Source organism: Sporosarcina sp. Y352 (genome assembly GCF_056786535.1).
In genome coordinates this window covers 57,672-115,342 of sequence record NZ_JBXCJE010000001.1, presented here as the reverse complement: position 1 = coordinate 115,342, position 57,671 = coordinate 57,672, and the positions used below count along the sequence as shown (strand labels likewise).

Here is a 57,671-nt window from a genome sequence, read left to right as displayed (position 1 = left end):
TAACTAGCGGAAAATTAACAGGAAAAAAAATCGCAGAGGATGAAATCGCGGAATACTTCTCGGAAATGGCAAGCGGGGCGAGCGTGAAGCAGTCGGAGATTTATAAAACGCTTGAAATACATCGAAATACATTTACAAATGCGTTAGCAACGGAAAGAGTACAGCGGGCGATGAGTCAGAACGGAATTACTAAAGTAAAAACAAGTTTCATTAAGGAATAAAACAACCAAAAACCAAGGGGGAAACTACTAATGACGACAAAAACAGCCGAAACAATCAAAGGAATCAACTACGAAGCTATGCCGAGAATGAAAGCTTATCACCCGGTAAGATACGGCGGCGACTTTACACAGCGCAAAATAGAAGGCCTCGAAGCATATGCAAACGTAAGGGACGTAGACTTGAAGCGGGCACGTAGAGACACGCAGGAAGGTGCAGCGCGCGATATGATATCGGCAATCGAGAGAGCAGAGCAAGAATTAATCCGTGCAAATCCCCCGGTATATTGTCGCGGTTACGTTGAGCGGTCGGATTACTCGATAATTTCGTTATACAGCGATTATAAAGGGCGTATCGAGCGCGGCGGGGCAACGTGGTCCAGCTATACAGCCGAGCGTAGGAACTGGAAGCGATGCGAGCATAAGTTTTGCTTAAATATGTATCCGATAGATAAAAATAACTTTCGGAATTGGGCGGCCAAACGGAAAGACTCCCGATTCTGCGACGATCAATGCAAAAACGGCGCACATAACGCAGAACGCAGCTTTGAACGTACTGGATCGTATATGCCGGAATGGTATTGGTTGCCGAGATTATCGGAATCAGTGGGCGATAATATTCGAAAGCATGAATTCACAGCGGAATCAGATAAAATCGAAGCGGCAATAAATAAGAAGATTCCGACGCGCCGGGCGATTATAAAAGACGATACGGAAGAAATGGTCAGGACGAAAAGCGGCGAGGTTACCGTCTATAAAAATATAGCGGAAGCGGAAAAGGCTTTCGTACCTAGAGTTAAAAGAAAGTTGTATTAATTGTTAAAATATTCACGAAAATGAGTAAATAGCCGTTTCACCTTTCCCATATATATTAACAGGGTGTGGGGATACCCGATATTTTTTATAGCTATTACACATAAAAAGGAGGCTAACTAATGAATGCCGAGACTTTTAAGTCAATTAGAATAATGCAACGAATGACACAAGAACAATTTGGTGAGTTTCTAGGTATTGGACAATCGACTGTCGCACACATCGAATCGGGACGTTACACAATCAGTGACCGAGTACGCGGACGACTTGCTCAAACCGTTGATTTAAAAGAGGTTCATTCTTTTTTGTTGCAATTGGATAAAATTGAAAGAATTGACCCATCTAACCATAACGCGTCAATATAAATAAGTCAAGGGGGTGAGCGGAAGATGACTGATATAGAACGAATTCACGCGCAAATCGCATACTTACAGGCGTTGGTGACGGTGAATAACGGAACGACCGTCAAAGTTTTCGCAGAAATACAGCGAACAATAACCGAAATTGAACGCCTACTAAAATAAAATAATGGGGGAATGAACGAATGAATGAGCGAATGACAGAACAATTATTTCTATGCAGAGTGTGTAAAGAGGACAAGACTAGCGAACAAATGTGCGCAAATAAAGGTTTAAAGAACGGAATTACGCGCGAGTGTAAGGCGTGCAGGTCGGAAATGAGGTATTCAAGCGGTAGTTACCTTAAGGAACAGCTACGAAAATACGGATATAGGAAGGAAGGCGGCCCGATGCATATAAGAGATGAAGAAATGAAGTCGATTAAGCGGAAGACAACGTGCGGCTATTGCGGAATTGATTTGACGTTTAAGAATAACGAAATAACGGAGCAGACGGTCGATCATGTATATCCGCTTAATGATACTTTTTCCGGCTACGGCGGCGAGAATATCGCTGAAAACCTCGCGGTATGCTGCCGATCATGTAACGCGGCAAAGGGAAGCGAACACATTTACGAATTCTACCAACGCAGCGAGCGTTTCACCGATGAATTATGGTCGGAATTCGTTCAGGAATATATCGGACGCATGATTGGCCGACCGCTATCAGCCGAAGAAGTTCTAGAAATGACCCAGAATTTCGCCGATGAAGCCGCAGAACTTCGAAAGTGGGTGGAGGCCAATTGACGAATAACGAGATTTGGCAAAGCGGGACCGGTTTTATTGCTGCATACACGGAGGATAAAGACCTCATGCGCCGTATAAAGCGATATAAAACAAAGAATGACTGGACGATTACAGGCGAATATTTCGACACGAAGACGCGGGGCAAGTTGCTCGGCGTCCATTACCGCATCCCAATCGAGCAAAGACGGCAGGCGATGCGAATGTTTGCAGTGACCGAAATTAAAGAATAGCAGTCGTTTTAAGCGTGTTTGTTGTCAGGACGAGCGTTTATGCCTGATTGGGAATACACGTGATAGAATCACCGTTTTAGCAACGGAAATCAGTCATATGCACATAGTTTTTAATGCTAACAGGAAAACAATTGTCAACGCTTATGAGGGGGGAAATTAATGACGGAACAATTAAACCGACGGGTTGGAAAGTTAAAATCGAATTTTCTAAAGGGGGTAGTTCCAATGAAGGTTAAAGAACTAATTGAACAATTAATAAAATGTGATCAAAACAAAGAAGTTTCACTTGAATATGATTTAGGATATGGAAAAGCCAGTTGTGATTTAGTCATTGAATTTGAAGACAAGGTGATTATTACGGAAGAAATATAAAAAGGGAAATACCTCCTATTTGTCGAATGTATAATTATCAATAATAATAGGAGGCTAAATTATATGAACAAAGAAATAGTTGATAAAAAATTAGCTAATTTTACTAATGCAGTAAAAGATTCTTTAAATCAAGAGAATTGGTATTCAGCTTTGACCCTTGCGCTAACCCTACCCGATATTTGTGGTAAATTAGAACATCCTAACCAAAGTTCTTCGAAAAGGTATATCAACTGGTTCAATCAATATTTACAAAAGAAGTATACGGTAGAAATCCAAGGTGAGATTACTATTTTTTTAAGTGGCAGAGACGCTTATGCGCTCAGGTGCTCCTATCTTCACGGAGGAGAAGGAGATATCTCTTCACAGAGAATACAAGAAATTTTAGAGGAATTTGTATTTCTTGCTCGAGGCTCCCATTGTAATAAAATCCATAATATATTGCAGTTAAATGTTGAAACATTTTGTCTAGATATTTGTAGTGCAGTTGATGAATGGATAATCGATAATGGTGAAAGTAATAAAATTCAGGAAGCAACAAGTAAAATGTTAGAAATTAATTTGAATGGCGTAACTCTTTTTGATGGGCTAGTAAGGATAGAGTGATACCAAATTGGAACGAACAGCGTAGTAATCGAAATTAAATAAATCGCGAATCAGAGCGCCCTCACAGGCGTTCTTTTTTACGTATTTAAAACGAAAAGGAGCGGATGATCTTGCATAAACAATCAGAACGATTCAAGCCGAAAAAACGAGTAAAACAGTACAACCGAAACGGTTTTCTAATAACCGGCGATAGACCACCGAAGCCGATTCCACTAGAAAGGAGTGAATCGAATGACTAAACAACGAAATCAGCCTCGCAAGCCGCAGCCGAGCACGGGGATAAAGCTATTTGAGCGACTACCACCGGAGATTATTCGGCGATTAAGGGAAGCAGCAGCTCGAGCTAAGACTGCCGGAATCGTCAAGGCCCGTGCGGAATATACGCAGCTAAAGCGTGAAATGAGGGATTGATATGAGTACACCGCTAATCATTACTAACCGCGAAAGTTTGGGTGCTGCAATATTCTTTGTAGCGGTTGTTTATGACGAAAACGGCGATCGCATAGACGAATTAATCGTGGAGTTTACGGATTATGACGATGCAATTCAGCTGATTCAGAGTCAGTTATTTTTATCGTTTAATCATAGGTTCGAAGTTTGGACTTCCGACCGCGAAATGTACGTTTCATGCCAGCGTGTGCCGGGCATTGCCGTTCAGATAAAGCATAGGACGGATACAAGCGATACCAGGCGTATAATAGAACGCGATAAAGAGATATTGACAGAATTATTCGAAGTGAAGCCTTTACCGTCGTTATCAAAATGGCGCGCAAAGGCTTTTTATTATCTTGCAAAACTAACATTAAAAATTGGGGGAATTAGACAATGACAAAAACATTCGAAATCTACGAGCGGTATTTAGAGCAACAGGCAGCACGCGCGGAGAAATTAGCGATATATCAGCAAGCGGTCGAAACAGCGCAACATGAGGCAGTAACGGCGAAACAGCAATACGAATATTTCTTTGCTGAGGCAATTAAGGGTGGTAAAGACGATTCGGCGCGGCTTATAAAGTTAGACGAGCAGGTTGACGCAGCACAAAAGGCACTTGAAAAGGCACAACGCGATCAGAAATTAGCTAGGGCCTCGATGCCCGACGTTGAAATAAGTTCGGTAGACGTTGCCCGCGAATTCCGTGATGTTTTTGTGCCGGCGGTTCAGAAGGAAATCATTCCGGGAATCGAGGCGAAATTACTACTCGCCAGAAATCTTATCCTATCGGCAATCGAAGACGGGCGAGCAGCGAATTTAGCATACAGCGATATTACCGTAGACATTAAAGAAGTCGTCAAGAGTAATCATCAACAAGGCAAAACTCAATATATCGAAATGGTCAGTCATCCAACGGCCGACGCGGTGATATTCGGTGTACAGGGTGGGATTACACCGGCAACGCGAAAGGTACTTGAAGACGTATCCAAATTTACGTTTGGCTCAGTGCCGACCGATTATGAATACGTAGCTAAGGCGCCAACAACTACAACCAAGGGAGCGAAGTAAATATGAAAAAAGTCATGTACGAACGTTCTGTTTTAAAGGGGAAAATCGAATCGGGGAACGTATCAACGGAAGATTTACAAACCGCTGCAACAATTGCAAAAGCAACATCGGCAATAGAGGATCGCGTGGCATATGCGAAGGTACAGCGGTTATTAAGCGGCAAAGACGAAGAAGAACTTACAGAAAAGGAGTCGGTATAAATGACAATCGAAATCGTAAGCGCGCACATTGCAAAGGTAAATGAATTAATCCACGGAGCACCGGCAAGCCAAGCGACACAGGTACACACGAATGAGCCGGTCGAACCGAAGCAAGATATTTCGTCAATGTCGAAAGCCGTGGCCATCTTCGACGATACAAACGAGCAAGTCCGGGCTATCCGCAACAATCCCGCGCTAACAGCCATCGGCCAGGCAGACGAAGAAAGGCGCGTGAAGAAAGAATCGGCAATTAAACTAGCGCGCATGGTCGATGCTTACGGTTCAATGCGTGACGTAGAACTCGCTGAAGCCGAGAAGGTCGCCCAGGCAATCGTTAGTGCACCGAATGTTGCCCCGGATCCATTCGCCGTTGCCGAGTTCGACCGTAAATTTAACCAACTCAAAACGGAATTCGGCGTATTTGGCAGTAAGTCGGCTGCAAACGAAATCAAAACGTTAATGGAAACGACGTCCGATCCGTTCTATGCAGCGAAAATCGTTGAGGCATTCGACGAACTCGGCCCCGCGTTAAAACAACATTTCGGGCTACTCGAATTACAGACGGCATATGATACGGCCAAGAAGACGGCTGAAACGGACAGTAGGGCGCGGGCAAGGCGTTCACTCGAAGAAATCGCATCACTACGCAAGCAATCGCCGGTAAATAGCATGATCGGAATGGGCATCGAATCCGCGCTCGGCGTGGAATATCGGAATATCGTAGACAATGCAGCGGGCTTTCTAAGCGCGAATGGATAGACGAAAAAAGGCGATCGCTTATCGGATTAACTTCCGCGAGTGATCGCCTTTTTTTATGCGTTGATGTAGCGAAATGTCCCACGTCATGCCGAACGTTAAAAACAGCGCCGAACTCGCATCGTCCGAAGTAGCCGACCGCCTACCGATGCCCAACGCATACCTTCTGGGGGTACTATATGAAGGAAGACAAACGGAATGTTTGCGATAGGTTGGGCGCTACTGGGCGTTTAGGGGACGATTCCGATGCGAGTATATGCCGATTGTGGAGTGGATTCGGTACGGCAAATCACGGCATAATCGCGGGACTAGACGGTACATTATGGTACGTTTGGGCGCGGAATATTCGGGAACAGGCTTCCGGGGCGTCGAGGTCAAAACGCTTTCAAACGGGTGTTCCCATTACGTCCTATATAACCGCTAGTTAATCCGGGGGTAATCCGTCGCATTATATAGAAGGAACTCGTAAACCGTGCGGGGGTATATTTGTATGATAGGGCGTTAGGTGGCGTTATAAACCGGGAAAGGCTCACGGATGGGGACGACCTATCTGACATCGGGGGGTTCGATTTCCGATTACTTCCGTTTAATTACATATCGCCGGGCTGAATCCGAAAATTATTTCGATAAACCTGCGTATAATACTTGCGTATAATTAGTATTATACGTATACTTATGTTAATAGCACAACGAATCCATGCTGTTTAGATACGACGATTATACGATTAATGGCATGAAATAGTTGCGTATAATTAATTATCGGGGGTTTAGCGGATGAATACAGCGGCTATCATCGAGCAATACATAACGGAAGCACTCGCAGGCAAGGCGAATAACACGGCGAAAGCATATCGGCATTCACTAATTAAGTTCGCGGAATATCTCGACGGCAGCGGCACGGATTTAGCGGGATATGGTCGCGTTGACGTTCAGCAGTATATCGCCTACTTGCAAGGAAAGCAACGGAGCGCAAGTGGTGTCAATCGTGAGATAGCGGCAGTTAAGTCGTATAGCATCTATGCAGGAAAGTCGGATACTATCGAGGGGCTACGTATGACTAAGGCGCCCCGACATACGCAGGAAGCGCCGGAATGGCTAGAGCGGTCGAAGGTAAACGAGTTACTACGTACAGCCGACCGTAAGACGAATAAGCGGGACTATGCCCTCATTATAACGCTATTAGGTTGCGGGCTACGGGTGTCGGAGTTAGCGGCATTAGACCGTGGGGACGTGGATATAAGCGAGAGAAAGGGGGTGCTATACGTCCGTAGTGGTAAGGGCGATGTGGCTCGTACGATCAGCATACCGGCCGAGACAAGGCAAGCCATAACACGGTATTTAGCGCAACGGTCGGACGACTTGCAGGCGTTGTTTACTTCGCAGCTTAACAAAAGAATCAGCGTTCGTTCGATTCAAGCAATGCTGAATGAATACGAAGTTAATCCGCATCAGCTTAGACATACGTTTATCAAGCGGTTGGTTGATAACAATACGCCAGTTGCAACGATTCAATCGCTAACAGGTCATGCCAGCGTTGAGATGATCGCATGGTATTCACAGCCGAGTGCAGACGATAAGCAAGCCGCAGTTGATTCAATCTTTTATTAATACGAATGAATTAAACGAAGTAAATTAAAACGCTGACGTTCACCCGTTGGCGTTATTTGCGTTGAGAAAGTCGATCCCCCCAAGCCCGGATACGTATATGCCCCGATCTGCTGCCGAATATGTCTAACTGTCCAAAAAACATCGGGGTGTTGCTTTATACCTATACGTCTAATCGGATATAAATTTCGCTACAATTTTTAAACTCGAGGGGGTATTCGGATAAGTCGTTCCCGGCCGTAAAATATTCGCTATATTGAAATATCACTTTGACGTTACCTTTCGTCAATTCTACGTCGCCTATCTCTACTACTATATTGTACGATAAATAACCGGCAGATAATATCCGTCAAACATACCCAAAATCACTCGCTGCAAAAAGGGTATTTTCCACATATACAAGTGCGATTACATATGCGATAGACTTGGATTTAGAAGGCGGTGATCACATGAACATAAACAATTATTATAGTACATCGGATATATCAAAACTAAGCGATTCCAGTACGGCAACTATAAAAATTATAGCGAGAAAGTTTAGTCAATCTATCGTTAGTTTTGGCGCAAAGAAAGATAGTGCATGGCGTTTCAACTTGCGGGAAATGTCGAGTATTAAATACGTCATAGATAACGGGAGAAGCGGGCAGGACAAAGCGATAGAATTAGCGTTATGGCTATTTTACGGAATAGATTGCAAACGCGAAGTCTAACGGATATAATCGTATGTATCGAGAAGTTAAGAAGGCGGTCGCCACTACGTAACCTATGACCGCTCACACTTCGCATTATGGACGGAATATATACGACAGTCTTATCGGTCGGGGGTTCGAATCCCTCCTGGGACATATTTCAGTGAAAATTGAATACGATTAGAAATGAAAAAACGACCACAAACGTTGATATAACAGCGTTTGTGGTCGTTTTTTGTTTTTTGAGTATACGTCTGAAAACGTTTGGAAACGAATGAACACAACACAAATGCAACACATTTAATATGTAATTACGCATGCATAGCAGTCATTATTCTAACTGATTTCTCCTCTTCCTCTATTCGCATTTCTTTTAATACATGTGAATAATATTTCAACGTAGTCTCTATATCTTTATGGCCTGCTCTTTCAGATATAAACTGAATGGATACACCTTTGTATAATAGAACCGATATATGTGTATGTCGCAATCCGTGAATTGAAATTGGTTGTATCTCTAATTTCTTTAAAGTATTACGAAGCAGTTTGTTGGTTGCTTCATTTGTCAAAGTTCCTTTACTTGATTGGGTGTTAAAGAATACAGTTTCGTATATATTGGTTGGTAATTTGGAAAACAATTCTTTAAATATATCCATCGTTACTATATCGATAGCAACATTTCTTTTCGATTGGGGATTTTTGAGGGAAGCGAATCCAGTCCCTTCTTTATAGTCCCAAGCTTGTCTCACTTTTATGATGTTCTTTTTAAAGTCGAAATCGCTTCTTTTTAGTCCACATAGTTCTCCGAATCTCAACCCCGAAACTACCGCAAGTAATAATAGATAATATCCCAAACTTTTTTCTAGCCGATCCTTCAACTTAGCTATCAATGCTACACTCTCTTCATAATTAAGATGACGTTCCTCAGGTGTCTTAGAAACGATTTTAGTGTTGAATTCCACACCCCGGGTAAAATCTACCCGTATCCTACCATCGTCTACAGCATCCCTTACACAGGCCCGTATATGTGTATTTAATTTCCTAATAGTTTCATATGCGCGTGTTTCTCCGTAATCATTTAAAAAGCGTTGATATTGTCGTTTTGTCATAGCTTGGAGAGTTGTCCTGCCAAGTAATTCTTTTATGATTTGGAACGTGTTCAGATAGCGTTCATATGTCACTTTTTCTTTTGTTGACTTCATATCCTTTACCCACTCGAAGAAATAATCCGCAAAAATGTCTTTTGATAAAATAGGGGATATACCTTGCGCCATTTCACCTTCGATTATATCGGCGTTTATTTTTGCCTCTCCTCTCGTGCGAAAGCCTCCTTTTCGAATAGGATCATATTTGCCGTCAGTGTATCGGCTGATAGTGTACTGCCATGTCTTTCCCCTCTGAAGGAACTTTGCCATTTAAATTTACCTCATTTCTAGTTTTAATAAGTAAGTGATAGATTATCCTTTTTATTTTGATGCCATTTATCTAACCGTTCAGCAGCGAAAGTTAATTCGACATTAAAAGCCTTTGCAATGAACCAGGCAGCTTCACAGAGAAGTTGTGGTAGTTCTAATTCGTTCAACAAAAATGTTGGTATGCAAAAATGATAGGCAAATTGTTTAGCCTGCCATTCTTGGTAGATACGAAACGGCTCAAACATGGATTGTTGATGTCCTTCGTGCATTAAGATGTGTCCTAGTTCATGAGCGAAATCCTGGAAGATCTTTTGTCGGCTTTGATTTTCATTTAAAAAAATACGGTATATACCCCCTAAATTATTCGCCTCACTTGGTTCATCAAAATAATAAATTCTAATGTTGTTCTTAGTGGAAATGAGATTGATAAACTCTTTATGACAAACTTGAGATGGGTGAGAAATATTAAGCGATGCATAGATCGAATAAATCTGTTCCTCTAGTAAAGTTAGACTCGAAACTTTCAATATTCATCGACACCTTTTCTATAAGTAGGGAATGTATGTTCGATTGTTATTTACAATAATACCCTATCCTTATTAAAAAGATAGGGTTACTACTTACTATTTCAAAATGCGTTTCATTTGTCCTCATTTTTAATAATATCCCACATTTTACGAAGCTTTTGTAGGTCTTCTTCCTTGGAATTAGGTAATTCAGAGTACCACCGTCTAAGTTCGGGGTCATTTATAACATTACGGAATTCCTCATCATCTTTCGCGGAAGAAAGTTGAGCTGTATTCCCCAAAAGATAATCAGTTGTGACGTTATAAAGATTGGCAATTTCCTTGATCATGTTGTTATCGGGTTGCCGAGTTCCATATTCCCAGTTTGCATAGGTAGACAAGGTATTGATACCAAGCTTTTTTGCCACGGCGGTTTTAGACCAGTCTCTCTCTTCTCTTAATCGTTGTAACTTTTTATGAAGATCATTATTCATGATTAGTCACCTTTTAATAATTATTTGCTTTATTATAACACGGTTACACGATATTTATAAAATAATACTCAAAAAGAGTAACTTTTCTATCGACTTACACACTAAGAGTATATTATATTAATAGACAACGTTACACATAACGTGTAGTTCTGATTTGAAGATGAGTTCAATGGATAAGAAAGTATTTATAAGAAACGTGCCTAAACATTGGAGGAAGCAAGTAGGTTCAACAATTTATTATTTCTTAAAATCCCATTTTTAAGGAGTTTATCTCAAATGTAGATGAATAGGTATGAAAATAATTCTACTCTTATCGAATGTTAAACCGCAAATGTATATATGAGTGAGTTAATGAACAATTTTTTTTGCTCACTAGTTACACGTTACGAGTAACTAGTGAAAGTTTTACTTTGATTCTTCATTTGGAAGTATTCATAACCATTAAATCATTTGTCTTTATGTATTCGTTTTGACTTTGAACATGTAATCAACAGAAATACAAGAGGAGTGATTAGATATGGAGCAACAACTTTCAGTCAATCTTACAATCCCGATTCCACAGGATTCTGTATTGATTAGGAAAGTCGAACTTGAAGAACTAAGGAGTCGGGAGCTACAAGGGATGTATTGGAACATGAAAGATTTAGAAAATCGAACTGGCAAGAAGCATGAATGGTTAAAAGAAAATATTCTCTTCCGGCAACAATTTCGAAAAGAACTGGATAGCCAAAATGGTGGCTTTGTCTTTTATCCGCAAGGTAAAGGGCAAACGTGGTCATTCCAGGCTTCAAAGATGGCTGTTTTTCTCGACAAAAACTTTCATCGGGTCTTTGGGTAGTTGTTTCAATTAAGTGGAAATGCAGTGGGAAAAAATAAATAACTTGAAATTAAATATTTTTAGGAAGGGATGAAAGGGCATGGCTTACTTTGTGGTTCAGGTTCGCACGGGTGCGGAAATTGAAGTGAAAGAAATTTTGAAAACCGTTTTGCTTAGATCTGGTGATTCTATGGTCAAAGCAATCTATGCAATGGAAACTTATGCGGAAATCATTCGTGAGGATAATACTTCAGTCGATTTGTCTCCTTTGGACACGGAAGACATTACAGATCAATTGTACCTAAAAAGAATTCAGGCCGGTTTGAACAACCTACGCACGGCTTGCGACAATCTGAAAGTATACAAAGATGCCAAATCTCTAGCCTTGCTCGATAGCTATAGGGACAACATCCGCGAACTTTCGAAGGAATTGAGAGATGCTCGAAAAGGGACAAAGAAAATTAGCAGCGTGTTAACTGGGTACATCTTAGTTGAACTGAATGTAGATTTTTATTATTTCCCGGATAACCTGTGGCATTTAGTGAAATCGATACCGAATGTTACTGGAATTCCTAGTAAATACAATATTCCTCAAGAAGAAGTAGATGCATTCTTTCATCAGATTGATGTTACACCGGAAGTGGAAATGGTGTTTGAAGAACTTCTATCCGACGATGAAATCATTGTTGTTAGAAATGAACTTCTGCATGAAGCGAACACAGTTGTGGGTACGCTTGAGGAAATTGATTTCCTTGAAGAAATTGATTCCCTGGATACTAATCTACTCGAGTCCATTGAAGATATAAAACTAGCAGTTGTACCTACTAATCCCATGAAGAAAGTGGTAGACCGATGTAAAGCATTTATCCAACGAAAACGCCAAAAAATTGTGATGCCAAGTACATTGTTTTTGAATCTTTACAATGAAATTGAGATGCAAAGCCTTTTCCTGACCCCGAGTACTATTGATTTCATTCTTCGTGTTAAAAAATTAGTGTACCAACAAAGTGGGGTAAGGAATGAATGAACTCTTATATTGGGAAGGTCGCAAAAGTTTTGTACCGGAACGGGGACTTCCTTATCGCAAAAATGCAGACAGAAGTAGAAGAGCTAGTCATAAAGGGCAGCATTTTCGGCGTTGATAAAGGTGAAGAAATTCAAGTGCAGGGTGATTGGGAAATGCATCCGAAATTCGGCAAACAACTTGCGGTAAAGTTATGGGAAAGACCGATACCGCAAACAAAAGATCAGATTATCGCTTTCCTTGCCTCTTCACTTGTAAAAGGCTGCGGAGCAAAGCAAGCAGTCATTATCGCTGAACAGTTGGGGGAGGATGCTCTAAGCATCATTTCACAGCAGGGTGAACAAGGTTTGAGAAACATTAAAGGAATAGGACAGAAGCGGGCCAGTGACATCGTGGAAAGTGTTCGCTCTACGTTCGAGGTACAGAGGATTATTGCGGAATTGCTTGTTTTTGGTATAACCGCAAGTATGGCCATGCGGCTGTATAAAGAGTACCAGTCTAATACTGTGGCCATTTTATTAGAAAATCCATACAAGCTAACAGAGTTAAACCTGATCGGATTTTTGAAAGCGGATGAAGTCGCTCGGAAGATGGGGATATCCCCTTTGTCTGGATTTCGGATTGACGCTTGTGTGAACTATCTCTTGAAAAAAACATGTTTTAATTCCGGCCATTGCTATGTCTTGGAGGACGAACTGCTAAGGGATGCAGAGCAAGCATTGAATCATAACACGGTCGAGGCTGATAAAGTATCGATGGATGAATTAGCACAAAGTATTTACCGTTTAGAAGAGAAACATATCGTTATTGAAGATAATTGCGTTTACCCAAAGTTTTTATTCACATATGAAGATAGGTTAGCTCGGAAACTTTCAGAAATGAAGGGTTCCCGGGATGGCGTAGCATTGCCTATGTTAGATAAACAGATAATAAAGTATCAAAAAAAGCAGGGTATTATCCTTGCCGAGAAGCAACGTGATGCGATTAGGCGGTTATTTGAAGAACAGATGTTAATACTAACTGGTGGTCCCGGAACAGGAAAGACAACCGTTATACGGGCCATGCTCGACATGTACAAAAGAATGCATCCAGAAAACATTATATGCTTAGCTGCCCCAACTGGAAAGGCGAGTAGACAATTGTCTGAGGTGGCTGGACATGACGCATCTACAATCCATAGGTTGATTGGGTACCAACAAGGAGAAACTCCTACCTACAATTGGCAAGATAAACTTCCTTGCGATTTGTTAGTCGTTGATGAGATGTCTATGGTGGATGTTCAGTTAGCTAGTTTACTGACAGATGCACTCGAAAATGATACGAAAATTCTTTTTGTGGGTGACAGGGATCAATTACCATCGGTTAATCCAGGGAACGTCCTAAGTGACATGATTCATTCAGGATTACCAACAGTAGCACTTACAGAAGTATTTAGACAAGCACAGGAGAGCCAAATCATTAGTAATGCGCATAGAGTTAATCAAGGTAAATCACTTCTTATCGACAGCGATAAAGGTGATTTTTATTTTATTAATCAGGAAGACCCAAAACGAATTGCAGCTTTGATTGTTAGAAGTGCTTTACGTTTTCAAGAGTTAGGTTATTCATTATCGGACATTTTGATATTAAGTCCAATGAAAAAAGGACCTGCTGGAACACTTGTATTAAATGATCAGTTAAGAGATGCCTTAAACCCATCTAATTCGACCAAAAAGGAATGGGAGATAGGGAAAAGGCTATTCCGACTTGGTGATAAAGTCATTCAGATTAAAAATAATCAATCTAAAGGAGTTTTTAATGGCGATATCGGTGTGATTACCAAAATTTCAAAAGAAGTAAATGAAAATAATGAGATCGTTGAGAAAATGATATGCGATTTCATGGGAATAAAAGTATCATACGAAAAAAGTGAAACCAACGAGTTGGAACTAGGCTATGCAATCACTATTCACAAGTCACAAGGTGGTGAAGCACCTATAGTCATCATTCCTGCTACGACAAGCCATTACGTTATGCTGGCTCGTAATTTAATGTACACAGGCATGACTAGGGCAAAAGAAAGAATCGTCTTGATTGGTACACAAAAGGCGATGGAGATTGCCATTGGAAATAATAAACTAACTGACAGAAACAGTGGTTTATCAAATCGTATCACCTCGTATGCAGAATATAACAACCGATTCAGTGGGGACGATGCAAGCGGTGGGAGGGGGTGATATAGAAATGGACATGCATGACGCGTTAGAAACAGCAGAAAAACATGCCAGACTTCGCGATGGTGAAAAACTAGTGGATGTAGCTGCTGTTGCAATGGAAGAACAGAAAGCAAATGAGCAAGGTTACGCCCTATACAAATTGAAAGATAAAAATAAGGCTTTGTTTGTTCAAGCAATTCAAGAAAACCTCGATGTGCTTATCAGGAAAGAGTTCCTGACGAATGCAGAGTTAGGTTTTCTTTTTTCTTTGATGCCATTGGTTCAGCTTCATTCAAATGGGATTACCGATAGAGGAACCGGACAATTTATGACAGTCTCAGAAATTGCAAAGTATCTAAATCGTGATCGAACTGGAATCAGTGCAACAATTCAAAGTTTGCTTGTAAAAGGAATATTGTTTGAACTGGTGGATTCACAAGAGATTAAAGAACATAAAAGAAGTGTTACTCGTAGACCATTATTTATGAATCCTGAAATCATTTATGCAGGAAATCGGAACAGAATAAATGCGACATTATCAAAGTTAGTTATCGAATTTGACAAACTGGAAAGAAAAAAGGTATTGCTTTCCTGGAAGTTATGGATAAAAAATGAAGAAGAGTTCGGGAGGTTGTATAGCAGAAAAAGTTATTTGGAATTTAAAAAAATGAAATGAATTAGCTGGGTGTGGAGAAAATACCACACTCTTTATTGTGTATTTATATAGTTTCCAGTACTTTTTTTTGAAGGTGTCGAAAAATTTCTACACCCTAAATCCATGTATTGAAGGGATTAGTGTGAAAAGGGGGTGTCGAAAAATATCGACACGTGTGTAGATAAATCTCTACACCTATAAACGTGTATAAACGTTGTTATGAAAGGGTTATTCCGGGTTTTAAGCATGTCGCCCTTTCTCACTCTCTTATATACGACTGCAATACTGAATTTTTCACCCATATATAATGTGGAAAATCACCATTGAAAATAGTGAATTCTAAAGTGGATGATAAATCCTTAAGTTTTCGTGTGAGTGAAATTCGAAATTTTTCGTAATAGATTTTGAACTAGAAAACGTAAAGAATTAAAACCTGGGCTGAAAAAAAGGGGAGTGTGTCGATGTCTGCTCTTTCAGCTCTTCAATTATTCAGCCCATGTTTTAACATGTTCAACGCGATTTGCAATATTAAGCGTTGTCAATTGCTCAAATAACCGTATCCACTCTTTGTACTTGTCAAAAGCAATCGAAATTCTTTTGGTTGTTTTTTAGAGGGACAAAATAAAGGTATGGAAAGAAGGAGATATAAATTGAGGAATGTAGAAATCAATGAAGTATACGATGATTTAGAATCGACTGTTGGCTAATGGAGTGGTCCACACACGCTCTATCAGGAATGGTTGCCGGATACGTAGTTACAGGAGGTGATTGGCAAGGAGCGGTCGTTGGAGGAATTGCAGGTGTGCTACCGGATCTTGATGAACCAAAGTCTAAGTTTGGGAAGTTGTTCTTCTTCATAGCTATACCACTTCATTCTATATTTGGTCATCGGACTTTTACACACTCCTTGCTATTTTCATTATTAGCAGGGATTTTTATATACCTGTTTACAGAATGCTGGGTGGCTTTGTCAGTAAGTGCAGGGATACTTGCACATATTGCTGGAGACATGCTAACCGGAAAAGTGAAGCTCTTCTATCCGTCTGCTAAATCAATTGGGGTTGCAATACCGTCATTCAGTTTTACATTAATAGATAGAATCACAAGACTGGCACTCATCAGTTTGATCGGTTGGGTTCTAGTTACAAAAATAAAATTGGATTTATAGGAGGTCATACTTTTGGAAAACGTTGCAGTCGATTTAGGCTATGGATTTGTCAAAGCAATATCTTCATCAGGAAAGCGTGTCATATTCCCTTCACTTGTCGGGAAAGGGTATGACAGGGGAATCACAAATATCCTTGGGGATACACCGAACGATTTATTTAATATGCATGTAAATATTATGGGCGAGGATTATTTTGTCGGAGAACTGGCAAATGAATCCCGCTCATTATCTCGCATATTTGAACGTGAGCGGTTCAATCATTTATACACACATATTCTACTTAACACAGCCATTCAGCTTGTAACGGATGGAAGAGGTGGTTCTGTGAATCTGTCAACAGGACTCCCGCTAGATTTCTACCAAGCACAAGCAAAGGATTTCCAATCGTCTATTATAGGGATCCAATCCCATATAGATTGGAAATCGGGTCCCTTAGTTGAGGTTGCGAAACAGGTGAACATCGAACGAGCCTTGGTATTTCCACAAGGTGCTTCAGCCATCTTTTCCGCATTGATTAATCATGATGGTAAATTTACGTACCCTCACTTCATGCACCAGGGGTCGCTAATTGGGTTGATTGATATTGGATTCAGAACAACGGATTTTGTGGTTGTTGAAATCCAGGAAAATGGTTCATTCGTTCCGAAGGCGAAGTTATCCGGAACGGTGGACGATGGGGTGAACAATCTATATCGAGATATTCGTCAAGCTTATAAAACACAAACGGGTGGCGCGGATTTGAGTGAGCATTATATCTCTCGGATCTTAAAAGATGAACGGTTGATGTATAAAGGAAATAAAATAGATTTCAGCCAAATTATCCAATCCAGTAAGAAATCGATTGCTACAAATATTGTTGATCGATTGAAAAACGTATGGGCTGAGGAATCCGATTTATTTGATGCGATTTTCTTAGCTGGTGGAGGTGGCGAGCTTTTCGAGCCTTTTATCCAGCCCCACTTTGATGAACGTTTATTGAAGATTACGGAGAGCCAGTTTGCAAACACGATTGGCTACTTGAGATTAGGTAAAGCCGTATTCGATCAACTAGAGCGACGGAAATCTGTGATGTGAGATGAATGTGAACTGGGAAAAGCGGTACAGCTTTCGTTTGCAAGAAGAGGATGAGAAAATCTATAACCTGCTATCACAAGTGCCAGACAATAGGCGAAGTGATACGATTCGACAGATGCTACGGTTCGCTTATCGAACGATGTCAGGTGAAGAGAAAGTAAATGAGGGTAATCAACTCTTGTTGGCCGAAGTGAAATTGTTAAAAGAAAACTTAGAGAAACAGCACAAGGAGCTGTTAGGAAGAATTGATAGAAGTCTCGCTATGAGGGAAGGAGAAGTGAGTAGGACAGATAGTGAATCAACGATAACTGAACAAGCAATCGACGATAGTGCCAGTGCGATGCTATCGTCTTTTGGTGTTGAATTTTAACCAACTTTGGAGGTGAGGAAATGGTGAAGACAAAGGTAGAGCTGCGTAATCGCAAAAAGAAGAAGTTCTTGAAAGTATGTGAAACCCTGAGGGTTTGTGATTCCTGCTTATTTAAAGAAATGGTGATGATGGGTGACCGCTCGAATGATAGGGAGACAGTTGAATTAATCTGTGGTGGCTGCCCTAATTTTAGAGAAATGCGATTAGTGGGTGACGAGCTATGGAGAACAGATACGAATATTGAAGCAATACTCGAAAGGAAACAAGAAATCACCACGCATGAAATTGTGGAATTGCTCAAAGAAGGCGTGTCAAAAAAGAAAATTAGAGAAGCTATAGGAATGCACTCAGTTATCGAATTCAGGGAATTTATATCAGTGATTGCCAATAAGAAATAGGGGAAAGCCTCTTAAATAGTCATTCAAGAAGCCGATTCCGAAAAAAATGGAATATTCCAAGTCGCCAAGCAGCAAATCTAGACCGGTAATCCTAATAAACTGCACATTAAAGCTTCAGTAGTTAGGGACGGTCTTTTTTTTGATAAATATTAATTAGCACGTCCAAAATTTGGCTGTATGCAACGACGTGAGGATGAGTAAATCCATATTGTTTAGCTATCTTATACATGACTTTCTGTTTAGCTTTGATGAATGCAGACAATTCTCTTTTATTTAATTCGATTTTAATAAAACTCCCTTCAAATGAACTATTAGTCTTCAAAGTATATTGAAATCATCTTGATGAATTTGAACCAGCTTGTCCATCGTACAATAACAAAATGGCAAAAACTGTCGATTTCTGGAATATTACTGAATTTTAACGCAATTGTAATATATCAAAAGTATAAACAGGATACTGATAAATTTTTAAATTATATTACGATTCAAAAGTATTGTAATTAAAAAAGTAGGGAGGAATATCATAATGAAATTAGTGGGATATAGCGTTGCTAGTTATTGCGAGGCGGAAAGTACAGTTAAACGACTTTTAAGGGAAATGGATGAACTGATTAATAACGTCAATATTTTTAGTTTGAATTCGGAGGATGTACAACAGTATTTTACGTTGTATAAAGCCAAGTTAGGACTCGAAGAAGCTCACAAATCAATTGTTGATTTAATTAAGGAGGTCCAACTGGAAGGGTATTTACAAAAGAACGAATGTGACCGGTATGAATTATGTGGCAGAGAACTGACCAGCGGCTCCTCGGTTGATGTTTGGAGGGATGATCCGGAAATGAAGGAAGGCGGCTATTATGTCCAATCCCGAATTGAACATCGGGGTGATGATTATTATTGCATAGCAATGCCGTATATAAAGCTAGAGGGGCTAAAGGCTCGATACAGGGCGTTGCCTTGATGTTTTCACAGATGAGAAAGGAGTGAATTGGAATGTGTATGAATCTGGAGGATACCTATAAAGCCGTGGTCTTGAAAGGGATGCTAAAGGACGAATTAGATGAACTAGAAATTCCACATGAAAGCATGGTCAGAAGAAATGTAATCAGCAAAGTGACAATCCGTAAAATTGTGAAAAGACTATTCATCTGGATGCCCATCTTCATGATTCTTGTGAATTACATTCGCAATGGGATTGATATTTTCATATTCATCTATACACCTGTATTTTTATTCTATACAACGATTTACACTGCGGTAATTGTCTCTTTTCTTTACGTCTACAATATAATCGTAAAGAAATTCAATAAATCTAGGAAGGGATTTAGTGAAGGACTGGTTTTTTATGAACAGAATAAAGCAGCACTTCAAAAGAATGTTGATTTGGTTGATAGCGCACTGCACAACAATTCTTCAATACATCCAAAGTATCGAACAAAAGAAGTGTTGGAAAAAATGATTGCGTATAAAAATCAGGGGAGAGCAAGAACTGATGAAGAATCAATCCAAATCATTGAGAAGGAAAGTCGGATATTCAGTCAGCCAAATACTGCTAGTAGGGAAAAACGCTTTGTGAAGTTATCGACAATCGCTACTAAGTTGAACCGTTTTGGTCGTTTCATGGGCATGTTAATCTTTGCATCCATGGTGGCCAAAAGGCTAAACAGGCCAAGTCTTCGCAGATAGTGAAGTCAGGCTACTTGCGAGAGGAGGTGAAAGGATGTTTAAACTCGTAATCGGGACAATCTTGATGATTTTCTTAATCGTGGTCATCGGGAGTCTATTGCTAGAACAGTTTCCAACGTTGGTCCCATTGTGGGAGGAGCTAAAAATGCACGTGGTCAGTCTTTATGAATCTTCACTCGTTAAATATGGGACGATTACAACACTCGTTTTGATTGTCGCCGTTTTCATAGTGGTGGGTAGCTCAAAGAAATTTTGATGACACGTAATGGGATGAGAAATACGGAAGAGGGAGGTATTGGATTTTGAAGAAGCGATTGAACAAGGCAACAGATTCAAATGATAGTTTGATTAAAAAGTCCATTGATATTTTTAAGAAATCCTTTGAAAATGAAAAACGGAAAAAAGAAATACGGAAACATGAAAAGAAAAGCAAACCGAAAGGGTACCGAGCTAAAAGGCTTGGCGCAATCACTTTCTGGATGTTTTTTTTATTTATGTTGCTGATTGTTTTCGTGAATGTGTTTTCTGCTAGTGGGAAATCGAATTCCACTATTGAAACAGACGAAGCGAATACGAATAAAGCTACTTCTGCAGAGGGTATCGAGTTCTCAAAAAGTTTCGTCTCGGCCTATTTCACATGGAATGCTGCAGATGAGAAACGAAGTGATCGGATAGAACGGCTTGCCTATTATTTACCTGAAAAGTTAAGTGAACAAGCCATTGCTAGTGATAAGAAATGGAACTCAGCAATTGCTCGTGAAAACATTGTGCTGAAGGCAGTCGAGGATTTGGAGGATTCTAAAGCACGTATTACTTTTCAAGTGAAAGTAGTATTTGAAAAACCGTCCATTCAAGAAAAGAAGATAGATGATAAGTCGGCAGAAAAAACAGCTGCTGAACCTGAGAAGGTCAAGACGGTGAAGTATATCTCCGTACCAGTTTACTATGATGAAGACGAAAACCGTTACATCATTTATGAATTACCTAGTTTTTCATACGTGGATGAGAAGAATGTAGATAAGAGTCTTGATCCTGAAACAGATGGGCTAAAGTCCGTGGCAGATGGGAGTACCCAAAATATCAAGGCTTTTCTAGAAACATTTTTTGAAGCGTATGCGAACGATTCAATAGACAAACTGACCTATATCGTCGAGGACCCACAACATCAGAATGGACTGAACCAGACGATGGACTTTGTCAGACTGAAAAGCACAGAAATCTTTGAAGGAAAGAGAGCTAACGAGAAAGTCATCAGAACGGAAGTAGTATTGGCTGAACCAGAAACGGGAATTGAATTCAATTCCACTTATCTTTTGGTAGTGGAAGAGAAGGAGATGCGTTATACCGTTTTATTAGTCAATGACAAAAAGTACATTGACGACTTGAAACAGAAAAAGAAAGTAGATGATGAATCACAGGGGGAATCTGAATCAAATGAAGTCCAGCCTCAAATGGAAAAGAACGTTGAAACTGATGAAACAATTGAATAAGGCAAGGAGTTAGATGCAGACAATTATGTCTGTGTTTTTTTATTGCGAAAGGGGGTGAATCGAATGAGTTTGGAAGGATTGTTTACATGGATTTCAGAGGAAATAAAATGGGCATTATTCATCGTTCTGTTTATAGCTCTGATTGTAACGGCTTTTAAAAGAGCGTGGATTGCGTTGATAGGTGTCTTAATCGGGCTTGCGTTCATTGGGATTTTCATCGTAAATCCAGAGGTCTTGATTAATATTTCTGAGTTCTTTGCTGAGAAGTTGAATCTAGGTAATTAAATACAGATTTTATTGTAAGCAAGGGGGGATACATTCTTCTCCTTGCCATTCCTATGAAGTATAGGGCTTGGAGGTGGAAATTATAAATAGGATACCGCTGTATGTGCTTAATAGTTTCATTCGTTTTGAACGGAAGCTATATCAGGTTTTCGGTTTGGAACTGGGTAGACCCTTGCGATTGAAAGCGGTCATGTATTTCTTTGTGATTGCAATTGTAGAGGCAACCATATATTTCACTCCTGGAATTGGAAGGCTAATCAATTGGATACCCGTTGGAATATTGATTATTATCCCAATCGGGCTTGCTTGGTTGCTTGCGGATGTCGGGACGGAAGGGAGATCACCTGTTCACTTCTTCCGTTCTTTTATCTTATATCAAGCAAAGAAGATGAAAGCTAGCACACTTTACAGAGGACGTGAGGTGGACAAAGAAAAAGACTATCAGTTTCATAATTACTATACCTACAAAAAATCGTTCCGACAAAAAGATGATGGATCCCTTGTGGTAGTAAAACTTAATGAAGAGCATGACAAAGTTTTGGATTATCTGGCTAGGATTTCACGTGGAGAAATGATTGCTAGTGAAAGATTGTACGACCATAAAAGAAATGAAAGTGAGGTGGTCATAGAAATGGATGATGAAAATGTTCCAGAGACAGAAACTGAGGATAAAGAAATATCTTTGCAAAAACGTTCAATGAAAAAGTCCGAAGAACGATTGAAGCAAAAACCAGTCGCAGCAATTGGATTGATTGTTCTCTTTACCAGTTTTCTTAGTATCATTCTGGTTTTGGGATTTCTTCATATCGTCACGGACTTTGATTTTGGCAAAGCAAATGCCGATACGAATGACGCCGGTTCTTCCCAGGAAGTAAAAACAGGTCAAAACAAGGTTTCTGTTGTTTCCCTTGAAGAAAATCTTATTGCTGGGTTGCGGTCTGCCTCCATTCAAAAGTATTCCGAGGCTGTTGAACATTTCGACAAACTAGATTTTGACACACTTGAAAAGGATGACCGGAACGCCGTGTTGTTCACATATTTAATGTCGAGCAATGCACAAAAGGCGTTAGATCATGTTCCTGAATTCGATAAATCAATCGTCAATTTTTTAATTGCGAAGAAGGAAATCAACCAATTAAAAGAGTTACAAACGGATTCTAAACTGATTGCCTTTGAAGTTGCCTCATTAGATGCAGACCATGAAAAAATCATTGAATATCAAAGTGCACCAAGAATGGAGATGGATGAGAGGCGAACACGTATCATTGCTGATGCTTATTTAGCTTTGAATCAAATTGATGAAGCTTATGATTTTGCCGAACGAATCGACGATGCAGCTTTAAGTTCCTATATCCAGAAGAAAGCGGAAGTGATGGATCCGGAAAATAAAAGGAAAGAGATAGAAAATGGTAAATCCGTCGGATAGTTATAAAAATATGGAAGGGGAGGAATTCACTTGTCTAACGAAAATAAAGACAAAGACATGAAAAAGAAAGTTGCGGTGGTCGGGGCAATTGCCCTGTCTGCCATTTTAGCAAGTGGTGTGGGATACACTAGCTACAATTTATTGAATGATAAAAACAATGTCGAAGAAAACGGTGAGGAAGTTGTAAAACAAAAAGATGAAAACGACAAAGTCATCTCCAATAGACTTGAAGTAATTACGATGAAAGAAGAGGATGACATTGATGATATTGTCGCAACCGCAATCAAGAATGAAGAACCATCTTTGTCCCTATTTGATGACCAAGATGACTATTCGGATTTAGACAACTCAATCGCAAATGCTGATAAACATCATGTGAAAGACCTGGCAATTTTTGAAGATGATGAAGATGAGTTTCAAGACTTGAATGACTCTCTAGTTGCAGTCGCTGTTGAAAAACGAAATGAGGAAACGGAAAATGACTTAGCAAACTTAAAACCAGTCATTGTTGAACCAGTCGAATTAGTCGGGGTAGTAGATGAGCCTGAACAATTTAAAGAACCGACTGAACCCATACTTGCTGAAAAGCCAGTGGACAAAGTAACACCAAGTGAGCCAGTGTTACCTAGTAAACCATCTCAACCTGAACAACAATCAAAACCAGTTATTCAGGAATCAATAGAGGCTGAGCCTAGAATTACACCAGTACCAGTTGGACATGTTGAGTCAGAAATTCCGAAAGACCAGACTGTACCTGTTGAGCCTATCATTCCAGATAAACCCGGAATCTCAGAAATAGTAGAACCAAACGAACTGGCTATTCCAGAAAATCCGGTGGAATCCGAAGAACCAATTAAGCCCGAAAAGCCTTCCGAGACGGAAAATCCTATCATACCAGAGGAGCCTGCCGATACATCAGAACCTGTAGAACCTACAGATACTGAAGATCCGACAACGCCAGATGAACCCATAGATCTCGAGAATTCAACTGACCCAATAATTCCGGGAGAACCAGTTGAACCAGTTGAACCAACAAATCCAGAAGAACGAATCGAACCATTTGATCCAACCGCACCTGTTGAACCTACTCTTCCAGAAATTCCGGAAGAACCCGTGGAACCAGAGAATCCAACTGTTCCGGTGATCCCAACAGAACTGGAAGAGCCTACAATTCCAGAAGTTCAAGAAGTTCCGACCGAACCGCTTGAACCTGAATTGCCAAGTACGAAAGAGCTAACAGAGACTACAAAGCCTGAAGTGAATATTAATCCAGTGGATACTATTACAGTTGAAGAAGATCAATGAATTAACACGAATAGGAGCCCGTGTAATATGCAGGGCTTCTATTTTTCATTAAATACAAAGGAAGTGGTAAACGTGAAAATCGAATTTCCAGTCAAGCATATTGAAAACAACTTAGTTTTTTCACATGACGGTACCGTATGGGCATATTACAAAATAGACGGATTCAATTATGATTTCTTAGAAGATGATGAAAAGGTAATGCCTTTTCAACAACAGATGTCTTTCTTAACGAACGTTGGTCTTGATCTGCATTATCTAGTAATTCCTAACCCCACGAATATAAAAGGTATTTTAAATTCAACAATTGAAGAAATGAAATTGAAGGAATATCCCCTAAAAGAAAATGGGGTTAAATTTATCGAGCAAGTCAAAAAGGCCTTGGAAAATGAAAGAGAATTGAATGAGTCCAGTGAATATCATCATTACATCGGCATTCAATTAGACCCCGAGAAGAATAGATACCTATCTGGTAACGCTGGAATTAATGCTTTAACTTCTCTCAAGAAGTTCTTTGAGGGTTTCAGCTCTCCGTTGTATCAAGCAGTGGGATTGTATCCTGACGACATACTGGAAAGTCAGATTAAAGCTTTCGAAAGCCAAGCTGTATCCATCGAATCTACAATAGCAAATTCTTTCGGTTCGCGTATTCATAAAGTGACAACCGAAGAGTTAGTATTTATCATCGAAAAGAGTTTCAGTACGCGAAACAACAATACCGATGTTCAGCCTCGCATTTCCTATGATATCGGAACCAATGTTGAAGGAATTGATAAGCAGGGCAATAAACATAAAGCGGTACGTAATAGTAAAAAAGAATTCTTCGATTTACAGAATACGAACATCAAAGAAATAGGACCGAAGACATTACTGTTAAGTCGTATCACCAATGCTAATGAAATAGAAAATCTTTACTGTCAATATTTGACCATCGAATATATGGATGACGTTCAATATCATCCAGGAAGTGAATGGCTCTATCGAATTCAACTGCGTATGCCGTTCCCATTAACTGTTTCTATCCGTGCAGAAAATCAGCCGAATGAAATCATTAAAAAGAAATTGTCCAACGCCAAATTGGAATTCAGGGACCAGCGGAAAGAGGCCGAGAAAGGTGGCCAAGATGTGGACATGAGTGTCGATGCTTCACAAAGCGGAACAATCCAGATGGAAAACTACTTCAAACAAACAGGATTCCCTGGCTTTGCTTGTTCTTTTATTTTCAAGGTAACAGCTGAATCAGAGGAGCAATTAAAGACACGAGTTGGCTTATTGCGGAATGAATTATCAAAGTTTGGTTTGAAGATTGTTGCACCTTATGGCGAACAACTCCATTTTCTATTGGAATCAATTCCTGGTTCAAAAAAGTATCATGATGATTACAAGATGGAAGTCGCCCCCGGGGTACTAGCAGGTATGATGTTCGGTGCTACGACGAACATTGGAGATAATCGAGGCTTTTATATCGGTCATACTTCTCAGTTTTCAAAACCGGTCTTTATCCAGCCCGATCTAGCTGCTAAGGCATTTGATGGATTGGGTAACGTTGTGGATTCCATATCGGTGCTTGTAGCCGGAATGACTGGACGGGGAAAATCCTTCTTCATGAATTTGTTCATTTATCTAGCGACCCTAACCGGTTCAAAGGGATTGATCATCGATCCCAAAGGTGACCGAACAGGATGGGATAAGGGGCTACCGTTCATTCCGAAAGAGTTTATTGAAGTATGGACACTTGGCTCTGACCCTGACGATGCGGGTTCACTGGACCCATTTAGAACAAGTACGAGCATTGAGGAAGCGAAAGATATCACTATGGATATCCTCTCGTATCTCGCGAATATCAACCTGAACGAAGATGCCTATAACATTTTGAGTGAAGCTGTGGAAGAAGTGTCAAATGAGGAAGACCCTTGCATTGGGCGCGTCCTGACCTTTCTCCATGACTTGTACGAGAATCGTCCCGAGAGTATGTCGAATAACCGCTATGAGTCATTGGAAAGGTTAAGAGGTACGCTGGAAACGTTGAAACGGAACCAGCTATCCATGTTGTTATTTGGTGAGGTCGGTCAGAATTTCAAAGTGTTGGAGCACGATAAACCAATTCAGGTCTTGATGATTCAAAACTTGAATTTGCCTTCATCCAGCGAAAAGAAGAATGCTAGAACGATCCATAAGATTTCTGAGGCGATTATGATTTCAATCACCGCATGGACAAAGCAATACATGTTCAAAGGAGATAGGGGAACTCATAAATTCATCCTGCAAGATGAAGCGAGTGCCATTGAGCGAAGTGCAATCGGTTCTGAACTGATGGATTTCATTGTCCGTATGGGTCGTTTCTATAACACGACACTCATGAAGGGGTCGCAAAATGCCTCAGACCATGGAAATGATGTTGCCAATATGGGGATGAAATTCAGTTTCGGATTGCGCAAAACAAGTGAAGCTGAAGAAATGTTAGATTATTTGAACCTTCCTAAGACGGATGCAAATATTGAAATTTTGAAATCGTTGGATCGTGGAGAAGCCCTGTTCCAAGATATTTATGGTCGTTCTGCAGTCGTTAAAATCAATCCAGTGTTCATAGAATTATTGGATGCGTTCGACTCTTCTACCTCATCTGAAGCAGAACGTGAACGTGAAAAAGTTAGAGTAGTGTGATAACATAAAAGCCATTGAAAGGGAGTGGTGAATTGTATAAAAAAGGTATATGGGGATTCTTTATTCTGTTAGCCATGACTGTTTTGATGGTAGCGTGTAGCTCTGAATCTGATGGAGAAACATCTGTAAAAGCTGATGATAATACGAAGAAATATGCAGAGGTATTTGAAGAAACGGATAAGATTGCTCATGACTTTATGGTAATGAAGATTGAACAAAACTATCCTGAAATCTTGAAGTATTTGTCTTCAGATGGTGTTGAAGAATTGAAAGAAAAGAAATCATATCTATTAGACAGTCATGAGTATCCAAAACGTTTTGAGGAGCTTGAGGATAATTATGAATTGAGAAGATATGATAATTTCTACAATGATGAAAAGGGAGAAGTCTATTATAGGTATCGTTCACCAGACGACAAAGATGTTTTAACTAACAGCTGGATTATAATAAAAAAAGCTGATGATAGTGAATGGGAAATTGAATCATATTATGGAGATAGGCCAGAAATGATTAATGATAGTAATTCTGAAACTGGTTCTGTACTTCATGAGTTACCAGAAGGTTAATTACTAAATAAAAGAGGAGGTAACAGGCTTTCGATAACCCTTGCTAATTGCATAGGGTTATTTTTAATGCCTGAAAATTTTATGCTACCTAACTTTAAGAGAGTATTTTGTGGCGTTATCATAGTAACTCTGTTTTTTGCCTTGGGTATAACCCGAACCGGATTAGCGGACGATGGAGAAGACTTTACTCCGAAAACAGACATCATGGATATTATCACAGATCAATATGGTGAATTTAAAGATGACGGAAAATCTTACTATCATTTGGATGCCGTATCGGATAAAGACGTAGAGTCTTCTGAGGAAGGGGAAAAGTTCTGGGCTGATACCTATGACAAACTTTTCGGGTGGGCTGATGTAAAAGAGAATGTGGGAAACAAACTTAGCGAAATGGTCAATTTGGTCAACAATATAGTTTTTGATATAAACATGTTTTTGACCTATACCATGTTAGTCATGTATGACTTGGCATATACAGCAGATTTCACTGAGAAAATCATTATTGAGTTAGAATCACTTATGTCAAATATCACGGGTATTTCTGGCGGGGCATTCAGTATAGGAAACGGGCTTTTCGGAAACTTGGTAAAATTGATTGCGGTTTTGACAGGTATGTATGCGTTGTATGTGTTTATTGTTAAACGGGCATTCTTTGAATCTTTCTCCTCAGTTTTTCAAACAATTATTGCGCTTACAATCGCAATTCTCATGTTTGCGAATTACACAACCCTTTTAACAGGAGCGAACAAAATCACAACTGACCTTAGTGGTTTTGTTGTGAGTCTGCCAAGTCATTCGGATGGTTTAGAATCGAATATTGATGATCCAAGATTGAAAATGAAAGATAGTATTTGGGGGATGTTTGTTGATAGACCATATCTTTATATGCAGTATGGAACGCATGATGTTAAGTCATTGGGCAGTGGTGATAGGGAAAGAGGAGTACAACGTGTAAAAAACATCCTGAAAGTGCCCGTTGGTGAAGAGAGATTAACTAAAGTCATTGAAGATGAAGCTTCAAATAATGGACATAGTAATCACATGATGAAATACTCTGCGGTAAATAGCCGTTTAGCATTCTCATATTTCTACATGATGATCAATGGGCTCGTGTCTCTGCCCATATATCTATTATCTCTTTGTTTAATTCTATTTCAGTTCTGGTTTATGGTCATCGCAGCACTTGCACCATTCGCATTACTAATCGGTGCAATACCAGGACAATTTAGTGTCTTAAAACGATACTTCATTGAACTTGGTATCCCATTAGCTTTAAAGATATTTGTATCATTTATTGCATTAATTGTGTTTGTGATTTCAGATATTATTTACGCTGGAGATTTCAAATCGATAACCGGAGCTTCCAATCCTTTTTATAGTTATGTAGGAGCAGGAACTTTCAATTTATTATTGTTTGGAACAATATTTATCTTACGGAACAGAATCAAAGATATTTTCTCATCTGGTTCAAATACAATTCGCGAGCTTCGAGAAAGTTCAGGTACGTTCGCCGCACCATTCAAAAAAGGAGTACAGAATGTAGCAACCGTCGGTGGTGCAGTTGCTGGTGCAGTTGCAGGTGGTGGTCCGGCAGGCGCAATGACAGGTGCTGCAATTGGTGGTTCTGTCGGTAAGGTAGTTACTGGGGAAGGTCGCGTAAGCGATGTTGCTGGCTCTGCAATGAAAGCCCAACATTTAGCACATTTGAATAAAATGGCGCAATCACAAGACGCAACGAAACTAACAGGTTTAGATAAGAGCAAACTAGATAATTTCTTTGACAAGAATAATCTGACTCCAGAAATGAAAATGGATACAGTGGAGGCCTTGGAAGAGGCTGGAATTAATAATCTAACGGACGAAGAACTGGACGAGCAATTCAATAAAATTAGGAGCTCAGGAGACTTAGACGGTAATTTCTCTAACTCATTTGTAAATGGTATCTCAGACAATAGAAAAAGCAATGCCACCGAAATGGAAAAAGACGTATTGTTCCCTGGTAGAGAGAAGAAACAAGAACAGACAAAAGCTGTTCTGTCTGACAAAGGAATGGTGACGGACAAGGTGGATACAACGATGCAAGCATTGGATAAGCAAGGACTACATGAAGTGAGTAATAGAGAATTGCAAACACGATATCACAAATTGATGGATCAAGGCAATCTAGCTGAAGGTGACACGGATACTTTCGCAAAAGCTACTTCAGGTGACGAGAAGTCTCAGCAATTGCAGAAGGAGAGGAAAGATGTTTATGGAGAAGTTGAATATGAACTCCATCTGAATAAATCGATGATTACAAATGCACTCGCGAATAAAGACTTGCCTCCTGAAATGATAAATCAGACGTTGGACACTTTGAAAACTCGAGGTATTGAGACTATAAGTCAAAGCGAAATGAACAGGCATTTTGATTTGGTTGTTGATGGAGCAGAACATGGAGAATGGCAGACTAGTTTTGCTGATAAGTTTACCAGTAACATTGAAAATGAAAGGAGACCGACTGAATTAGAACAAGATAGGAGTACCCCTATTGAAGGAGAAAGTCTAAGATCTTTTGATAAGACACCCGACTGACACTTTCTCTTTAAAAAGCGTAATTAGGATTGTTATAAAGAGGAGCTGACTAATGCGGTGAATGAACGATCAAAAAAAATAATGATGATCTGCGTGATGGGGCTTTCTATCACGCTTTTATTATTGGGTTTTATTGTTGGATTTGTTGATAAAGAGAAAAAGAAGAAGGCGTTAGACCAAATGATTGAAAAGCCAATCGGTAATGAAAATAATGGCATTTGGCAGTATACCCCCAAAGGTGAATCAGAAACAGAAAAAGCTATAGGTGAAAAGGCAAATAAAGTAGAGACCAATGCAGATTACGATGAAAACCCTGAAGAAAGTTATTTGAAAGTGCCTGATGAAGTTTCGAAAAACCCTACTCAAAGCGACATGTTTCCAGAAAAAGATTTGGAACAAACAAAAGCTATGGCTAAAGAGTTTGCCCAGAAGATACATGCATTTGATAAGGGAACTCCAATTAGTCATTTGGATTCTGTCGAGGGATTGTTGGTACAAGGAAATATCAACTTACTGAAAGGTAGCAAAGAGGAAGAAATTGAAGGGTTAAAAAACGTAATAGGCATCGATACGAGAAAAGTGCTATCGGTCGAAATTAAAGATCCTATAGCCCCTACGTTGATAGCTATCTCATGGGATGCAGTTGTTATAAGTGAAGTAGTAGATGGCAAAGGAGCGATTAGAAAAGACACAGATATTTACAGCATGATGTTTGAAAAAGACGGTCAAGGTCATTTTCAAATCACTGATTACTATTTGAATTATAACCAAAAAAGATAGGGGGGGAATGGCGAACAAAACCTCTTTTAAGAGTGAATCGTTCGTTGAGCTATTATGAAAAAGTTGCTATGGATTGTTCCTGTTATAGCCAGCCCAGGTTTACTTCTTCTGCTTTCTATTCTCGCTCTTTTTCTCTTCTTCGCTATATTCGTAGTCTTTACTGAAGAGGATGATGAAAGAATGAACTTTGCTGGTGGCGCGGTCTGCCGTCCTGATGGGGAAATAAGTGGAACAGTGTACTTTTCTCAATTTAATGACGCAGGTAAATTTACTGGCAAAGGGCAAGTGTTTATAGAAGTTGCCGAAGAGTACGGAATTGATCCAATCCTGATGGCCAGTATTGCTTTTCATGAAACAGGATTTGGATCATCTGCTGCCGTTATGTTGAAAAACAATCCGGGTGGGTTAATGGACCCTTCAACTGGAAGTAAATATTTATTTTCATTTGCAACAATTGAAGAAGGGATAAAGGCCTTGGGGAAGACGCTACACAATCGCATCATCAAAGATGGCTTGATTACGATATCTGATTTAGGAAGTGTCTATGCCCCAATAGGAGCTGACAATGACCCAACCGGATTAAACAATCATTGGGCTCCAAATGTTACCGCGTTGGTAGCTCAATTTGGTGGCCTAACGATGAACTGCGAAGTTCATGTCGTTGGTGACTGGATGCTTCCTGTTTTAAATGGCTTACGGATTACAAGTCCATTTGGCTATCGGACCGTTTACGGAGATGTAAGACTTCATACGGGAGTAGACCTTGCTTGTGCAAACGGTGACCCTATTCTTTCATCCCAAAGCGGGAATGTTATTTTTGCCTCTGGATCTGGTTGGTCAAATGGATATGGGTTACATGTAATCGTAAATCATGGCGAAATCACCACATTGTACGCCCATCTAAATTCCACGAATGTAAAAATAAATGACGTGATTTCTCAAGGGGACATACTCGGTACATGTGGTTCTACGGGAACATCAACCGGAAACCACCTACACTTTGAGATAATTCGTGCGGGCGGAAAAGAAGATCCTATGCCATATTTAACGGAATATACGGCTGTTGAAGATAAGTAAGTAAACGAAAATGATTTGTCCGACGTTAATGTTGCGTGTAAACGTTGATAGAACAGTGTTTATATTTGCCAACGTCGGACGTTGTGAAAAATGAACGTCCGACGTTAAAACACCAATTAATTGTTGGTGTTATAAGGTTTGTTTTACCTAACGTCTGACGTTGGGCTATTCGTGTTGGAATAGTTTCATTAACGTCCGACGTTTGGGTTAAAGAATGTGAATGTATCAGGGGTTTGGCTGGGGAAATAACGTCTCCAAACAAGAAAGGAATGAACTTTATGGAGTCTGAAAAGAAGATGCTTTTCGAGAAATTAAAAAGTATTGAGGAATTGAAGGTTTATATAATGTCGGAAATAAATAAGTTAGGTGGAAATGATGTAGCGATTAAGAGAACAACGGTATATCCAATGGCTAAGGTAAAACCAATGCTCATCAATGGTTATCCTGTTTTTCAATTTTCATATGAAGGAGCACTGCCAGCCTATAAAGAAAACGATAGGGATTATTTGGCGTTGATTCGTCACTATTATAACCGTGCAACATTTGATTCGTATGACTTTACCAAGATAGATTTCAAGTTTAGTCAGTCCGTCATTATCACAGTTCATTACTTTAACAATATGCAGATACGCGATTTAGACAACAGAAACAGAAAGCTTATTCAAGATGCTATTCGTCAAACGGGGTTAATTGGGGATGATAGCTGGTCAAGAGTATGGAATGTTGATGTAGGGTTTCTTGATCCAAAAGGAAATCATGTTCAAGTTTATGTAGTGTCACAGGACAATTTCTCAAATTTTATGTCTTACTTGCTGGATGAACATTGGGAGTTGTTAAAAGTTATAGAAGCGTCAAGAAAAGAGACCATTATTGAAGAATATAAACTAGAGGAAATCAAAAAGACAGAAATAGTAGACACAGAGAGCAAAGAAAAAAACGGAATTCCTGCAGCTGAATTTTGGGGGTAATCCTTTTCTAGAAAGTATTATATTGCACCTTGATATAGATGCTGAGATTCATATCCAATATTAAAGAATTCTGAAACCCCTAATATTGGATGCAAGAAATTAGCTTATATTGTACCCCGTTTATGCTAGACAAACATTTGTAGGTACAGCGTACTCGTTCATTACTAGCGAATTAAGAAAATTAAAGAAAAACTCAAGTAGTTTAGTTGAATCAATTCGTAGCGCAGTGTAGAAGTGACCGAAAATAAACAGCCGGCGCGAACAATCAAAAAGGAGGAAACAGTATGTCGAGGACGGGTAATAAACAGGTCGTGAAGGTTCTGCAAGCTCGTGATATTGAGATACTAAAAGGCCTCTATGAACATCGAGCGTTGAGTACGGAGCAGATCATGCGACGCTACGAAATGTCGAAGTGGTACACGTACAAGAAATTAGCATTATTGCGAAACTAGCAGATTAATCAGCACACTCCCGATACGAGGGTATCTCGCCAATCAGAAGCGACAAGGAAATTACCATAGAATTAGTGAAACGGGCATCACCTGCTTGCGAAAGCAGGGGGTGGTTGTTGAACGGAGTGCAGACCAATTACGAGTAAACATAAGGCATCTCCCGTTCCTACTATCAAGTAACGATATTATGATTGATTTAGAAAAGTATCAATGGGTAATGAAAGACAGTCGTCAGGTCAAAGTAGAATGTGAATTAAACCGTGGGGCCAACGTGCAGGGGATGTTAACGAGTCCCAAAGGAGAAGGCTACTTATTTTACATGTTCATGCACGGTATCAGCAAAATGAATCTTAACAAAACCGCTAAGGAGATAAAGGAATCCAAGTATCCCAACTATATGATATTTGCAAAAAGCCAAAAGAGTTTCAGCACAATTGTCAATGTCCTCTCTATAGATGAAAATCTAATTGTACAATGCCAAAGTTTGAAAATATTCCCGTATGTCTTTGCGAAATACTATCTCCGTCTATTCGAAGATGAAGATAACGTCATGAAGTTTCTTGAAGACTACGATATATATGACCTGTCCTTTAAAACGAATTTAGAAGTTACCCGAAGGAAATCGTACGATGGTTTAGAACGAATCGTCCGGCACGAAGGAGAAGAAAAGTATCTAGTGAATCTGCTCGACACGGATTTGGTCAAAATATATAACATCCGACAATACCGCAAAGAAATGTACGAATTAGACGGACGGAAAGTGCTTATCGTAACAACTTCAAACACTCGAAAGATGCATGAGCAGCTATTAGAAGAGATTCATCATGTCAATTACCTTGAAATTGATACTGGGGATCTTGTGGACTATCTGTCCGCAATCTAAACAACTGTTATATAGAAGGAACTGCCCTTCAAAAGACATTTTGAAAACACATTATCTAAAATATGAAAGGGGAAAAAGAACATGCAAACCAATAATCAAGTCATTCCTGAACTACTGGAGATGACAAAACTAACAGCACATGCAAAGGGGCTAAATAACGAAATTGCCGTGCACTTGGGTGAAGAGGAGCAAAAGAGAATGCACCGTACCATGCGTGAACTCCTGGCCGACGAACTCGTCTTCGTGTTGAATCTGGAAGTGTCGAGTGCCCGCAGCAGAAAGGGTTGATTTCATTGCAAGTTTTCATCGTTGCGATTAGTCTTTTAACGGCAGCATTGGGCATGACAGCCATGTACAATGCTGTCTATATCCCACCTGCAAAGTTAATCCTGTTTTCGGGACTGGTAACTGTGGTGATCTATTTCGTCGTCAAGAAGATACAACAGTCGAAAAATAAGAAGTTGGACAAACTAATGTCAATCACTATGACTTTGTTCGGGGTCATGTTCCTATCAAGTCTCACCTATTCAGCCTGGGACATGGAAAAGTTTCTATCTCGATTGACGATGATGAAATTAACATTGGTATTGCTTGGTATTATCGGAATATATCTGAACGTCGTTTTCATACGAGCAGAAATCTCCTACAAGAAAAAGCGTGGCAACCAACGAATTGAGGAACAGCCGAACAAAAGCTATTTTGAAAAAAGGAAAGAGGAAAAGGAGAGAATACAGCGAGGGGAAGTTAGAATCATTCTAGGTGCTTCAACCGATAATGATGATAATTGACAAACACTAAATTTGAATTGATAATTAAATTATCCCATTTACAGTATTTGGTTTACAATAATGTTATGGAAATCTTGTTCGACTAACGGGTGAAAAAGGGTGTCCCTTAAGCTGAATGCAGCTGCAGGGTCATAACAAAAACATGATTCTATAACAGAATCATGTTTTTTTCTATACTGTTCCTTATTTATTTTTCATTTTTTTTGCTTGTTTCAAGGCTGAAGAAAGAAAACTTTTCGCCTTTTCCCTGTTTTTATCATCTTTCAGCAGGTCGCTCGCTGCCGATATAATTTTTTTTGAATTGTCTTTAAGATTCAAAATCACGTCACCTCCACTTTTAGCTATAATTCTATTCTAAAGAAAATGATTCAGTTTCTCACGGAATACCCTGATTTTTCTTCATTTTATATTTCCATGGCCTTCTAATTTCGCCATAAAAGTTTTCATTTTGTCTAGAAAAATAATCTGTCCAGCAGTATAGTATCTACCATCAATTTTCATAAGAACCGGCAGTATAAGAAGAAACCCGTGATATTAAACGTTTCAGGGGTTACTTCTTATGAGTTATAGCTGTCTTATTACCTCAGTGATAATTGCTGTATTATCTGCTTTTGTCGGTGGTTTGACAGGAATTAAATTATTTCCGAATATATCGTGATGAAATGCCCTTAACGTAAAGGGGGGCGATTTTTTAATAAGCGACTCTGTTCTTATTAAACTGACGGAGCAGTTTAGTTCAAGAAGGAATTCCATATTTTAAAGTATTGGTTATTATAGTTTAATGTTTCCAAACGAAAAGAGCTGAATAAAAGTCACTGATTTTAAAATTGCATATAAACATGTATGCATACACATTGAATTAAGTGAAGTCTTTATGGGGGTACTCAATTATGACGAATAATGAAATTACTTTGGAAGCCAGAAGACTGGTCGATAGAATTAAGATAAAATATCCCGATTTTGTTGGTAAAACAGTAAGTGAAAGTGTCATAGCAAAATTAGAAAAAGAATTGAAGATAAAGTTACCAAATTGGTATATCGAACTTTATACAACAGTTCCTTTAATTGATACGGAGTTTGGGATCCAAGAATATGAGCCAGATGAGGATTATGACGGAATTTCTTATATGATATATGGTGATGTTGACGACATAATTGAAGAAAATACTGAATTTGAACCTGGAATATCTGCATTAAAAGATGGATACGTTTTTCTAGCTAGTTGCTCCCACGGTAGCGGCGACCCTATATATGTCAAACTAAACTCAGACGAGACAAGAGTTTATCGTATATATCACGATGATCTTACTAAAGCTCAACTAGCAGAAAATCTTGCATCTTTGTTTAAAAATGCAATTATCTAAGGATTACGATATCTGCTCAACTATTCAACGAAACCTTGTTCAACTAACGGGGCAGGTTAGTTTAAGAGTGTTCTTTAATTTGTGATCAAATCTTGGACCAATTAGTAGCATAATTTTATTAATTAAATTAACTTAATATATAGAAGGTCTTATTAAGTATGCAATAAATATAGATTTTGCATTAGAAAGGGTGAAATGATATCGAATTACGACATATAGAATACTTTTTAATGGTTAGTAAGGAACTACATTTTACTAAAGCAGCTGAAAAATTAGGAATATCACAACCCACTTTAAGTCATCAAATTAAGGTGCTTGAAACAGAGGTAGGACATCCACTTTTTAACCGTGTTGGCAAGAGGATTGAGCTTACTAAGGTAGGAGAAATTGTACAGCGTGAAGCATTAAATATTCAAAGTTCCATACAAAGTATGTCCTCTCAAATAACAGCATTTACAAAAGTAGAAATAGGAGAATTAAAAATTGCTGTGTTACCCGGGGAAATAACAGATTTGGTATCTACTTTATGTATTCAATTTAACCAACTGCACCCTAACATTAAAGTAGTCATTAAAACCACTGATCAGGTGGAAATGGCTGTTTTAGAAAACCGAGCTGATTTTGGTATAGGTTTCAATCTTAATCACTATGATGCGTTACAAGTCACGAAGTTATATGATGAAGAGTTCTACTTGATTAGTAATCAAAGTAATGGAGAAAAGAAGATTTCATTTTCTTCTGTATTGGATGAACCACTTATTTTATTTCCAGGTATACATCAATGTAGAAAACTACTTGATAAAACGAGCTATGAGGTTGGTAAGCACATAGAGCCTATTATTGAAACTTCTAGTATTGATTCTATCTTAAATATTGTCCGAAGTGGTGTTGGTCGCAGTGTTGTCTCACGTACATTGTACGAATTTTATGATACAAGAGATTTATTTTTCCAACAGATTGAAAACCCAACTTTGACCAGTGCTGTTTTTCTCGTAATGAAAAAGAATTGTTTTATTGATTTTGCAGCACGTAAATTTATTAAGCTGTTAGTACGTGAAATTGAAAAACTTCATTTTTACACAGAGAAGGATACGATTGATTCTTTGAAGGTTTTTTTATGATAGCTTTTTTCTATCATTATTATAGATATGATGCAATAGACAAATGATGAAGTCCTCTTTACAATAAAGACAACTCATGGAGATGAGAAATATTGATTGTAAAGGGGTTTATTAATCATGCGACAAGAAATAGCAGGTATCAAAATTCCGGATTCAAGGTTAGCGAAAGATGCAGCCGATATTCTACGTGAGAATGGTAATGACCTTTTGTGGAATCACTCCAATCGAGTATTTTTATTTGGGGCGGTGAATGGGCAGAAAGCGAAGCAGAATTATGATTTAGAGCTATTGTATGTCAGTGCATTATTCCATGATTTAGGTTTAACCAAAGAGTATAGTAGTCCAGATTTACGGTTTGAAGTTGACGGTGCAAATGCTGCAAGAAGTTTCCTGCAGCAGTATCAAATTCCAGATGAGTCAATTCGTCTAGTGTGGGATGCTATTGCATTGCATACTACTCCAGGTATTGCCGAGCATAAAGAGTCTGAAGTAGCACTATTATTTTCCGGCGTAGGTTTAGATGTCATGGGTGATGGTTTTGATCAATTTCCAGAAGACTTACGGGAAGAAATTATAAAATATTTCCCTCGTAATAACTTCAAAAAGGAAATTATTCCATCATTTTATGAGGGCTTCAAGCACAAACCAGAAACTACTTTTGGCAATATGAAAGAAGATGTTGTCCAATATTTTAGACCGGAATATAAAAATAAGAACTTCTGCCATTGTATTTTACATTCACCATGGTCAGAATAAGAATAAGAAAAAGAAATAAGAACGTGATGAGGTAGAAGGATTACCGTTCATATAGGATTAATCTTAGATTCTTAAACGTTTAATACCTTCACACGTTGCCTCTCATAAACTACAAAGAAAAAAATTATATTGACTTTAAATAAATTAGTGAGAAAATCACCAGTTTAAGAAAAAGGCAGCATTTCTATTTGGATGCTGCCTAATCTATTGCTTAATTTACATTTGATTCTGATTCATTATCCATATTCGATTTATAGAAGAACAAGAATTAATCTATTGCTGTTTTTAAAAAAGTAAGTTTTAACTAACTGGTGCGTTAGTTGAACAAGGGTGAAATTTTTATATAATCTTTTTCCTTTTCAGAAAGCTAATTAAATAAAGATGTTATAAACTACACAAAACACGTTCCATTCAGCCATTGAATGAAACGTGTTATTTTTATTGTCTTTTTAAGGAAGGGAGAAATCAAAATATGTTTTTCAATACTAAAACCTGTAGAAATAAGTTGTATATCTACCCGGAAGTCGAAGTCCATATAGCGAAGAAAAGTCCACCCGAATTAGTCGAGTTGGGATTTCTCGTCCTTGAAACCTCCATCCTACTTTTGAGAATGATAGATACCAAAAAACATAAAAAGGACTTGAGGTTTTGGATGAAACGTATATCGCAAAATGCCCACTCGCTTCCCGAGTTATTGTGGGAGGCAGGTGAACTATCAAATCAATTGTTAATTAGAAAACATAACAAAGAGCATCTGGAATTACTCAGATATAAAATTTCAAGAACCATTCAGACGTTGTTCAGTTTTGGGGAATATCATCGTGCACCGTTCAAAATGGATCAAATCCATGAGTACTTCGGCAAGTGGGATTGGATAAAGAAATGATATTGAAAGGAGGTGAAGCAGATGGGTATGCCCATTGTATGGCAAGGTAGCGACTGTTTCACACATATGCTTGCCGTAGGCCCTACACGTTGTGGTAAGACAGCAACGATATTGAAACCGATGATTTATCAATTGCTGCTACAGAAAAAACGAGGGGTGCCACTAGGTATTTCCGTTGTCGAACCCAAAGGTGACGTGGCGGCAATGGTAAATGAAATGTGTTTAGAAATGGATATCCCGTGTATTCACGTTGACCCTGACAAACCGGATTCTGCAAGTTTCAATCCAATGGAAGGTGATACGGATACAGTAGCAGAGGCAACGGTCGTTGTATTAAAAGGATTGTTTGGTAAGCAGGATGCGTTCTTCGCAACCGTTCAGGAACTATCGGCACGTAACGTTACGAAACTGCTTAAAGAACTGCATGGCAACAACATGGATATCGTTGATGTAATGAACACGCTACGTGATCAAAATGTCTTGCAGCAAAAGGTATCGGAACTTAAGCACCGTGACGGTATGACGGACTTGGTCCATTTCTTTGAATCAGAATTACTCGGAAGCATGCGTGAGAAATACCAGCAATTCGTAATTGGTCTCAGAGCACAACTTGAAAACATCGTCAGCAATGAAGCCTTGCGAACCATCATGACTGGTAAGAGTGATGTGAACATTGATGAACATTTGGAAAAAGGCGGCGTCCTTGCGGTCAATACGGCACTTGGAAAGCTACGAAAAGCAGGTGATGCCTTCGGCCAATTTATGATCATGCATTTACAAAATGGAACGTTCAGGAGACCAGGAACAGAAGATACACGTATCCCCCATTTTTTGATTGTAGATGAATACAGTCGCTATATTAATCCAGATGTAGAGATTTTCTTATCACTCGCTGCCGAATACAAGGTAGCGGGTATTTTTGCGACACAATCACTTGGTCAACTTGAAATCGAATCGGGGAACCTTGGATCAAAGGCAATGAAACAAGCGATTCTTACATCCTGCCGAAACAAAATCTGTTTTGGCGGTATATCCGCACAAGATGCACAAGATTTTGCGGACGAATTCGGCAAAGACAAAGTCATCATGCGGCAAAGCACATATAAGAACCGAATATTGTTGCCACGGCTGTTTCCAGATTCATATCGGGACACAGAGGATGAAGAGTACCGTTTTGATCCAACAGATTTAATGGACGGAATACCGAAATTTAACTACGTTCATAAACTCCTGCAGGATGGTACACCGCAGAAGCCATCGTTAGCTAAAGGTCAATTTGTCCCCCGTAACTGGAAGGAGTTGAGGGAATGGGAAGATGGAACGTCATTTAAAAAGTTAAAGGGGAACAGACTACTCAAACATTTTCACCGTCGAATGAAGATGAAAAAAGAACAGGTGTCTGAACTTGGACAGACGAATCAAGAGAGGGCTGAATCAGCAACTGAACCAATTATCCAGCCCCACCTTGAAGTGCTACATTCTTTTGAAGTAACTCCTGATAGTATATATTCGCCTGATTCTCTTTCAAATGAAACAAAACAGGAACCTGAATTGAAACGGGTGCCTGAACAGAAAAAGGATTCGAAGGAGACGAGGAAGTCCATCGTTCAAGATTCAAAAGCAAAGGATGCGCAGTCACCGGTTACAAAAACAAAAGAAACGAGCAATGTAGTGAAGTCTAATGACGGATTTTGGGATTAGCAAAATGAAACGGGTTTCAATGTCTCACAAAAAATAAACTAATGAAATGGAGAGATTTTAAAATGGCTGAAAACAATATGCAAGTTCTAATAGAAGGTTTTGACCCATCGAAAGTGGAAGCGGTAAATAACTTTGATAAGGATTGGAAAGAGGTCTACGGAGCACATCAAAATAACTCAATCATTCAGGCGCCAATTATCGGAATTGAAAAGCTACTTGATAAGCCATGTGCAGTCGTAGGTATCGGTAACATCCGAGGATTCATTCCTTTGGAATTTACGGGAGCAGCGAACCTTCGTCAGCTCCGTGCCATGACAGGACAATCCGTAGTGTTCAAAGTATTGAATTATGACAGGGAAGCGGATGTGTTCACTGGCTCACGTCTTGCGGCTCTGGATCACATGGCAACCATTACACTCAAAAAAATCGAAGTGGAAGATGAAATCATTGCCGTAGTTCGTAGTGTCAGTCCTTCACTTGTCCGTGCTGATATTGGGGGCATAGAAGTGAAGATTCCGCTAGAAGAAATCAGATACGGCTGGATTGACGATCTAACAGAAGAGGTTAAGCAAGGAGATCACATGAAAGTTAAAGTCCTGGAAATTGATAAGGAAGAGAAGAAGGTATCAGTCAGTGCAAAGGCAACCCAGGATAACCCGTGGCTGCGTTCTATCGGACGCTATACTTCTGGCAACGAATATGTCGGTACAGTCTCAGGTGTCCGAGAATACGGTGTCTTCATCAATCTGGAAGCTGGTGTCGATTCTTTAGCCCGACACTTGAAGTTTCAAAACGTTAAAAGGGGTGATCGGGTGCTTGTCCGTGTATTGGAAACTGATGCAAAAAAAGAACAGATTCGTACACGCATTACTCGTGTGCTGTAAAAATAATAGGGGTTGCGTCAAATTGATGTGACCCCCTTTGAGTTTTAATCAAAGGAGGAGATAGTTATGTCACTTAGTCCATATTCATTATTACACGATTGGTCGTTACACTGGACACGGATACCATCGAATATAAAACGTTCAGATTTTGTCAACGGAGAATCACCGAAAGAACGAAAAGCATTAGAGGCACTAGCAGCAATAGGGTTAATCGGGGGAGCACAACTCTCCCGATTATTTTCTTTGGATAAGAAACGATTAAAACGCATGGTATCAGAGAAGAAAATCGTTCGTCATGAAATTCATCGAAACAAGAAGGTCATACCTATTTTCACACTAGGTATAAATGGAGCAGTCATTGCTGGGTTGAATGACTGTTATTATAGCAATTACTGGGTCGAATACAAATCAGAGGATGTTTTGAAACGTCTTCTGTTCTTTCAATTGTTTCAACATTTTCCGGAATCAATAGTATTACCAATACAAGAACCATTCAGTGGGATAATCCAATTTCAAGGCAGGCCACTCTATGTATATGTAGTGCGTGGTGAGATAAATGATATACTTATGTATTTAAAATGGCGGGAAAAAAACTTTTACGAGCGTCTTATTATAATTACTGAATCAATTAGTCATTTGCAGCCACTTAGTATGAACCTGGGAAATTTAAAAGTTAGAATAATGATTGATGCAGACCTACTAGATGACAATGATAGCATTCAAAATAGAATGTATATAATCGATAAAGGTGGAGAAGTCATTAGAGACTTGCTGTAGAAAGTGTCTTAAATAAGATAGAGATGACATATTTTCCATATTCAAATTAAGATAATTTGTTATCCGCTGTTTATTAGTAAGATAAGACATATTCATAGTTTATTATTTTTCCGTCACCAAATTTAAAGGTGGAAGTTGTCAAACTTTTTTTGCAATGGGTGATTCGGCAAAAATGCTTAATCTTAGTATTTTTTAGATCTATTAGAAAGTTGAGACGGATAATACAGTTCACAAATTTTTCTTATATATAATTTATATTTACGCATTAATTGCGTGATATATATTTTGGAAAACCGATTGATTCCACAATGGATGACATCGTTTTTTTGTTTAAAGGATTCAATAGTGGTATGGCAATAAATAAGTATGAAAACAAAATGGCTTTTGTTTTCTGTTGTATGGTTTCTTAAAAGTCGATTGATCCCCTACAGGTGATGTCGGCGTTTTTTCTTGAATTATAAAAGTGGCATCTCTTATGGAATACCACTTTACAGACATTGATTCAAAACTTTCTTTCAGTAACAGAGATACAATCGATTTTGGAAGAGTTGAATTTTATGGATACAGCGTATAAATGCACGGTTTCGACGCTGATTTCGTAACTAACAAGTGCCGTAGCGAATGAGTAGAAAAGTCTTCGTCATTCGGCGGATGTTGGCCCAAGTGTCGGGCTGATTTCCATTGATCATTCCTTACTGTCAAAACATATGAAAGCACTCGATTATACCATTATGAAACGTGTATTTGGCATCATCATTGCCAAATTAAATCGTGCAGCTCATCGCAAATTGAAGATGCCGAAAACCCTTTTATCTATTGAATCAACTACAATCACTGTCGAAAAACACGTTTACCTTGGGTGATCTTGCACGGTGAGCGTGCCGGCATTATGTCCTTGTTAGTTTGTCAAACGAACATGCACCTTTAAGTCGTGATTGTTGAGATGGATCGCTATATGACTGAAAACAATATTTTGATTTTTGGATAAAAGATAGAAATATTCAATAAAGTCGCAAGAAATCTTCGAGAGGTATGTGACAGCGGATTTTACATGCATAATTGGGGCACCGCTAATTCAAACAAAAAAGCGTCACCATGTTGTATTTTTTAAAAAATCAAGAAGACAAGAAAATCCGTGTAGTGACTAGTTTATGGGACATCACAGCCGAAATAATTGCAGACATGTATAAAGCCGCTGGTCAAATCATTTTCCTATAGGATCAAGCAAACCCTTAATGTTCCAGTGTTATTTGGGACGACAGAAATGCGGTTTTCAATAATCTGTTCTCGGCACTTATTATATACATTATATTCAAATATCTTCATGTTCAAACGAGTGAGCGAGTAGCTCGTAAACCCTTGTAACTAGCCACTTTTTTACGTCTGCTGCTTTGTACTACCCTGTCTTTTATATGACGAATAGAAATGAAAAAAATACTCGAACGGTATGCACTTATTTATAATGCACGAGTTGTATAGTTTTGGTTAATTAACACGCGTGGTATTCTATTAAACTGCATATTTCATAATATGAAAATACTTTCATTGATTTAATATTCTAAATAATATAATGTAAGCGCTACAGAAGTTAATACGAGGGTGTTAAGTATGAAATTAATTCATTTGCTAGCATTGATTCCTTTTATTGGAATGCTCGGCGCTCTTCCATTTGTTAACAAAGTAGAACCATATGTATTAGGATTACCCTTTCTTTTATTTTGGATTACTTTGTGGATAGTACTTACATCAGTGGTAATGGCAATTATTTATAAATTAGATAATAGGAATCTGGAGGTGGATAATTAATCTTATTTCATAATATGAAAATGTTTTCATTGATTTAATATTCTAAATAATATAATGTAAGCGCTACAGAAGTCAATACGAGGAGGTTAAGTATGAAATTAATTCATTTGCTAGCATTGATTCCGTTTATTGGAATGCTCGGCGCTCTTCCATTTGTTAACAAAGTAGAACCATATGTATTAGGATTACCCTTTCTTTTATTTTGGATTACTTTATGGATAGTACTTACATCAGTGGTGATGGCAATTATTTATAAATTAGATAATAGGAATTTGGAGGGGGATAATTAATGAACATTGCACTTCTTATTATTTTTGGAACTATTCTGTTTACTCTTTATCTAGGGATTAAAGCAAGAAGTGGGAAAGATATGGATTTAGAGCAGTGGAGTGTTGGAGGACGTGGATTTGGAAGTATTTTAGTTTTTCTTTTAATGGCTGGTGAAATTTATACTACTTTTACTTTTCTTGGAGCGAGTGGCTGGGCTTATGGGAAAGGGGCACCTGCATTTTATGCTCTTTGTTACCCTACACTAGCATTTGTTATGTCTTACTTTCTTCATCCTGCAATTTGGAAATATGGGGAAAAGCATAAATTATTGTCACAGTCAGATTTTTTTGTAAGTAAATACAAAAGTAAGTTATTAGGTGTTCTTGTTTCTTTAGTAGCTGTTGGAGCGATTATTCCTTACATTATGACGCAATTTATAGGTCTGGGTTTAATAGTTTCTGTATCCTCTTTTGGGAGTATTTCATCAACAATGGCTATATGGCTCAGCGCCATAGTCATTACGGCATATGTAATGATTTCTGGAATTCGCGGAGCTGCATCTACGGCAGTATTTAAAGATATATTACTCTTTTTTGTTGTATTATTTATAGGTATTTATATTCCATTTCACCATTATGGAGGAATTCAACCTATGTTTGAAGCGATTAATACAGCTAAGCCAAACTTTTTAATTCTTCCTGAGGAAACTACTAGCATATCTTGGTTCATATCTACTATATTTGTTTCAGCTTTTGGATTTTACATGTGGCCACATGCTTTTGCAGCAATTTATACAGCAAAAAATGAAAAAGTTTTTCGTAAAAATGCGATGGTTATGCCACTGTATCAACTCGTTTTATTATTTGTAATATTTGTAGGTTTTGCAGCTGTTCTACAAATACCTGAGTTACAAGGAGCTGCTGTTGATCAATCCTTACTTCTATTAGCAATTGCAACGTTTGATCCATGGGTTGTAGGGATTATTGGTTCAGCAGGTTTATTAGCAGCACTTGTTCCTGGTTCCATGATTTTAATATCAACAGCGACTTTATTATCAAAAAATGTATATCATGTATTTCATCCATCTGCTTCTGAGCAAAGTGTTGCTAAATTAGCAAAGTATTTAGTACCTGTTATAGCACTTGTATCTGTGTATTTTACTTTTCAAGGGGGAGAGTCGATTGTAGCACTCTTCATTATGGCTTACAGTATTGTAGCGCAAATATTACCAGGCATTATATTTAGTTTAATGAAGAAAAACTTCATAACAAAATATGGAGTAGCAACTGGTATTATTTCAGGAGTATTGTTGGTAGTTTATAGTTCGATTACTGGAACGACCATTGGAACTATATTTCCTGATCTTCCATCAGTTATAAAAGACATTAATATTGGATTAGTAGCATTATTTTTAAATATTACTGTTTCAATCATAGTGAGTTTGCCGATGAAGAGTTATAAATCTGTTTTAATCGATACAGAATTAGTTAATCAAAAATGAAGTTGAAATAACTGACAAAAATAGAGTTAAAGTTGCTATTTCATAATATGGAAAATGATTAATTGACTGAAAATTCAGGGTATCATAAAATAAAAGCGCGGACATGCTTGTTTAGGAGGTGAACAAATGGATATTGAAAAAAGTTCTACTAGAATCTCATCATTACAGAGGGCGTTAAAGGTATTAGATTTTATTGGATCAAATCCAAATGGTTATGAAGTCAAAGAGATTGCCTATGAAAAAAAAATGAATATCAGTACTTGTTACCACATTTTAAATACCTTGATAGATGAAAATTACCTTATTAAAACGAAAGATGGCCGTTTTTTGTTAGGACCTAAGATTCCGTGGTTAAGTAATACGTTTATGGATTCTATTAATCCTGAAATCAACCTTTTAAAGGAATTACATGCATTACAAAATGAAACAGGAGAAACTGTTTATTTGTCAGGGTTAAAAGAGGAAGAAATATTCATTCAATCCATTGTTGAAGGTATTCATGCAATTAGAGTAAATGCATTATATGAAGGTTACAGTGAACATTACCATGCTCGAGCGGCAACCAAAGTAATTATAGCGCAATGGGATGAAGTTGAAATAGATTCATATTTTCAAGATTACGAGTTTGTAAAAGTAACGGAAAAAACTCCTTTAAACAAAGCACAGTTAAAGGAACAGTTAAAGAAAATTCAAAACGATGGTTACTGTTTGGACGAAGAAGAATTTACTTTAGGAATCTGCTGTGTAGCCGCCCCGATATTTATGTCAAATGGAAGGCCTATAGGTTCTTATGCTTTAACAATTCCAAAAGACAGATATTTTGCAAGAAAGAAGGAATTCATTGAAATAGTAGTTCACACTGCGAACAGAGCTTCTTTGTCAATAGGATATATGATTGATACACCTAACAAATTTAAGGAGGAGATTTTATTATGAGTAATGCAGCTGAAACTGTAAAAGTCACTAAATTAGAGGAAGAAAGTGATCCTAGAAAACGTGTAGCGATATTCAAGGATGGCGTGCCAAATTGGATGGCTTGGGAAAATTGTGATATTCCAGAAAATTTTAGAGGCCTATGCCCGTTACATGGGGCCTGTAGCAAGGGAAAGTCAATTTGTTAAATCCCCTAATGAGGGTGAAAATTTAATAGTAGTTCGCGCTTTGAACAGAGCTTCTTTGTCAATAGGATATATGATTTATACACTTAACTTAAGGAGGAGATTTTATTATGAGTAATGCAACTGAAACTATAAAAGTCACTAAATTAGAGGAAGAAAGAGATCCTAGAAAACGTGTAGCGATATTCAAAGATGTCGTGCCAAATTGGATGGCTTGGGAAGATTGTGATATTCCAGGACATTTTAGAGGCCTATCCCGTTACATGGGGCCCGTAGCAAGTGCAAGTCAATTAGGTAAATCCCCTATTGAGGGTGAAAATTTCTCCATTGGAATTGTTTGCTGCCCACCNCAAACTAGTATTGATACACCAAACAAATTTAAGGAGGAGATTTTATTATGAGTAATGCCACTGAAACTGTAAAAGTAACTAAATTAGAGGAAGAAAGAGACCCTAGAAAACGTGTAGCGATATTCAAGGATGTCGTGCCAAATTGGATGGCTTGGGAAGATTGTGATATTCCCGGACATTTTAGAGGCTTATCCCGTTACATGGGGCCCGTAGCAAGTGCAAGTCAATTAGGTAAATCCCCTATTGAGGGTGAAAATTTCTCCATTGGAATTGTTTGCTGCCCACCGGGTAACGGACCAGAGTTACATGATCATACAACCGAAGAGGTATTCATTGTACTAAGTGGTGAATTTGAAGTGTTTTGGGAAGAAGATGGAGAACACACCACTATGAAATTAGATCAATGGGATTGTGTTTCGATGCCTACGGAATTGATGAGAGGATTCCGAAATATTGGTACAGACTTCGGATATATGATGGCAATCATAGCAGGGGAGGCTGCTCCAGTAACTTGGAAAAAAGAAGAATACCAAAACAGGGAAATTAAATAACAATTCATGTGGGGGTCTCGAGTTGGAAATAAAAATAAATAATACACTCCTATATTACGATGAATTTGGAAAAGGTGAAACTATTATCCTTTTGCATGGCTTAGGAGCAAATCGTAATGTTTGGGGAGATATTCCGAAAAAACTTTCCGAACATTATAATATCATCAATTTAGATATGAGAGGATTTGGCGAATCAAACTCCCAGAACATTCATTTTTCAGAATGGTTAAATGATATACGTCATATTATCGATACAGTTGCTTGTAAGCCGGTTAATATAATAGGACATTCATTAGGAAGTCTTATTGCTTTGGCTACTGCAGCAGACATGAACAGATGGGTGAAAAGTGTAGTTGCCATTTCATGTTTTAAAGAATTTACAGAAGAAATATCAAATTCCTTTAACGAAAGAGCAACTTTAATTGAATTAAATGGACTAACGAATGACATGGTAAACAGTATAATTAAAGTTGGGTTTTATGAAGAGGCTTTTGATAGAATTCCAGAAAAAGTGACTTCTTATAAGAAGATAGTAGAGGGAAATAGCAAAAAGAATTATGCTACATCCCTAAGAGCTATAAATAGAGTAAATATCGAGGGGAAATTAAGAAATATTAACTGCCCTGTAAAAATTATTGCAGGCGAAAATGATCAAGTAGTACCTTGGAAGCAATCCTACGAAGTTCATAAGGCTATTGATGGTTCTGAATGGGAAATAATTAGTAAAGCTGGTCATCAAGTGCACCTTGAACAGGATCAACAAGTACTAGAAAGTATTATTAAATTCTTAGACGAACAAAAGGTAAATATTTAAGAGTAAATGAAAGGGGGTCAAAAGACTATTGATCTCCTTTTTTTCTTTATTATGACAGGGAAGCGGTTCGAAATCGAAAGATCGAAAAGCATAGTGGCACTAGCAGTAGTAGGATTAATCGGGGGAGCACAAATCTCCCGGTTATTTTCTTTGGATAAGAAACGATTAAAACGTATGGTATTGGAGAAGAAAATCGTTCGTAATGAAATTCATCGAAACAAGCAGGTCATACCGATTTTTACACTGGGAATAAACGGAGCAGTCATTGTTGAGCTGAATGACTGTTATGAAAGTAATTATTGGGTTGAATACAAAGCAGAGGATGTTTTGAAACGTCTTCTGTTTTTTCAACTGTTCCAACATTTTCCGGAATCGAAAGTTCTACCAGCGCATGAGCCATTTAGTGGTGCAATCCAGTTTGAAGGCAAGCCAATTTATGTATATGTAGTGCGTGGTGATGTATATGATTTGCTCATGTATTTAAAGTGGAGACCTAAACACTTCAACGAACGACTTATCATAATTATCGAGTCAATTAGACACTTACAACCGCTAAAGGTAATTGCGGAAACTCTCAAAGTAAGGATGACGGTAGACGTGGATTTAAGAGACAATATTGAAGACCTTCAAAAACTTTTTTATGTATTGGATGAATCTGGCGAGTTTGTTAGCGAAGTAAAAGTCTAGGAGGAATATAGCATAGACTATACCATTATTCTTAAGCAATCAGGCATTATTCGCAATCTCTCCGTTTCCAGGGGGCATTGTGAATGGCTGTCTATGAAACGCTTCATGAACAAGTGAAAGGGTTTGTTATGCCAGGCCCTTTCTTTACTCGTGACAATAAATTGGAGGTACAGCGATTAAATGCCATACAATGCAGTGGTAGTGTGCAGGGATGGATAGAAAACGTCATGGCACCACTTTACGACAATCCAAAAGCATTGTTTCCTGTTGTATCATCGTTTGCATCTGTGCTCTTTATACCGCATGATCTGACGCCGATACTTGTAGATATTTCTGGTGTCTATTAGTGGTAAGATAAGCGTTTGGGGAAAGCCGAGAGAATATATAAGTTCCATGTTAACAACAAAAATAGCAATTGAGCGAATGGCAGCATTTCAAATTGCGTTCCCCTTAATTCTTGATGATACGATTACAGCACACAATCCAAAAGTGTTACAACAGTTTAGAGAAATAGATGTTCTCTAACAAGCGTCCTTCTCTTCAATAAGATTGGATTAATGATCCTTCAGAATCGGGCAAGGTTTATGGAGTAAAGAAAAAAGCTCAATTTCTCAATTTTATTGCTGAGGAATTGGGCTTTTAATATTGGGATATTCAATCAATTATATTAGGGTACAATTACATCGGTTTCAATCAATCGTGGATGAATCTTTTTCGCTTTTTCATATGTTTCAGCTGAGTTAACTGAGTATACATGTAGTTTTAGGCCTGTTTTTTTGATTTTTTTGGCAGTATCTTCATCTATATTGTTAATAGATGTTGAATAAATGGCGTTTTCATATTTCTGTAACTCTTTAATATCGGCATCTACATTCTTTAAAGCATTTCCAAGGAAGGTCACAGTTGCTTCTGGGTACCATCTGTTAAATTGATCTCGAATACTCGTATTACTCAATACAAAAAATGAATGATTTAATACTTTCGTTTCTTTAGCTTCTTCCATAACACCGTCTACAAATTCCTTGTCATCCCAGTCGCCTTTTGAACCATCAAAATTGATACCAATATTGTATTTATTAGCTTCATCTAACACTTCATGAAGTGTTGGTACTTTATAATTGGTCATATTACCCTGTTTATCTTCAATTGCAAAGCTTTGAATTTCTTTTAATGTTAAATCTTTTACCTTTCCAGAGCCTGTTGTTGTACGATCGACTGTTTGATCATGCATTAATATAAATTGATCGTCTTTCGTTTTTTGTACATCGATTTCAACAAAGCCATATCCTAATAATCCAGCCTGTGTAATCGACTCCAATGTGTTTTCTGGAGCAGCCACTTGTGCACCACGGTGAGCACTTAACTCGGTTTTATTACTATGTAGCCAGTTATCATTCGGCGCTGCACTTACAGCACTTTCAAACAGAATAGATGTTAAAAACATAAGTAAAGCTAACGATAGTAATAGATTCTTCTTCATTTTTTCCACTTCCTATTCTATATGATTGATACATCTTTATAATATATACATAATGTAAACTACACATTAATTTTTAATTAAATTTGTGTTAATTTATGTCATTCACTAAAAGAATACTGCAAGTAACATTGACTATACGGTGAAAGTATACTTGGAATATTCATCCTATCAAAAGGTTTATTTACAAAGAAGAAAAATGGGATCGCAAATAGTAAGTAGATTAACAGGAATTGATATATTCATTTAAAAAAGGGTACTCACCAAATATGGAGTAAATGATACAATTATATTTCATCATCATGAAAAAAGAGTTGAGGGACCAATAATTGAGATGCCTAGTAGATACCATGATCTTGGAAACAAAAGACAGCATCCATTTGGAAATAAAGGGGGAGTTGGCGGTGGAGAAGCTAGGCAGGAATTCAATAAATGGCGTGAAGAATATAGGAAAGCAAGATATGCCAATGAAATGATTAAAAGGGTGATAATTGAATGAAAATAGAATTGTTAAATTCGATTGATGAAGATTTTGAAATGTGCCCTGAAGCCTTTGGAGGGCCTGTTAATATTGAGGAAGTGATACAAGCTGAAGCTGAACTCAAAGTAAAATTACCAGAGGATTTTAAAATGTTTCTTTTGAGGTATGGTTCAGGAGCAGTTGGTGAAGCAATTGTTTTAGGATTGAGTGAGGCGGAATTTTTTGCTACACCATCGTTTGTAGAGAAATCTCTACAGTTTAGAAATATTCTTCCTGAAAGGCATGAGAATTTCATTGTTATTGGAATAGACGGTGCAGGGAATCCAGTAGGTTTTAATTCTTCTAATACAGAAATCTTTACATTGGACTTTGATTTAGTTGGAAAAGAAATAATAGCAAGAAGTTTTGAAGAATATTTAGAAAAAGCGATTCGAGAAGAATTGAATATACATTTTTAATCAAAAGCTTATACAAATGTTACTATTACAAAGTATTATGAACAAAAATAAACTGTGTGGATGATAGCGAGATGACATTTTTAACATACGCCTTTTACGTAACAGGTGTTTTTGTTTTTTGTGAGAAATTTAAACTTCATGGATGATGCTTTACTAAAATTCATAGCTAATGAAGGTTGTACCAATAATTTAATTTTAGAGTGATCACATTCCAAATTAAAGGTTAAGTAATTCCTTTCGATTTGCTATCACTTTTTGAAATTGATATAATATATACATATTTCATTAGTTTTCACGTCACCATTTTTCGCAGGTGAAAGTCGTTCAACCTTTTATTCAATTCTAAAGGAGATTCGACACAAATGTTTAGCCTATGTATTTTCATTCTCTTTTGAGAAAAGTTAGGCAGACGTATGACGTCACAAAACTGCTATGCACACTAGATACTTACGCGTTATTGCGTGATATATATTTTAAAAGCCGATTGATCCCACTATGGGTGACATTGGCTTTTTTTGATTCAAAAAATCTGAAAGGAGTGCTGCAATGAATTGATATGAAAACAAAACAACTTTCGTTTTCTGTTGCAGTGGGTTAGATAAAAGTCGATTGATCCCTTATGGGTGAAGTCGACTTTTTTATTTATAAAAAATACAAAAGGAGATGGTTTAAGTGGAAAAAGTACTTACGTTTACAAACGAACAGAAGTCGTTGATTTGGAATAGGTTTGTTCAGCCAGCAAAAGGAACTCAAGAAGAGGCGAATCATTTCATTGAAGTCTGTGAGACCTTCGGATTGAATCCTTTGCTTGGTGATATCGTATTCCAACGTTATGAAACGAAGAACGGACCAAATACAACGTTCATTACTACTCGCGATGGATTGCTTCGTGTAGCCACTACGCAAGAAGGCTATGTAGGACCTCCCAACGCGAATGTAGTCAGAGAAGGAGATACATTCGAGTTCATCCCTTCAGAGGGAAGTGTTCGCCATGAGTTCGGTCAGAAGCGTGGTCCAATACTTGGTGCTTATGCAGTCATGCATCATAAACGTTTTAGACCTGTTGCCGTCTTTGTAGACTTCCAGGAATACTTTCAAGCAAATTCAGGTGAACTCAACTCGAAGTATGGAAATAAAAACACTTGGGATAAAATGCCGTCCGCTATGATCCAGAAGATAGCAGAAGTCTTCGTACTTCGTCGTCAGTTCCCTCTAGGTGGTTTATACACTCGTGAGGAAATGTCGCTCGAAGAAAACGATAACGCTAATAGCGGAAACATGGATGTACCAATGAAATCTAATCCAGCCCCCAACAAACAAGACGTGGTTGCAGGAAATCAACAAATTCCCGAGCCGAATGCACAGCAATCAAATGATGAAAATATTGAAGGTGTATTCATCCTACAAAGTTTTGAAAAAGGGATAAGTCCACAAAGTGTGCCATTCGCAAAACTGAATGTCATGGATAAGGCAACCAATGAGGTAACTCTCGTACTAGTGAAAGGGAAGCAGGATGTAATCGAGTCTCTTAGCCACGTTCAAATGGGTCAGGAGTTGGCTTTGGTCATTAAGAAAGAGAGTGGTTTCAATTTCCTTGAAGAGTTCTCTTATCTTCAAGTAAATGAGCAGCATGTACAATCTGAGTCGATTCAAAATGAATCCAAGCAAGAGCCTGTTCAACAGGAAAACGAAACAGTTTCTGAACCACTTGATGCGTTCATCATGGAAAAGTATGAACAGGGGACAACTCCGGGCGGCATAACCTTCGCAAAAATGTATGTAAAGAGTGTTGCCAGTAATTCTCAATCAATGGTGTTTGCACAAGGGGAAGTTGCGGTTAAAAAAACACAACACCTTATTGAAGGTGAAAAGTTTACGATGCAGACCCGCACGGAAAACGGATTTACGTTTTTCGAGAAATTAGGAGATGCAGATAAGGGGGTGGCTTAATTATGCTTCCTGAAATCCTGAAAATTGCAGAGGAATATGGACTCACGTTTAATCCTCGCTCTCACGGTAAAAAAGAGACTCTTTGCAAATGTAGCTTTTGCGAAGAGGATTCCAAACCGGGGAAAGGGCATAAATTTTATTTGTCGCTTAACACACATGATCAAATCTTTAAATGTTGGTTTTGTGGTGTTTCCGGTGGAGTATTAGACTTTGAGACCAAGTTATCGGGAATACCTTACTCTGAAATACGTAAAAAGTATTTCGGGGTAAGGAAGAAACCCATACATCCGGCGGAAAGCTTGAATACACATCAACTTCGGTCCATTGGTTGGGCTGAATATAAACGGAAAAACCGAACCACATTCAAAGAGAATAGAGAAATGGTCTTAAATGACTGGCTGAACTATGAATACGAAGAGCTTGCAAAGCACTTTGCCATGTTCATAGTGGTAGCTCATATAGAAAATCAAGAAGAACGTCAAAATGAGCTTCTTCACTTTATCATGCAGTCCTGTCACGATACACAAATTCATTTGATGTTCAATCGACTGCTGGCTGAATACGTGAAAGATGAAGATGAACGTGCTGGATGGGCTATAGAAGGTGCTGAGATTGGAAGAGCTGCATGGAAAGTCTCACTGTCCACCTATGACTTTGAAATGAATAAAGTCATCCTGAATGTGGCCTTTCTATCTCACATGTGGAAGATGGCTAAAAATCGAAAACGAAAGATTGAAATGCGAAAACATAATTTAAAAACAAACAATAAAGTGTCTTTGGCTAATTAAAATATCCGTTACCCTATACGGAGAGAAATCAGGGACATGGCTGAAAATCAGTCATGAGAAAAGGAGAACACTATGAATAATGTAAGTTTAGTAGGTCGTCTCACGAAAGACCCTGAAATGAAATTCACACAAAACGGTGTAGCTGTTTGTAATTTTACACTTGCTATTAACCGTCCATTTAAAAATGCCAATGGTGAAAACGAAGCTGATTTCATCATGGTCCAAGTTTGGAGGAAACCTGCCGAAAATGCAGCTAACTTCCTTAAAAAAGGCAGTCAAGCTGCGGTGAATGGTCGCATTAGCACCCGACATTATGAGAATGACAAAGGAGACCGTGTATACGTTACAGAGGTTGTCGCTGATTTTGTGCAGTTCCTAGATCCAAAACCACAGGGGCAAGGCAATCAACAACAGCAAGGGCAGGAGAACTATCAGAAACAGCCTAATCCTTACGCTGGTAACAGTAACACTCAAAGTCAAAATGGTAATCAATTCGAAACGGGCGGAGCTCCTGTTGCGGTTAGCGATAATGACCTGCCGTTCTAATGGAAGCTTAGTAGAAGGAGATTGGGTATCCAGTCTCCTTTTGTTTTTAAAAAACAGATAGAAGACAGGAGAGATCATATTGATTTACTCTTTTTCACGTTTAAACCTTTACACAACCTGTCCTTATCGATTCTTCAAGAAGTACATCGAAGGATACGAAGAGCCGACCACCTATCCTTTAGCGTTGGGTAAAGGGGTCCATAAAGCAGTCGAAGATAAAATTAATGGGGTGTCTCATTCAGAAGCCATTTTAAACGGGATGATTGAAGCTGAGTTTCATCCAGAAGTGACCATGGATGAAATGTCAGAGTTGGTTAGTCATGCACCGATTAAAGAGAACATGGGTGAAACGGAGATTCATTTTCAACTACCTCTTTCAGATGAAGATTCAGCCCCGATTTTACAAGGCTATATAGATCTTGTTTCACCAGACGGTAGTGAAATAGTTGATTGGAAGACGAACAGGGTTAGATACGACGTTCGAGACAATCACCAAGTAGGATTGTATGCGTGGGCTGTAGGTCAATTAAAGAACAGAACGACGGTTGAAGGTAACTTGTATTTTCTTCGATTCAGAAGAGCAAGCAAACATGTTTTCAATCAGGCTGATATGGAAAGTTCCAGACAGTGGGCTTTAGGTATAGCAAATGAAATCAATTCTAAACGGGAAATTTTAGGCATGCTACCAGCAGAAGCGAAGAGTTTATTCCTATCAACACCTTCTAGCCATTGTAGGCATTGCCCGTTTGTCATTGAATGTTATCAACGGTTCAGCAGCTATTAATATGTAAGTACAACATGCACCGACGGGGACAGCTGTCGGTGTTTTTATATCCAAGTAAATAGAGGGAAACAATAAGAGCTAGATAATTAGCTCTTAATGCAATAAGTGTAATTCTATTCGATTTATTTTATAGAAGGTTTAAAATGGATTGGTACTTTTTTGTTTTCTTTAAACGATCATAGACAAAAGCCCTTAGTTTAAGTGCAGCGTCTAATCCTAGGTCTACTTCTGCAAATAATGGGGTATATCCAACATGTATAATTTTATTTCTTAGTTCATAGCAATTTTTATACCACATACCTACTTGTTTCCTTTCATTTCCTATATCCCATGATCCGCCAAGCCTATTTGAAAACTCTCGTTTCACCATAGTGATAAAGTTGGTTCCTTCTTGAGTTACTTTTATTTCTTCTTCGGTAAATCCTTCTACCTTCAAACATTCACTAAATAACGTTCTGAGAAAGGTTTCAATACTGGTTTGTGCATTCAATATGCTTTCTTTGTAAAAGCCTTGTTTGAAGCTTCTCCTAGCATTTAGCATTAGTTCTTCTGTTAGAATGAAAGGATTAATATTGTCTTCTATGACTATGGCATAATCGGTTATTTCATTTGGGTATTTCAGTTCAATAATACTCTTTTTATGAGCTACATTTAAGTGAAGTGTAAAGAGTCCCATATCTCCCTCTTCGAAGAAATCTTCATCTAATTTCAAGTGGCGAAATAGGCAAACAGGTTCTAACATTTCTTTGGAAATTTTATAGAGATCAACATCTTTCTTTTTAATCATTATTGCTGTAATGAAATTATTTAAATTATGTAATAGTTTATCGAAAACCTTGGTTAGTTCCTCTGTAGAAAATATATAATAAATTTGATTGGTGAATAGGGTCATTTCAACCCTAGTCACAAAGTAATTGATATCTACCCCTCTATTCACAGCCCCTGCTGTATATTCCACTGCTCTTTCAATGTGCATAAAGTTGTAGCATAAAACGGAGATATCTTTCTGAAAAGACACTATTGACGAATCGGGATATGGAATTTGAAAAGGCAGGATGATAGAAAACTGTATAGCTGTTTTGAAGCTAAAATCTGATCTGAAAAATGGCTTGTAATGCATTGCATAGAATTGTTCATCTAATATAAACGGTTTTTCATCCATGAAATCTCATCCCTTTTACTAGTAATTTGCATAAGTAACCATCACTCGTACTAATTCAACAGTTTATTCCTTTATCCACAAACTGTAAAGGTAGAAAAAAACGCTATTTTTTGTTGGAGTCATGACTAATCTATATAAGGGCAAACCATGAGTCTGAAATAGAGAATGAACATATTAATCAGCTTACGTATGGTTCGAATCTAACAGAAAAGGCCCCAATAAATTTGTGAACACATTTTGACCACAAAACAT

The 57,671-nt window shown here is 38.3% G+C and carries 71 protein-coding genes (1 of these 71 only partly in view); 64 read left to right on the top strand and 7 right to left on the bottom strand.

Features of this window, described 5'->3' with window-relative positions; translation table 11 throughout:
• From AC1TO6_RS00690 to AC1TO6_RS00615, 16 genes are all read left to right on the top strand, one after another.
• A protein-coding gene (locus AC1TO6_RS00690) for a DEAD/DEAH box helicase family protein (RefSeq protein ID WP_482099684.1) crosses the window boundary here: on the top strand, positions 1–221 show its 3' end. The gene continues 1,654 nt to the left of window position 1, outside the view; the window shows 221 of its 1,875 coding nt (coding positions 1,655–1,875); its start codon lies off the left edge, out of view; its stop codon occupies positions 219–221.
• Positions 222–251: 30 nt separating this feature from the next.
• The gene (locus AC1TO6_RS00685) at positions 252–1,034 is read left to right on the top strand and encodes a hypothetical protein (protein ID WP_482099683.1); all 783 of its coding nucleotides are present in this window, start codon (positions 252–254) and stop codon (positions 1,032–1,034) included.
• Between the two features lie 119 nt (positions 1,035–1,153).
• Entirely contained in the window at positions 1,154–1,396 is a 243-nt protein-coding gene (locus tag AC1TO6_RS00680; RefSeq protein ID WP_482099682.1) for a helix-turn-helix domain-containing protein, read from the top strand.
• Between the two features lie 24 nt (positions 1,397–1,420).
• Positions 1,421–1,555, top strand: coding sequence for a hypothetical protein (locus tag AC1TO6_RS00675; protein WP_482099681.1), 135 nt, complete (start codon positions 1,421–1,423; stop codon positions 1,553–1,555).
• A 224-nt stretch (positions 1,556–1,779) separates the two neighbouring features.
• Positions 1,780–2,175, top strand: coding sequence for an HNH endonuclease (locus AC1TO6_RS00670; protein ID WP_482099680.1), 396 nt, complete (start codon positions 1,780–1,782; stop codon positions 2,173–2,175).
• Complete coding sequence (locus tag AC1TO6_RS00665) at positions 2,172–2,405, top strand: hypothetical protein (RefSeq protein ID WP_482099679.1); 234 nt, start codon at positions 2,172–2,174, stop codon at positions 2,403–2,405. The genes AC1TO6_RS00670 and AC1TO6_RS00665 overlap by 4 nt, the downstream gene beginning before the upstream one ends.
• Before the next feature lie 159 nt (positions 2,406–2,564).
• A complete protein-coding gene (locus tag AC1TO6_RS00660) occupies positions 2,565–2,777 on the top strand; it encodes a hypothetical protein (protein WP_482099678.1) in 213 nt (70 codons plus the stop codon).
• A gap of 63 nt (positions 2,778–2,840) precedes the next feature.
• Positions 2,841–3,380: a hypothetical protein gene (locus AC1TO6_RS00655; RefSeq protein WP_482099677.1), complete on the top strand. Its 540-nt coding sequence runs from the start codon at positions 2,841–2,843 to the stop codon at positions 3,378–3,380.
• 110 nt (positions 3,381–3,490) lie between these two features.
• The gene (locus AC1TO6_RS00650; RefSeq protein WP_482099676.1) at positions 3,491–3,619 is read left to right on the top strand and encodes a hypothetical protein; all 129 of its coding nucleotides are present in this window, start codon (positions 3,491–3,493) and stop codon (positions 3,617–3,619) included.
• Positions 3,620–3,792: 173 nt separating this feature from the next.
• Positions 3,793–4,209 (top strand): hypothetical protein, encoded by a 417-nt coding sequence (locus tag AC1TO6_RS00645; RefSeq protein ID WP_482099675.1) that lies wholly within the window; start codon positions 3,793–3,795, stop codon positions 4,207–4,209.
• Complete coding sequence (locus AC1TO6_RS00640) at positions 4,206–4,880, top strand: hypothetical protein (RefSeq protein ID WP_482099674.1); 675 nt, start codon at positions 4,206–4,208, stop codon at positions 4,878–4,880. The genes AC1TO6_RS00645 and AC1TO6_RS00640 overlap by 4 nt, the downstream gene beginning before the upstream one ends.
• 2 nt (positions 4,881–4,882) lie before the next feature.
• Positions 4,883–5,080: a hypothetical protein gene (locus AC1TO6_RS00635; protein WP_482099673.1), complete on the top strand. Its 198-nt coding sequence runs from the start codon at positions 4,883–4,885 to the stop codon at positions 5,078–5,080.
• On the top strand, positions 5,081–5,839 hold the full coding sequence (locus AC1TO6_RS00630) for a hypothetical protein (RefSeq protein ID WP_482099672.1): 759 nt from the start codon (positions 5,081–5,083) through the stop codon (positions 5,837–5,839). It begins immediately after the preceding gene.
• 176 nt (positions 5,840–6,015) lie between these two features.
• Positions 6,016–6,264 carry a hypothetical protein gene (locus AC1TO6_RS00625; protein ID WP_482099671.1) on the top strand — a complete coding sequence of 83 codons (249 nt, stop codon included), beginning with the start codon at positions 6,016–6,018 and terminating at the stop codon, positions 6,262–6,264.
• 346 nt (positions 6,265–6,610) lie between these two features.
• On the top strand, positions 6,611–7,444 hold the full coding sequence (locus AC1TO6_RS00620) for a tyrosine-type recombinase/integrase (RefSeq protein ID WP_482099670.1): 834 nt from the start codon (positions 6,611–6,613) through the stop codon (positions 7,442–7,444).
• A gap of 446 nt (positions 7,445–7,890) precedes the next feature.
• Positions 7,891–8,151, top strand: a complete 261-nt coding sequence (locus AC1TO6_RS00615; RefSeq protein ID WP_482099669.1) for a hypothetical protein — start codon at positions 7,891–7,893, stop codon at positions 8,149–8,151.
• Between the two features lie 290 nt (positions 8,152–8,441).
• On the opposite strand, the gene AC1TO6_RS00610 is transcribed toward AC1TO6_RS00615, so the two are convergent.
• The 3 genes from AC1TO6_RS00610 to AC1TO6_RS00600 form a co-directional block, all read right to left on the bottom strand.
• On the bottom strand, positions 8,442–9,545 hold the full coding sequence (locus AC1TO6_RS00610) for a tyrosine-type recombinase/integrase (protein ID WP_482099668.1): 1,104 nt from the start codon (positions 9,543–9,545) through the stop codon (positions 8,442–8,444).
• A gap of 23 nt (positions 9,546–9,568) precedes the next feature.
• Complete coding sequence (locus AC1TO6_RS00605) at positions 9,569–10,072, bottom strand: ImmA/IrrE family metallo-endopeptidase (RefSeq protein ID WP_482099667.1); 504 nt, start codon at positions 10,070–10,072, stop codon at positions 9,569–9,571.
• Between the two features lie 113 nt (positions 10,073–10,185).
• Positions 10,186–10,545, bottom strand: coding sequence for a helix-turn-helix domain-containing protein (locus AC1TO6_RS00600; protein ID WP_482099666.1), 360 nt, complete (start codon positions 10,543–10,545; stop codon positions 10,186–10,188).
• Between the two features lie 517 nt (positions 10,546–11,062).
• On the opposite strand from AC1TO6_RS00600, the gene AC1TO6_RS00595 reads away from it, so the two are divergent.
• From AC1TO6_RS00595 to AC1TO6_RS00560, 8 genes are all read left to right on the top strand, one after another.
• Positions 11,063–11,383 (top strand): DUF771 domain-containing protein, encoded by a 321-nt coding sequence (locus AC1TO6_RS00595; protein ID WP_482099665.1) that lies wholly within the window; start codon positions 11,063–11,065, stop codon positions 11,381–11,383.
• 79 nt (positions 11,384–11,462) lie between these two features.
• Complete coding sequence (locus AC1TO6_RS00590; protein WP_482099664.1) at positions 11,463–12,389, top strand: transcription termination/antitermination NusG family protein; 927 nt, start codon at positions 11,463–11,465, stop codon at positions 12,387–12,389.
• Positions 12,386–14,602, top strand: a complete 2,217-nt coding sequence (gene recD2 / locus AC1TO6_RS00585) for an SF1B family DNA helicase RecD2 (protein ID WP_482099663.1) — start codon at positions 12,386–12,388, stop codon at positions 14,600–14,602. Before AC1TO6_RS00590 ends, recD2 begins: the two co-directional genes overlap by 4 nt.
• Positions 14,603–14,609: 7 nt before the next feature.
• Complete coding sequence (locus AC1TO6_RS00580; protein ID WP_482099662.1) at positions 14,610–15,257, top strand: MarR family transcriptional regulator; 648 nt, start codon at positions 14,610–14,612, stop codon at positions 15,255–15,257.
• 685 nt (positions 15,258–15,942) lie between these two features.
• Positions 15,943–16,404 carry a metal-dependent hydrolase gene (locus tag AC1TO6_RS00575; protein WP_482099661.1) on the top strand — a complete coding sequence of 154 codons (462 nt, stop codon included), beginning with the start codon at positions 15,943–15,945 and terminating at the stop codon, positions 16,402–16,404.
• Between the two features lie 12 nt (positions 16,405–16,416).
• Entirely contained in the window at positions 16,417–17,478 is a 1,062-nt protein-coding gene (locus AC1TO6_RS00570) for a ParM/StbA family protein (RefSeq protein WP_482099660.1), read from the top strand.
• A gap of 7 nt (positions 17,479–17,485) precedes the next feature.
• Positions 17,486–17,848 (top strand): hypothetical protein, encoded by a 363-nt coding sequence (locus tag AC1TO6_RS00565; RefSeq protein WP_482099659.1) that lies wholly within the window; start codon positions 17,486–17,488, stop codon positions 17,846–17,848.
• Between the two features lie 20 nt (positions 17,849–17,868).
• Positions 17,869–18,246 carry a hypothetical protein gene (locus AC1TO6_RS00560; RefSeq protein WP_482099658.1) on the top strand — a complete coding sequence of 126 codons (378 nt, stop codon included), beginning with the start codon at positions 17,869–17,871 and terminating at the stop codon, positions 18,244–18,246.
• Positions 18,247–18,367: 121 nt separating this feature from the next.
• Here AC1TO6_RS00560 and AC1TO6_RS00555 read toward each other — a convergent pair whose 3' ends face one another.
• Positions 18,368–18,508 carry a Spo0E family sporulation regulatory protein-aspartic acid phosphatase gene (locus tag AC1TO6_RS00555; protein ID WP_482100099.1) on the bottom strand — a complete coding sequence of 47 codons (141 nt, stop codon included), beginning with the start codon at positions 18,506–18,508 and terminating at the stop codon, positions 18,368–18,370.
• Between the two features lie 264 nt (positions 18,509–18,772).
• On the opposite strand from AC1TO6_RS00555, the gene AC1TO6_RS00550 reads away from it, so the two are divergent.
• The 17 genes from AC1TO6_RS00550 to AC1TO6_RS00470 all read left to right on the top strand — a co-directional run bounded on the left by AC1TO6_RS00550 (position 18,773) and on the right by AC1TO6_RS00470 (position 35,187).
• On the top strand, positions 18,773–19,207 hold the full coding sequence (locus AC1TO6_RS00550) for a DUF5348 domain-containing protein (protein WP_482099657.1): 435 nt from the start codon (positions 18,773–18,775) through the stop codon (positions 19,205–19,207).
• Positions 19,208–19,239: 32 nt separating this feature from the next.
• Positions 19,240–19,932, top strand: a complete 693-nt coding sequence (locus AC1TO6_RS00545) for a hypothetical protein (RefSeq protein ID WP_482099656.1) — start codon at positions 19,240–19,242, stop codon at positions 19,930–19,932.
• 34 nt (positions 19,933–19,966) lie between these two features.
• A complete protein-coding gene (locus AC1TO6_RS00540; RefSeq protein ID WP_482099655.1) occupies positions 19,967–20,188 on the top strand; it encodes a hypothetical protein in 222 nt (73 codons plus the stop codon).
• 46 nt (positions 20,189–20,234) lie between these two features.
• The gene (locus tag AC1TO6_RS00535; RefSeq protein WP_482099654.1) at positions 20,235–21,422 is read left to right on the top strand and encodes a conjugal transfer protein; all 1,188 of its coding nucleotides are present in this window, start codon (positions 20,235–20,237) and stop codon (positions 21,420–21,422) included.
• Positions 21,423–21,485: 63 nt separating this feature from the next.
• Positions 21,486–21,707: a hypothetical protein gene (locus AC1TO6_RS00530; RefSeq protein ID WP_482099653.1), complete on the top strand. Its 222-nt coding sequence runs from the start codon at positions 21,486–21,488 to the stop codon at positions 21,705–21,707.
• A 103-nt stretch (positions 21,708–21,810) separates the two neighbouring features.
• Positions 21,811–23,133 (top strand): TcpE family conjugal transfer membrane protein, encoded by a 1,323-nt coding sequence (locus AC1TO6_RS00525; protein ID WP_482099652.1) that lies wholly within the window; start codon positions 21,811–21,813, stop codon positions 23,131–23,133.
• 30 nt (positions 23,134–23,163) lie between these two features.
• Complete coding sequence (locus AC1TO6_RS00520; RefSeq protein WP_482099651.1) at positions 23,164–24,438, top strand: hypothetical protein; 1,275 nt, start codon at positions 23,164–23,166, stop codon at positions 24,436–24,438.
• A 72-nt stretch (positions 24,439–24,510) separates the two neighbouring features.
• Positions 24,511–27,099, top strand: a complete 2,589-nt coding sequence (locus AC1TO6_RS00515; RefSeq protein ID WP_482099650.1) for an ATP-binding protein — start codon at positions 24,511–24,513, stop codon at positions 27,097–27,099.
• Positions 27,100–27,131: 32 nt separating this feature from the next.
• Positions 27,132–27,665, top strand: coding sequence for a hypothetical protein (locus AC1TO6_RS00510; RefSeq protein ID WP_482099649.1), 534 nt, complete (start codon positions 27,132–27,134; stop codon positions 27,663–27,665).
• Positions 27,666–27,731: 66 nt separating this feature from the next.
• Positions 27,732–30,239, top strand: coding sequence for a CD3337/EF1877 family mobilome membrane protein (locus tag AC1TO6_RS00505; protein ID WP_482099648.1), 2,508 nt, complete (start codon positions 27,732–27,734; stop codon positions 30,237–30,239).
• Between the two features lie 57 nt (positions 30,240–30,296).
• Entirely contained in the window at positions 30,297–31,019 is a 723-nt protein-coding gene (locus AC1TO6_RS00500) for a hypothetical protein (protein WP_482099647.1), read from the top strand.
• 54 nt (positions 31,020–31,073) lie between these two features.
• Positions 31,074–32,096, top strand: coding sequence for a peptidoglycan DD-metalloendopeptidase family protein (locus tag AC1TO6_RS00495; RefSeq protein WP_482099646.1), 1,023 nt, complete (start codon positions 31,074–31,076; stop codon positions 32,094–32,096).
• 278 nt (positions 32,097–32,374) lie between these two features.
• Positions 32,375–33,064, top strand: coding sequence for a hypothetical protein (locus tag AC1TO6_RS00490; protein WP_482099645.1), 690 nt, complete (start codon positions 32,375–32,377; stop codon positions 33,062–33,064).
• Between the two features lie 284 nt (positions 33,065–33,348).
• A complete protein-coding gene (locus AC1TO6_RS00485; protein WP_482099644.1) occupies positions 33,349–33,516 on the top strand; it encodes a hypothetical protein in 168 nt (55 codons plus the stop codon).
• 94 nt (positions 33,517–33,610) lie between these two features.
• Complete coding sequence (locus AC1TO6_RS00480) at positions 33,611–34,399, top strand: hypothetical protein (RefSeq protein WP_482099643.1); 789 nt, start codon at positions 33,611–33,613, stop codon at positions 34,397–34,399.
• An 81-nt stretch (positions 34,400–34,480) separates the two neighbouring features.
• Entirely contained in the window at positions 34,481–34,687 is a 207-nt protein-coding gene (locus AC1TO6_RS00475) for a hypothetical protein (protein WP_482099642.1), read from the top strand.
• A 5-nt stretch (positions 34,688–34,692) separates the two neighbouring features.
• Positions 34,693–35,187, top strand: coding sequence for a hypothetical protein (locus AC1TO6_RS00470; RefSeq protein WP_482099641.1), 495 nt, complete (start codon positions 34,693–34,695; stop codon positions 35,185–35,187).
• 183 nt (positions 35,188–35,370) lie between these two features.
• Here the strand turns inward: AC1TO6_RS00470 and AC1TO6_RS00465 are convergent, their stop codons facing one another.
• Positions 35,371–35,505 (bottom strand): hypothetical protein, encoded by a 135-nt coding sequence (locus tag AC1TO6_RS00465; RefSeq protein WP_482099640.1) that lies wholly within the window; start codon positions 35,503–35,505, stop codon positions 35,371–35,373.
• A gap of 572 nt (positions 35,506–36,077) precedes the next feature.
• Between AC1TO6_RS00465 and AC1TO6_RS00460 the strand changes: the two genes are divergently transcribed.
• From AC1TO6_RS00460 to AC1TO6_RS00380, 17 genes are all read left to right on the top strand, one after another.
• Complete coding sequence (locus AC1TO6_RS00460) at positions 36,078–36,551, top strand: SMI1/KNR4 family protein (RefSeq protein WP_482099639.1); 474 nt, start codon at positions 36,078–36,080, stop codon at positions 36,549–36,551.
• Between the two features lie 200 nt (positions 36,552–36,751).
• Positions 36,752–37,672 (top strand): LysR family transcriptional regulator, encoded by a 921-nt coding sequence (locus AC1TO6_RS00455; protein ID WP_482100098.1) that lies wholly within the window; start codon positions 36,752–36,754, stop codon positions 37,670–37,672.
• Positions 37,673–37,789: 117 nt separating this feature from the next.
• Positions 37,790–38,428, top strand: coding sequence for an HD domain-containing protein (locus tag AC1TO6_RS00450; protein ID WP_482099638.1), 639 nt, complete (start codon positions 37,790–37,792; stop codon positions 38,426–38,428).
• 652 nt (positions 38,429–39,080) lie between these two features.
• Positions 39,081–39,314 carry a hypothetical protein gene (locus AC1TO6_RS00445; RefSeq protein ID WP_482099637.1) on the top strand — a complete coding sequence of 78 codons (234 nt, stop codon included), beginning with the start codon at positions 39,081–39,083 and terminating at the stop codon, positions 39,312–39,314.
• Between the two features lie 21 nt (positions 39,315–39,335).
• The gene (locus tag AC1TO6_RS00440; RefSeq protein ID WP_482099636.1) at positions 39,336–41,015 is read left to right on the top strand and encodes a type IV secretory system conjugative DNA transfer family protein; all 1,680 of its coding nucleotides are present in this window, start codon (positions 39,336–39,338) and stop codon (positions 41,013–41,015) included.
• A gap of 62 nt (positions 41,016–41,077) precedes the next feature.
• Entirely contained in the window at positions 41,078–41,899 is an 822-nt protein-coding gene (locus AC1TO6_RS00435) for a S1 RNA-binding domain-containing protein (protein ID WP_482099635.1), read from the top strand.
• A 66-nt stretch (positions 41,900–41,965) separates the two neighbouring features.
• The gene (locus tag AC1TO6_RS00430) at positions 41,966–42,676 is read left to right on the top strand and encodes a hypothetical protein (RefSeq protein WP_482099634.1); all 711 of its coding nucleotides are present in this window, start codon (positions 41,966–41,968) and stop codon (positions 42,674–42,676) included.
• A 1,608-nt stretch (positions 42,677–44,284) separates the two neighbouring features.
• The gene (locus AC1TO6_RS00425; RefSeq protein WP_482099633.1) at positions 44,285–44,482 is read left to right on the top strand and encodes a DUF3311 domain-containing protein; all 198 of its coding nucleotides are present in this window, start codon (positions 44,285–44,287) and stop codon (positions 44,480–44,482) included.
• A 92-nt stretch (positions 44,483–44,574) separates the two neighbouring features.
• A complete protein-coding gene (locus AC1TO6_RS00420) occupies positions 44,575–44,772 on the top strand; it encodes a DUF3311 domain-containing protein (protein ID WP_482099632.1) in 198 nt (65 codons plus the stop codon).
• Positions 44,772–46,253, top strand: coding sequence for a sodium:solute symporter family protein (locus AC1TO6_RS00415; RefSeq protein WP_482099631.1), 1,482 nt, complete (start codon positions 44,772–44,774; stop codon positions 46,251–46,253). Before AC1TO6_RS00420 ends, AC1TO6_RS00415 begins: the two co-directional genes overlap by 1 nt.
• 126 nt (positions 46,254–46,379) lie before the next feature.
• The gene (locus AC1TO6_RS00410) at positions 46,380–47,189 is read left to right on the top strand and encodes an IclR family transcriptional regulator (protein WP_482099630.1); all 810 of its coding nucleotides are present in this window, start codon (positions 46,380–46,382) and stop codon (positions 47,187–47,189) included.
• Positions 47,186–47,374: a hypothetical protein gene (locus AC1TO6_RS00405; protein WP_482099629.1), complete on the top strand. Its 189-nt coding sequence runs from the start codon at positions 47,186–47,188 to the stop codon at positions 47,372–47,374. Before AC1TO6_RS00410 ends, AC1TO6_RS00405 begins: the two co-directional genes overlap by 4 nt.
• A 394-nt stretch (positions 47,375–47,768) precedes the next feature.
• On the top strand, positions 47,769–48,272 hold the full coding sequence (locus AC1TO6_RS00400) for a cupin domain-containing protein (RefSeq protein ID WP_482099628.1): 504 nt from the start codon (positions 47,769–47,771) through the stop codon (positions 48,270–48,272).
• 22 nt (positions 48,273–48,294) lie between these two features.
• On the top strand, positions 48,295–49,086 hold the full coding sequence (locus AC1TO6_RS00395) for an alpha/beta fold hydrolase (protein WP_482099627.1): 792 nt from the start codon (positions 48,295–48,297) through the stop codon (positions 49,084–49,086).
• A gap of 93 nt (positions 49,087–49,179) precedes the next feature.
• A complete protein-coding gene (locus tag AC1TO6_RS00390; protein WP_482099626.1) occupies positions 49,180–49,773 on the top strand; it encodes a hypothetical protein in 594 nt (197 codons plus the stop codon).
• An 83-nt stretch (positions 49,774–49,856) separates the two neighbouring features.
• Complete coding sequence (locus AC1TO6_RS00385) at positions 49,857–50,120, top strand: hypothetical protein (protein ID WP_482099625.1); 264 nt, start codon at positions 49,857–49,859, stop codon at positions 50,118–50,120.
• Entirely contained in the window at positions 50,110–50,298 is a 189-nt protein-coding gene (locus AC1TO6_RS00380; RefSeq protein ID WP_482099624.1) for a DUF927 domain-containing protein, read from the top strand. The genes AC1TO6_RS00385 and AC1TO6_RS00380 overlap by 11 nt, the downstream gene beginning before the upstream one ends.
• A gap of 142 nt (positions 50,299–50,440) precedes the next feature.
• Here AC1TO6_RS00380 and AC1TO6_RS00375 read toward each other — a convergent pair whose 3' ends face one another.
• The gene (locus tag AC1TO6_RS00375; protein ID WP_482099623.1) at positions 50,441–51,253 is read right to left on the bottom strand and encodes a glycerophosphodiester phosphodiesterase; all 813 of its coding nucleotides are present in this window, start codon (positions 51,251–51,253) and stop codon (positions 50,441–50,443) included.
• Between the two features lie 283 nt (positions 51,254–51,536).
• Here AC1TO6_RS00375 and AC1TO6_RS00370 point away from each other — a divergent pair, with 283 nt between their 5' ends.
• The 6 genes from AC1TO6_RS00370 (at position 51,537) to AC1TO6_RS00345 (ending at position 56,257) form a co-directional block, all read left to right on the top strand.
• Positions 51,537–51,749 carry an HNH/ENDO VII family nuclease gene (locus AC1TO6_RS00370; RefSeq protein ID WP_482100097.1) on the top strand — a complete coding sequence of 71 codons (213 nt, stop codon included), beginning with the start codon at positions 51,537–51,539 and terminating at the stop codon, positions 51,747–51,749.
• A complete protein-coding gene (locus AC1TO6_RS00365; protein ID WP_482099622.1) occupies positions 51,746–52,189 on the top strand; it encodes an SMI1/KNR4 family protein in 444 nt (147 codons plus the stop codon). The genes AC1TO6_RS00370 and AC1TO6_RS00365 overlap by 4 nt, the downstream gene beginning before the upstream one ends.
• Positions 52,190–52,861: 672 nt before the next feature.
• Complete coding sequence (locus AC1TO6_RS00360) at positions 52,862–54,139, top strand: RecT family recombinase (protein ID WP_482099621.1); 1,278 nt, start codon at positions 52,862–52,864, stop codon at positions 54,137–54,139.
• A gap of 2 nt (positions 54,140–54,141) precedes the next feature.
• The gene (locus AC1TO6_RS00355; RefSeq protein ID WP_482099620.1) at positions 54,142–54,927 is read left to right on the top strand and encodes a hypothetical protein; all 786 of its coding nucleotides are present in this window, start codon (positions 54,142–54,144) and stop codon (positions 54,925–54,927) included.
• Positions 54,928–54,999: 72 nt separating this feature from the next.
• The gene (locus AC1TO6_RS00350) at positions 55,000–55,473 is read left to right on the top strand and encodes a single-stranded DNA-binding protein (RefSeq protein ID WP_482099619.1); all 474 of its coding nucleotides are present in this window, start codon (positions 55,000–55,002) and stop codon (positions 55,471–55,473) included.
• 79 nt (positions 55,474–55,552) lie between these two features.
• Positions 55,553–56,257 carry a PD-(D/E)XK nuclease family protein gene (locus AC1TO6_RS00345; protein ID WP_482099618.1) on the top strand — a complete coding sequence of 235 codons (705 nt, stop codon included), beginning with the start codon at positions 55,553–55,555 and terminating at the stop codon, positions 56,255–56,257.
• A gap of 127 nt (positions 56,258–56,384) precedes the next feature.
• Here AC1TO6_RS00345 and AC1TO6_RS00340 read toward each other — a convergent pair whose 3' ends face one another.
• A complete protein-coding gene (locus AC1TO6_RS00340) occupies positions 56,385–57,419 on the bottom strand; it encodes a hypothetical protein (protein ID WP_482099617.1) in 1,035 nt (344 codons plus the stop codon).
• Between the last annotated feature and the right edge of the window lie 252 nt (positions 57,420–57,671).

Excerpts from the sequence above, each read along its gene's own strand:
- recD2 (WP_482099663.1), top strand. The coding sequence starts at position 12,386 with ATGAACTCTTATATTGGGAAGGTCGCAAAAGTTTTGTACCGGAACGGG.
- AC1TO6_RS00405 (WP_482099629.1), top strand. The coding sequence starts at position 47,186 with ATGAGTAATGCAGCTGAAACTGTAAAAGTCACTAAATTAGAGGAAGAA.
- AC1TO6_RS00620 (WP_482099670.1), top strand. The coding sequence starts at position 6,611 with ATGAATACAGCGGCTATCATCGAGCAATACATAACGGAAGCACTCGCA.
- AC1TO6_RS00440 (WP_482099636.1), top strand. The coding sequence starts at position 39,336 with ATGGGTATGCCCATTGTATGGCAAGGTAGCGACTGTTTCACACATATG.
- AC1TO6_RS00680 (WP_482099682.1), top strand. The coding sequence starts at position 1,154 with ATGAATGCCGAGACTTTTAAGTCAATTAGAATAATGCAACGAATGACA.
- AC1TO6_RS00675 (WP_482099681.1), top strand. The coding sequence starts at position 1,421 with ATGACTGATATAGAACGAATTCACGCGCAAATCGCATACTTACAGGCG.
- AC1TO6_RS00450 (WP_482099638.1), top strand. The coding sequence starts at position 37,790 with ATGCGACAAGAAATAGCAGGTATCAAAATTCCGGATTCAAGGTTAGCG.
- AC1TO6_RS00540 (WP_482099655.1), top strand. The coding sequence starts at position 19,967 with ATGTTTAAACTCGTAATCGGGACAATCTTGATGATTTTCTTAATCGTG.
- AC1TO6_RS00595 (WP_482099665.1), top strand. The coding sequence starts at position 11,063 with ATGGAGCAACAACTTTCAGTCAATCTTACAATCCCGATTCCACAGGAT.
- AC1TO6_RS00625 (WP_482099671.1), top strand. The coding sequence starts at position 6,016 with ATGAAGGAAGACAAACGGAATGTTTGCGATAGGTTGGGCGCTACTGGG.
- AC1TO6_RS00580 (WP_482099662.1), top strand. The coding sequence starts at position 14,610 with ATGGACATGCATGACGCGTTAGAAACAGCAGAAAAACATGCCAGACTT.
- AC1TO6_RS00575 (WP_482099661.1), top strand. The coding sequence starts at position 15,943 with ATGGAGTGGTCCACACACGCTCTATCAGGAATGGTTGCCGGATACGTA.
- AC1TO6_RS00375 (WP_482099623.1), bottom strand. The coding sequence starts at position 51,253 with ATGAAGAAGAATCTATTACTATCGTTAGCTTTACTTATGTTTTTAACA.
- AC1TO6_RS00545 (WP_482099656.1), top strand. The coding sequence starts at position 19,240 with ATGTGTATGAATCTGGAGGATACCTATAAAGCCGTGGTCTTGAAAGGG.
- AC1TO6_RS00635 (WP_482099673.1), top strand. The coding sequence starts at position 4,883 with ATGAAAAAAGTCATGTACGAACGTTCTGTTTTAAAGGGGAAAATCGAA.
- AC1TO6_RS00340 (WP_482099617.1), bottom strand. The coding sequence starts at position 57,419 with ATGGATGAAAAACCGTTTATATTAGATGAACAATTCTATGCAATGCAT.
- AC1TO6_RS00420 (WP_482099632.1), top strand. The coding sequence starts at position 44,575 with ATGAAATTAATTCATTTGCTAGCATTGATTCCGTTTATTGGAATGCTC.
- AC1TO6_RS00485 (WP_482099644.1), top strand. The coding sequence starts at position 33,349 with ATGTCGAGGACGGGTAATAAACAGGTCGTGAAGGTTCTGCAAGCTCGT.
- AC1TO6_RS00590 (WP_482099664.1), top strand. The coding sequence starts at position 11,463 with ATGGCTTACTTTGTGGTTCAGGTTCGCACGGGTGCGGAAATTGAAGTG.
- AC1TO6_RS00445 (WP_482099637.1), top strand. The coding sequence starts at position 39,081 with ATGAAACGTATATCGCAAAATGCCCACTCGCTTCCCGAGTTATTGTGG.
- AC1TO6_RS00490 (WP_482099645.1), top strand. The coding sequence starts at position 32,375 with ATGGAGTCTGAAAAGAAGATGCTTTTCGAGAAATTAAAAAGTATTGAG.
- AC1TO6_RS00385 (WP_482099625.1), top strand. The coding sequence starts at position 49,857 with ATGGCTGTCTATGAAACGCTTCATGAACAAGTGAAAGGGTTTGTTATG.
- AC1TO6_RS00645 (WP_482099675.1), top strand. The coding sequence starts at position 3,793 with ATGAGTACACCGCTAATCATTACTAACCGCGAAAGTTTGGGTGCTGCA.
- AC1TO6_RS00655 (WP_482099677.1), top strand. The coding sequence starts at position 2,841 with ATGAACAAAGAAATAGTTGATAAAAAATTAGCTAATTTTACTAATGCA.
- AC1TO6_RS00355 (WP_482099620.1), top strand. The coding sequence starts at position 54,142 with ATGCTTCCTGAAATCCTGAAAATTGCAGAGGAATATGGACTCACGTTT.
- AC1TO6_RS00670 (WP_482099680.1), top strand. The coding sequence starts at position 1,780 with ATGCATATAAGAGATGAAGAAATGAAGTCGATTAAGCGGAAGACAACG.
- AC1TO6_RS00530 (WP_482099653.1), top strand. The coding sequence starts at position 21,486 with ATGAGTTTGGAAGGATTGTTTACATGGATTTCAGAGGAAATAAAATGG.
- AC1TO6_RS00505 (WP_482099648.1), top strand. The coding sequence starts at position 27,732 with ATGCCTGAAAATTTTATGCTACCTAACTTTAAGAGAGTATTTTGTGGC.
- AC1TO6_RS00660 (WP_482099678.1), top strand. The coding sequence starts at position 2,565 with ATGACGGAACAATTAAACCGACGGGTTGGAAAGTTAAAATCGAATTTT.
- AC1TO6_RS00350 (WP_482099619.1), top strand. The coding sequence starts at position 55,000 with ATGAATAATGTAAGTTTAGTAGGTCGTCTCACGAAAGACCCTGAAATG.
- AC1TO6_RS00610 (WP_482099668.1), bottom strand. The coding sequence starts at position 9,545 with ATGGCAAAGTTCCTTCAGAGGGGAAAGACATGGCAGTACACTATCAGC.
- AC1TO6_RS00430 (WP_482099634.1), top strand. The coding sequence starts at position 41,966 with ATGTCACTTAGTCCATATTCATTATTACACGATTGGTCGTTACACTGG.
- AC1TO6_RS00365 (WP_482099622.1), top strand. The coding sequence starts at position 51,746 with ATGAAAATAGAATTGTTAAATTCGATTGATGAAGATTTTGAAATGTGC.
- AC1TO6_RS00685 (WP_482099683.1), top strand. The coding sequence starts at position 252 with ATGACGACAAAAACAGCCGAAACAATCAAAGGAATCAACTACGAAGCT.
- AC1TO6_RS00410 (WP_482099630.1), top strand. The coding sequence starts at position 46,380 with ATGGATATTGAAAAAAGTTCTACTAGAATCTCATCATTACAGAGGGCG.
- AC1TO6_RS00460 (WP_482099639.1), top strand. The coding sequence starts at position 36,078 with ATGACGAATAATGAAATTACTTTGGAAGCCAGAAGACTGGTCGATAGA.
- AC1TO6_RS00415 (WP_482099631.1), top strand. The coding sequence starts at position 44,772 with ATGAACATTGCACTTCTTATTATTTTTGGAACTATTCTGTTTACTCTT.
- AC1TO6_RS00640 (WP_482099674.1), top strand. The coding sequence starts at position 4,206 with ATGACAAAAACATTCGAAATCTACGAGCGGTATTTAGAGCAACAGGCA.
- AC1TO6_RS00475 (WP_482099642.1), top strand. The coding sequence starts at position 34,481 with ATGCAAACCAATAATCAAGTCATTCCTGAACTACTGGAGATGACAAAA.
- AC1TO6_RS00615 (WP_482099669.1), top strand. The coding sequence starts at position 7,891 with ATGAACATAAACAATTATTATAGTACATCGGATATATCAAAACTAAGC.
- AC1TO6_RS00425 (WP_482099633.1), top strand. The coding sequence starts at position 44,285 with ATGAAATTAATTCATTTGCTAGCATTGATTCCTTTTATTGGAATGCTC.
- AC1TO6_RS00630 (WP_482099672.1), top strand. The coding sequence starts at position 5,081 with ATGACAATCGAAATCGTAAGCGCGCACATTGCAAAGGTAAATGAATTA.
- AC1TO6_RS00560 (WP_482099658.1), top strand. The coding sequence starts at position 17,869 with ATGGTGAAGACAAAGGTAGAGCTGCGTAATCGCAAAAAGAAGAAGTTC.
- AC1TO6_RS00550 (WP_482099657.1), top strand. The coding sequence starts at position 18,773 with ATGAAATTAGTGGGATATAGCGTTGCTAGTTATTGCGAGGCGGAAAGT.
- AC1TO6_RS00600 (WP_482099666.1), bottom strand. The coding sequence starts at position 10,545 with ATGAATAATGATCTTCATAAAAAGTTACAACGATTAAGAGAAGAGAGA.
- AC1TO6_RS00435 (WP_482099635.1), top strand. The coding sequence starts at position 41,078 with ATGGCTGAAAACAATATGCAAGTTCTAATAGAAGGTTTTGACCCATCG.
- AC1TO6_RS00495 (WP_482099646.1), top strand. The coding sequence starts at position 31,074 with ATGAAAAAGTTGCTATGGATTGTTCCTGTTATAGCCAGCCCAGGTTTA.
- AC1TO6_RS00400 (WP_482099628.1), top strand. The coding sequence starts at position 47,769 with ATGAGTAATGCCACTGAAACTGTAAAAGTAACTAAATTAGAGGAAGAA.